74 protein-coding genes and 1 tRNA gene (2 of these 75 cut by a window edge) are annotated in these 55315 nt (G+C 36.0%); 43 read left to right on the top strand and 32 right to left on the bottom strand.

What is annotated here, in order from left to right; translation table 11 throughout:
* Positions 1-1407 carry the 3' end of a LamG-like jellyroll fold domain-containing protein gene (locus NSIN_RS07545; protein WP_101010577.1) on the top strand. It extends 4068 nt beyond the left edge of the window, so 1407 of the gene's 5475 nt are visible here — the last part of the coding sequence; its start codon lies off the left edge, out of view; it ends in the stop codon at positions 1405-1407.
* A 48-nt stretch (positions 1408-1455) separates the two neighbouring features.
* Here the strand turns inward: NSIN_RS07545 and NSIN_RS07540 are convergent, their stop codons facing one another.
* A complete protein-coding gene (locus NSIN_RS07540; protein ID WP_101010619.1) occupies positions 1456-1758 on the bottom strand; it encodes a hypothetical protein in 303 nt (100 codons plus the stop codon).
* An 82-nt stretch (positions 1759-1840) separates the two neighbouring features.
* On the opposite strand from NSIN_RS07540, the gene purD reads away from it, so the two are divergent.
* The 3 genes from purD to cas1 all read left to right on the top strand — a co-directional run bounded on the left by purD (position 1841) and on the right by cas1 (position 4925).
* Complete coding sequence (gene purD, locus NSIN_RS07535; protein ID WP_101010618.1) at positions 1841-3106, top strand: phosphoribosylamine--glycine ligase; 1266 nt, start codon at positions 1841-1843, stop codon at positions 3104-3106.
* 143 nt (positions 3107-3249) lie between these two features.
* Positions 3250-3858: an HNH endonuclease gene (locus tag NSIN_RS07530; RefSeq protein WP_101010576.1), complete on the top strand. Its 609-nt coding sequence runs from the start codon at positions 3250-3252 to the stop codon at positions 3856-3858.
* A complete protein-coding gene (gene cas1, locus NSIN_RS07525; protein ID WP_101010575.1) occupies positions 3855-4925 on the top strand; it encodes a CRISPR-associated endonuclease Cas1 in 1071 nt (356 codons plus the stop codon). Before NSIN_RS07530 ends, cas1 begins: the two co-directional genes overlap by 4 nt.
* On the opposite strand, the gene NSIN_RS09535 is transcribed toward cas1, so the two are convergent.
* The 3 genes from NSIN_RS09535 to NSIN_RS07515 form a co-directional block, all read right to left on the bottom strand.
* Positions 4909-5091 carry a hypothetical protein gene (locus tag NSIN_RS09535; protein WP_165775261.1) on the bottom strand — a complete coding sequence of 61 codons (183 nt, stop codon included), beginning with the start codon at positions 5089-5091 and terminating at the stop codon, positions 4909-4911. The two genes, cas1 and NSIN_RS09535, sit on opposite strands and share 17 nt — an antisense overlap.
* An 81-nt stretch (positions 5092-5172) precedes the next feature.
* Positions 5173-5439, bottom strand: coding sequence for a toxin-antitoxin system HicB family antitoxin (locus tag NSIN_RS07520; RefSeq protein WP_281259599.1), 267 nt, complete (start codon positions 5437-5439; stop codon positions 5173-5175).
* A gap of 20 nt (positions 5440-5459) precedes the next feature.
* Positions 5460-6116 carry a hypothetical protein gene (locus NSIN_RS07515; RefSeq protein WP_101010574.1) on the bottom strand — a complete coding sequence of 219 codons (657 nt, stop codon included), beginning with the start codon at positions 6114-6116 and terminating at the stop codon, positions 5460-5462.
* A gap of 50 nt (positions 6117-6166) precedes the next feature.
* On the opposite strand from NSIN_RS07515, the gene NSIN_RS07510 reads away from it, so the two are divergent.
* The 5 genes from NSIN_RS07510 to NSIN_RS07490 are packed head-to-tail and all read left to right on the top strand — an operon-like array spanning position 6167 to position 9579.
* The gene (locus NSIN_RS07510) at positions 6167-6418 is read left to right on the top strand and encodes a hypothetical protein (RefSeq protein WP_245871941.1); all 252 of its coding nucleotides are present in this window, start codon (positions 6167-6169) and stop codon (positions 6416-6418) included.
* Complete coding sequence (locus NSIN_RS07505) at positions 6415-6747, top strand: hypothetical protein (protein ID WP_101010573.1); 333 nt, start codon at positions 6415-6417, stop codon at positions 6745-6747. Before NSIN_RS07510 ends, NSIN_RS07505 begins: the two co-directional genes overlap by 4 nt.
* A 28-nt stretch (positions 6748-6775) precedes the next feature.
* Positions 6776-7105: a hypothetical protein gene (locus tag NSIN_RS07500; protein ID WP_101010572.1), complete on the top strand. Its 330-nt coding sequence runs from the start codon at positions 6776-6778 to the stop codon at positions 7103-7105.
* Positions 7084-8868: a DNA polymerase gene (locus tag NSIN_RS07495; protein ID WP_101010571.1), complete on the top strand. Its 1785-nt coding sequence runs from the start codon at positions 7084-7086 to the stop codon at positions 8866-8868. Before NSIN_RS07500 ends, NSIN_RS07495 begins: the two co-directional genes overlap by 22 nt.
* The gene (locus NSIN_RS07490; RefSeq protein WP_101010570.1) at positions 8869-9579 is read left to right on the top strand and encodes a hypothetical protein; all 711 of its coding nucleotides are present in this window, start codon (positions 8869-8871) and stop codon (positions 9577-9579) included.
* A gap of 58 nt (positions 9580-9637) precedes the next feature.
* Here the strand turns inward: NSIN_RS07490 and NSIN_RS07485 are convergent, their stop codons facing one another.
* Together NSIN_RS07485 and NSIN_RS07480 are read right to left on the bottom strand one after the other, a co-directional pair.
* The gene (locus NSIN_RS07485) at positions 9638-10198 is read right to left on the bottom strand and encodes a 5-formyltetrahydrofolate cyclo-ligase (protein WP_101010569.1); all 561 of its coding nucleotides are present in this window, start codon (positions 10196-10198) and stop codon (positions 9638-9640) included.
* A complete protein-coding gene (locus NSIN_RS07480) occupies positions 10182-11051 on the bottom strand; it encodes a bifunctional 5,10-methylenetetrahydrofolate dehydrogenase/5,10-methenyltetrahydrofolate cyclohydrolase (RefSeq protein WP_101010568.1) in 870 nt (289 codons plus the stop codon). The genes NSIN_RS07485 and NSIN_RS07480 overlap by 17 nt, the downstream gene beginning before the upstream one ends.
* A 93-nt stretch (positions 11052-11144) precedes the next feature.
* Here NSIN_RS07480 and NSIN_RS07475 point away from each other — a divergent pair, with 93 nt between their 5' ends.
* Positions 11145-11468, top strand: coding sequence for a cupin domain-containing protein (locus tag NSIN_RS07475; RefSeq protein ID WP_101010567.1), 324 nt, complete (start codon positions 11145-11147; stop codon positions 11466-11468).
* Here the strand turns inward: NSIN_RS07475 and purN are convergent.
* Complete coding sequence (purN, locus tag NSIN_RS07470) at positions 11465-12082, bottom strand: phosphoribosylglycinamide formyltransferase (protein ID WP_101010566.1); 618 nt, start codon at positions 12080-12082, stop codon at positions 11465-11467. The genes NSIN_RS07475 and purN overlap by 4 nt on opposite strands.
* Before the next feature lie 128 nt (positions 12083-12210).
* Between purN and NSIN_RS07465 the strand changes: the two genes are divergently transcribed.
* Positions 12211-13191: an MBL fold metallo-hydrolase RNA specificity domain-containing protein gene (locus NSIN_RS07465; RefSeq protein WP_320410678.1), complete on the top strand. Its 981-nt coding sequence runs from the start codon at positions 12211-12213 to the stop codon at positions 13189-13191.
* Positions 13192-13250: 59 nt separating this feature from the next.
* Here NSIN_RS07465 and uvrC read toward each other — a convergent pair whose 3' ends face one another.
* Genes uvrC through NSIN_RS07445 form a run of 4 tightly spaced genes read right to left on the bottom strand, consistent with a single transcriptional unit; the run spans position 13251 to position 20265 of the window.
* Positions 13251-14837, bottom strand: a complete 1587-nt coding sequence (uvrC, locus tag NSIN_RS07460; protein WP_101010564.1) for an excinuclease ABC subunit UvrC — start codon at positions 14835-14837, stop codon at positions 13251-13253.
* On the bottom strand, positions 14827-17646 hold the full coding sequence (uvrA, locus tag NSIN_RS07455; RefSeq protein ID WP_101010563.1) for an excinuclease ABC subunit UvrA: 2820 nt from the start codon (positions 17644-17646) through the stop codon (positions 14827-14829). The genes uvrC and uvrA overlap by 11 nt, the downstream gene beginning before the upstream one ends.
* Positions 17639-19579, bottom strand: coding sequence for an excinuclease ABC subunit UvrB (uvrB, locus tag NSIN_RS07450; protein ID WP_101010562.1), 1941 nt, complete (start codon positions 19577-19579; stop codon positions 17639-17641). The genes uvrA and uvrB overlap by 8 nt, the downstream gene beginning before the upstream one ends.
* A gap of 53 nt (positions 19580-19632) precedes the next feature.
* Positions 19633-20265 (bottom strand): pyridoxamine 5'-phosphate oxidase family protein, encoded by a 633-nt coding sequence (locus NSIN_RS07445; RefSeq protein WP_101010561.1) that lies wholly within the window; start codon positions 20263-20265, stop codon positions 19633-19635.
* Positions 20266-20321: 56 nt separating this feature from the next.
* Between NSIN_RS07445 and NSIN_RS07440 the strand changes: the two genes are divergently transcribed.
* Positions 20322-20744 carry a hypothetical protein gene (locus tag NSIN_RS07440; RefSeq protein WP_320410677.1) on the top strand — a complete coding sequence of 141 codons (423 nt, stop codon included), beginning with the start codon at positions 20322-20324 and terminating at the stop codon, positions 20742-20744.
* Positions 20745-20746: 2 nt separating this feature from the next.
* Here NSIN_RS07440 and NSIN_RS07435 read toward each other — a convergent pair whose 3' ends face one another.
* From NSIN_RS07435 to NSIN_RS07425, 3 genes are all read right to left on the bottom strand, one after another.
* On the bottom strand, positions 20747-21832 hold the full coding sequence (locus NSIN_RS07435; protein WP_101010559.1) for an LLM class flavin-dependent oxidoreductase: 1086 nt from the start codon (positions 21830-21832) through the stop codon (positions 20747-20749).
* 133 nt (positions 21833-21965) lie between these two features.
* Positions 21966-22910, bottom strand: a complete 945-nt coding sequence (locus NSIN_RS07430) for an iron-containing alcohol dehydrogenase (RefSeq protein WP_101010558.1) — start codon at positions 22908-22910, stop codon at positions 21966-21968.
* Between the two features lie 49 nt (positions 22911-22959).
* Positions 22960-23472 (bottom strand): hypothetical protein, encoded by a 513-nt coding sequence (locus tag NSIN_RS07425; RefSeq protein WP_133124114.1) that lies wholly within the window; start codon positions 23470-23472, stop codon positions 22960-22962.
* 112 nt (positions 23473-23584) lie between these two features.
* Here NSIN_RS07425 and NSIN_RS07420 point away from each other — a divergent pair, with 112 nt between their 5' ends.
* The gene (locus NSIN_RS07420; RefSeq protein WP_101010556.1) at positions 23585-24859 is read left to right on the top strand and encodes a glycerate kinase type-2 family protein; all 1275 of its coding nucleotides are present in this window, start codon (positions 23585-23587) and stop codon (positions 24857-24859) included.
* On the opposite strand, the gene NSIN_RS07415 is transcribed toward NSIN_RS07420, so the two are convergent.
* Positions 24848-25336 carry a hypothetical protein gene (locus NSIN_RS07415; protein ID WP_245871942.1) on the bottom strand — a complete coding sequence of 163 codons (489 nt, stop codon included), beginning with the start codon at positions 25334-25336 and terminating at the stop codon, positions 24848-24850. The genes NSIN_RS07420 and NSIN_RS07415 overlap by 12 nt on opposite strands.
* Here NSIN_RS07415 and NSIN_RS07410 point away from each other — a divergent pair.
* Positions 25335-25511 (top strand): hypothetical protein, encoded by a 177-nt coding sequence (locus NSIN_RS07410; RefSeq protein ID WP_394340814.1) that lies wholly within the window; start codon positions 25335-25337, stop codon positions 25509-25511. The genes NSIN_RS07415 and NSIN_RS07410 overlap by 2 nt on opposite strands.
* Before the next feature lie 26 nt (positions 25512-25537).
* Here NSIN_RS07410 and NSIN_RS07405 read toward each other — a convergent pair whose 3' ends face one another.
* The gene (locus NSIN_RS07405) at positions 25538-26710 is read right to left on the bottom strand and encodes a citrate synthase (protein ID WP_101010553.1); all 1173 of its coding nucleotides are present in this window, start codon (positions 26708-26710) and stop codon (positions 25538-25540) included.
* Between the two features lie 165 nt (positions 26711-26875).
* Here NSIN_RS07405 and NSIN_RS07400 point away from each other — a divergent pair, with 165 nt between their 5' ends.
* Together NSIN_RS07400 and NSIN_RS07395 are read left to right on the top strand one after the other, a co-directional pair.
* A complete protein-coding gene (locus tag NSIN_RS07400; protein WP_133124113.1) occupies positions 26876-27055 on the top strand; it encodes a hypothetical protein in 180 nt (59 codons plus the stop codon).
* A 78-nt stretch (positions 27056-27133) separates the two neighbouring features.
* Positions 27134-28114, top strand: a complete 981-nt coding sequence (locus NSIN_RS07395; protein WP_101010551.1) for a DHHA1 domain-containing protein — start codon at positions 27134-27136, stop codon at positions 28112-28114.
* Here the strand turns inward: NSIN_RS07395 and NSIN_RS07390 are convergent.
* A complete protein-coding gene (locus NSIN_RS07390; protein ID WP_101010550.1) occupies positions 28107-28562 on the bottom strand; it encodes a RidA family protein in 456 nt (151 codons plus the stop codon). The two genes, NSIN_RS07395 and NSIN_RS07390, sit on opposite strands and share 8 nt — an antisense overlap.
* Positions 28563-28619: 57 nt before the next feature.
* Between NSIN_RS07390 and NSIN_RS07385 the strand changes: the two genes are divergently transcribed.
* Both NSIN_RS07385 and NSIN_RS07380 read left to right on the top strand, forming a co-directional pair.
* Complete coding sequence (locus NSIN_RS07385; RefSeq protein WP_101010549.1) at positions 28620-28853, top strand: hypothetical protein; 234 nt, start codon at positions 28620-28622, stop codon at positions 28851-28853.
* A gap of 61 nt (positions 28854-28914) precedes the next feature.
* Positions 28915-29919 carry a hypothetical protein gene (locus NSIN_RS07380; protein WP_101010548.1) on the top strand — a complete coding sequence of 335 codons (1005 nt, stop codon included), beginning with the start codon at positions 28915-28917 and terminating at the stop codon, positions 29917-29919.
* A gap of 1 nt (position 29920) precedes the next feature.
* On the opposite strand, the gene NSIN_RS09530 is transcribed toward NSIN_RS07380, so the two are convergent.
* A complete protein-coding gene (locus tag NSIN_RS09530) occupies positions 29921-30073 on the bottom strand; it encodes a hypothetical protein (RefSeq protein ID WP_165775283.1) in 153 nt (50 codons plus the stop codon).
* A gap of 32 nt (positions 30074-30105) precedes the next feature.
* Positions 30106-30984 carry a hypothetical protein gene (locus NSIN_RS07375; protein ID WP_101010547.1) on the bottom strand — a complete coding sequence of 293 codons (879 nt, stop codon included), beginning with the start codon at positions 30982-30984 and terminating at the stop codon, positions 30106-30108.
* Between the two features lie 86 nt (positions 30985-31070).
* Here NSIN_RS07375 and NSIN_RS07370 point away from each other — a divergent pair, with 86 nt between their 5' ends.
* Positions 31071-33098 carry a thioredoxin domain-containing protein gene (locus tag NSIN_RS07370; protein ID WP_245871940.1) on the top strand — a complete coding sequence of 676 codons (2028 nt, stop codon included), beginning with the start codon at positions 31071-31073 and terminating at the stop codon, positions 33096-33098.
* Here NSIN_RS07370 and NSIN_RS07365 read toward each other — a convergent pair.
* Together NSIN_RS07365 and NSIN_RS07360 are read right to left on the bottom strand one after the other, a co-directional pair.
* Entirely contained in the window at positions 33095-33415 is a 321-nt protein-coding gene (locus NSIN_RS07365) for a hypothetical protein (protein ID WP_101010546.1), read from the bottom strand. The genes NSIN_RS07370 and NSIN_RS07365 overlap by 4 nt on opposite strands.
* A gap of 116 nt (positions 33416-33531) precedes the next feature.
* Complete coding sequence (locus NSIN_RS07360; protein WP_101010545.1) at positions 33532-33813, bottom strand: hypothetical protein; 282 nt, start codon at positions 33811-33813, stop codon at positions 33532-33534.
* Between the two features lie 133 nt (positions 33814-33946).
* Between NSIN_RS07360 and NSIN_RS09525 the strand changes: the two genes are divergently transcribed.
* Both NSIN_RS09525 and NSIN_RS07355 read left to right on the top strand, forming a co-directional pair.
* Positions 33947-34093, top strand: a complete 147-nt coding sequence (locus NSIN_RS09525) for a hypothetical protein (protein WP_165775282.1) — start codon at positions 33947-33949, stop codon at positions 34091-34093.
* Between the two features lies 1 nt (position 34094).
* Positions 34095-34550: a hypothetical protein gene (locus NSIN_RS07355; protein WP_101010544.1), complete on the top strand. Its 456-nt coding sequence runs from the start codon at positions 34095-34097 to the stop codon at positions 34548-34550.
* Here the strand turns inward: NSIN_RS07355 and NSIN_RS07350 are convergent.
* The 7 genes from NSIN_RS07350 to NSIN_RS07320 all read right to left on the bottom strand — a co-directional run bounded on the left by NSIN_RS07350 (position 34542) and on the right by NSIN_RS07320 (position 38125).
* Positions 34542-35051, bottom strand: a complete 510-nt coding sequence (locus NSIN_RS07350) for a hypothetical protein (RefSeq protein WP_101010543.1) — start codon at positions 35049-35051, stop codon at positions 34542-34544. The genes NSIN_RS07355 and NSIN_RS07350 overlap by 9 nt on opposite strands.
* 58 nt (positions 35052-35109) lie before the next feature.
* Positions 35110-35700 (bottom strand): metal-dependent hydrolase, encoded by a 591-nt coding sequence (locus tag NSIN_RS07345; RefSeq protein ID WP_133124112.1) that lies wholly within the window; start codon positions 35698-35700, stop codon positions 35110-35112.
* Between the two features lie 73 nt (positions 35701-35773).
* Entirely contained in the window at positions 35774-36061 is a 288-nt protein-coding gene (locus tag NSIN_RS07340) for a hypothetical protein (RefSeq protein WP_101010541.1), read from the bottom strand.
* Positions 36062-36151: 90 nt separating this feature from the next.
* Complete coding sequence (locus tag NSIN_RS07335; RefSeq protein WP_101010540.1) at positions 36152-36385, bottom strand: Lrp/AsnC ligand binding domain-containing protein; 234 nt, start codon at positions 36383-36385, stop codon at positions 36152-36154.
* Between the two features lie 209 nt (positions 36386-36594).
* Positions 36595-37242 carry a dienelactone hydrolase family protein gene (locus NSIN_RS07330; protein WP_177346296.1) on the bottom strand — a complete coding sequence of 216 codons (648 nt, stop codon included), beginning with the start codon at positions 37240-37242 and terminating at the stop codon, positions 36595-36597.
* Between the two features lie 9 nt (positions 37243-37251).
* Positions 37252-37452 (bottom strand): CBS domain-containing protein, encoded by a 201-nt coding sequence (locus tag NSIN_RS07325; RefSeq protein WP_101010539.1) that lies wholly within the window; start codon positions 37450-37452, stop codon positions 37252-37254.
* A 598-nt stretch (positions 37453-38050) separates the two neighbouring features.
* Positions 38051-38125 (bottom strand) — tRNA-Thr (locus tag NSIN_RS07320).
* Between the two features lie 230 nt (positions 38126-38355).
* Here NSIN_RS07320 and NSIN_RS07315 point away from each other — a divergent pair.
* Positions 38356-38817 (top strand): cupin domain-containing protein, encoded by a 462-nt coding sequence (locus tag NSIN_RS07315; protein ID WP_101010538.1) that lies wholly within the window; start codon positions 38356-38358, stop codon positions 38815-38817.
* Positions 38818-38820: 3 nt separating this feature from the next.
* On the opposite strand, the gene NSIN_RS07310 is transcribed toward NSIN_RS07315, so the two are convergent.
* The gene (locus NSIN_RS07310; RefSeq protein ID WP_165775281.1) at positions 38821-39684 is read right to left on the bottom strand and encodes a class I SAM-dependent methyltransferase; all 864 of its coding nucleotides are present in this window, start codon (positions 39682-39684) and stop codon (positions 38821-38823) included.
* 32 nt (positions 39685-39716) lie between these two features.
* On the opposite strand from NSIN_RS07310, the gene purS reads away from it, so the two are divergent.
* Positions 39717-39977, top strand: a complete 261-nt coding sequence (gene purS, locus NSIN_RS07305; protein ID WP_101010536.1) for a phosphoribosylformylglycinamidine synthase subunit PurS — start codon at positions 39717-39719, stop codon at positions 39975-39977.
* On the opposite strand, the gene NSIN_RS07300 is transcribed toward purS, so the two are convergent.
* Together NSIN_RS07300 and NSIN_RS07295 are read right to left on the bottom strand one after the other, a co-directional pair.
* Complete coding sequence (locus NSIN_RS07300) at positions 39974-40414, bottom strand: CBS domain-containing protein (RefSeq protein WP_101010613.1); 441 nt, start codon at positions 40412-40414, stop codon at positions 39974-39976. The two genes, purS and NSIN_RS07300, sit on opposite strands and share 4 nt — an antisense overlap.
* 105 nt (positions 40415-40519) lie before the next feature.
* The gene (locus tag NSIN_RS07295) at positions 40520-41128 is read right to left on the bottom strand and encodes a rhomboid family intramembrane serine protease (RefSeq protein WP_101010535.1); all 609 of its coding nucleotides are present in this window, start codon (positions 41126-41128) and stop codon (positions 40520-40522) included.
* A gap of 175 nt (positions 41129-41303) precedes the next feature.
* Here NSIN_RS07295 and purQ point away from each other — a divergent pair, with 175 nt between their 5' ends.
* From purQ to NSIN_RS07265, 6 genes are all read left to right on the top strand, one after another.
* Complete coding sequence (gene purQ, locus NSIN_RS07290) at positions 41304-41984, top strand: phosphoribosylformylglycinamidine synthase subunit PurQ (protein ID WP_101010534.1); 681 nt, start codon at positions 41304-41306, stop codon at positions 41982-41984.
* Complete coding sequence (gene purL, locus NSIN_RS07285) at positions 41981-44146, top strand: phosphoribosylformylglycinamidine synthase subunit PurL (protein ID WP_101010533.1); 2166 nt, start codon at positions 41981-41983, stop codon at positions 44144-44146. The genes purQ and purL overlap by 4 nt, the downstream gene beginning before the upstream one ends.
* Positions 44139-45575 carry an amidophosphoribosyltransferase gene (gene purF, locus NSIN_RS07280; protein ID WP_101010532.1) on the top strand — a complete coding sequence of 479 codons (1437 nt, stop codon included), beginning with the start codon at positions 44139-44141 and terminating at the stop codon, positions 45573-45575. Before purL ends, purF begins: the two co-directional genes overlap by 8 nt.
* 1 nt (position 45576) lies before the next feature.
* The gene (locus tag NSIN_RS07275) at positions 45577-45822 is read left to right on the top strand and encodes an Lrp/AsnC family transcriptional regulator (RefSeq protein WP_101010531.1); all 246 of its coding nucleotides are present in this window, start codon (positions 45577-45579) and stop codon (positions 45820-45822) included.
* 49 nt (positions 45823-45871) lie between these two features.
* Complete coding sequence (purC, locus tag NSIN_RS07270) at positions 45872-46699, top strand: phosphoribosylaminoimidazolesuccinocarboxamide synthase (RefSeq protein ID WP_101010530.1); 828 nt, start codon at positions 45872-45874, stop codon at positions 46697-46699.
* 329 nt (positions 46700-47028) lie between these two features.
* Positions 47029-47562, top strand: coding sequence for an ArsR/SmtB family transcription factor (locus NSIN_RS07265; RefSeq protein WP_101010529.1), 534 nt, complete (start codon positions 47029-47031; stop codon positions 47560-47562).
* 4 nt (positions 47563-47566) lie between these two features.
* Here NSIN_RS07265 and NSIN_RS07260 read toward each other — a convergent pair whose 3' ends face one another.
* Positions 47567-47983, bottom strand: coding sequence for a DUF371 domain-containing protein (locus NSIN_RS07260; protein WP_101010528.1), 417 nt, complete (start codon positions 47981-47983; stop codon positions 47567-47569).
* Between the two features lie 51 nt (positions 47984-48034).
* On the opposite strand from NSIN_RS07260, the gene psmA reads away from it, so the two are divergent.
* From psmA to NSIN_RS07190, 14 genes are all read left to right on the top strand, one after another.
* A complete protein-coding gene (gene psmA, locus NSIN_RS07255; RefSeq protein WP_101010612.1) occupies positions 48035-48772 on the top strand; it encodes an archaeal proteasome endopeptidase complex subunit alpha in 738 nt (245 codons plus the stop codon).
* A gap of 39 nt (positions 48773-48811) precedes the next feature.
* Entirely contained in the window at positions 48812-49627 is an 816-nt protein-coding gene (locus NSIN_RS07250; protein WP_101010527.1) for a putative RNA uridine N3 methyltransferase, read from the top strand.
* A gap of 211 nt (positions 49628-49838) precedes the next feature.
* Entirely contained in the window at positions 49839-50831 is a 993-nt protein-coding gene (locus tag NSIN_RS07245; RefSeq protein WP_101010526.1) for a 50S ribosomal protein L3, read from the top strand.
* Complete coding sequence (rplD, locus tag NSIN_RS07240; RefSeq protein ID WP_101010525.1) at positions 50828-51643, top strand: 50S ribosomal protein L4; 816 nt, start codon at positions 50828-50830, stop codon at positions 51641-51643. The genes NSIN_RS07245 and rplD overlap by 4 nt, the downstream gene beginning before the upstream one ends.
* Positions 51640-51906 carry a 50S ribosomal protein L23 gene (rplW, locus tag NSIN_RS07235; protein WP_101010524.1) on the top strand — a complete coding sequence of 89 codons (267 nt, stop codon included), beginning with the start codon at positions 51640-51642 and terminating at the stop codon, positions 51904-51906. The genes rplD and rplW overlap by 4 nt, the downstream gene beginning before the upstream one ends.
* A gap of 41 nt (positions 51907-51947) precedes the next feature.
* Positions 51948-52343 (top strand): 30S ribosomal protein S19, encoded by a 396-nt coding sequence (locus NSIN_RS07230; RefSeq protein ID WP_101010523.1) that lies wholly within the window; start codon positions 51948-51950, stop codon positions 52341-52343.
* Positions 52344-52348: 5 nt separating this feature from the next.
* Positions 52349-52804, top strand: a complete 456-nt coding sequence (locus NSIN_RS07225; protein WP_101010522.1) for a 50S ribosomal protein L22 — start codon at positions 52349-52351, stop codon at positions 52802-52804.
* 1 nt (position 52805) lies between these two features.
* A complete protein-coding gene (locus tag NSIN_RS07220) occupies positions 52806-53564 on the top strand; it encodes a 30S ribosomal protein S3 (RefSeq protein WP_101010521.1) in 759 nt (252 codons plus the stop codon).
* Complete coding sequence (gene rpmC, locus NSIN_RS07215; protein ID WP_101010520.1) at positions 53564-53767, top strand: 50S ribosomal protein L29; 204 nt, start codon at positions 53564-53566, stop codon at positions 53765-53767. Before NSIN_RS07220 ends, rpmC begins: the two co-directional genes overlap by 1 nt.
* Positions 53764-54030 (top strand): ribonuclease P protein component 1, encoded by a 267-nt coding sequence (locus NSIN_RS07210; RefSeq protein ID WP_101010519.1) that lies wholly within the window; start codon positions 53764-53766, stop codon positions 54028-54030. The genes rpmC and NSIN_RS07210 overlap by 4 nt, the downstream gene beginning before the upstream one ends.
* Complete coding sequence (locus NSIN_RS07205) at positions 54027-54350, top strand: 30S ribosomal protein S17 (protein WP_101010518.1); 324 nt, start codon at positions 54027-54029, stop codon at positions 54348-54350. Before NSIN_RS07210 ends, NSIN_RS07205 begins: the two co-directional genes overlap by 4 nt.
* The gene (locus NSIN_RS07200) at positions 54350-54787 is read left to right on the top strand and encodes a 50S ribosomal protein L14 (RefSeq protein WP_101010517.1); all 438 of its coding nucleotides are present in this window, start codon (positions 54350-54352) and stop codon (positions 54785-54787) included. The genes NSIN_RS07205 and NSIN_RS07200 overlap by 1 nt, the downstream gene beginning before the upstream one ends.
* 1 nt (position 54788) lies before the next feature.
* Positions 54789-55295 carry a 50S ribosomal protein L24 gene (gene rplX, locus NSIN_RS07195; protein WP_101010516.1) on the top strand — a complete coding sequence of 169 codons (507 nt, stop codon included), beginning with the start codon at positions 54789-54791 and terminating at the stop codon, positions 55293-55295.
* Positions 55295-55315: the 5' end (the start) of a 30S ribosomal protein S4e gene (locus NSIN_RS07190; RefSeq protein ID WP_101010515.1), read on the top strand. The gene runs 696 nt beyond the window's last position; 21 of the gene's 717 nt are visible here — the first part of the coding sequence; its start codon is at positions 55295-55297; the stop codon falls past the right edge of the window. Before rplX ends, NSIN_RS07190 begins: the two co-directional genes overlap by 1 nt.

Raw genomic sequence — 55315 nt, 5'->3', positions numbered from 1 at the left:
GATAAACAAAATGTTCAATTCACAGTGGGTTCGCCAGATCAAACCATTCCATCAGTTAGATTTGCAACAGAAAGTGGCGTCGTAGATGCAAAGGTCTCATCACATCAACCTTATGCTGGATTGTATGGTTTGGTAAAGCAAAATGTAATTTCATATGATGCCTCATTGAAACCTGGAACTAAGACGTTTAACATGCTAGTGGTACCAGGAAACGGAACTGGCTATGTAACTGCTAAAGTTGATGTAACAAAATGCAAACAAACTGTCACTTTTGCACCAATTCCAATAATTGGTCAATACAGTCCTGATGTACCAAAGATATTTGATGTAAAACTCCAGATAGGAAACGAAACAAAAATTCCTGCATCTGAAACACAGGACAAGTATGTTTCAAACCAAAATGTGACATTACATGGCCTAGTTTATAGTCCTGTACGACTTAATCATGTGGAAATCAGGACTGTGAAAATTGGAGATAATGCATCAAACTATTCTTCAATAAATGCAACTATTAGACCAATGCAGATCTCTAATACCTATGTTGTATCTGCAACACTGCCTAGGGAATATCTTGTTTCCCCTGCTGTAAACTATTGGGTTTATGCTAAAAACATAGAAGGTTTCGAGTCTGAATCTGACCAGTATTCTGTTGGTGTATCTCCGGGCTATGATGTATCAGGTGGGATAGGTTTTGTAATGCCACAAAATGTACCTGCTGGCTTGACTCAAAGTCCACAAGTGTATTTCACAAATAACGCAACAGGTGTACTGTATGGAACTATTTCGCTGGTTGTAGATGGTAAACAAGTATCTCAATTTACTGATCATGTGTTTAATAGAGGAACATCTGTTATGGAATTAAACTGGGATGTGCCAAAGACCAATGACACTGCAACTCATACTGTACAAGCTATTGCATCATTCTATGGACATGAAATAAAATCTGACAAGGCAGAAATCCATTCCTATACACCTACCAGAGTGATTTCCGTAGGCCATCCAAGTTCTATATCTCCAATTGTTGGTGATCAAGGAAATACAGTAGCTACTCCAAAATCAATTTATTCATCATTTGTGTCTGATAATGCTACAAAATTCCATGTTGTCTCACCAGGTGGATTATGTGTAATAGGAGAATCAACAGAATGTCTTGTTGATGAATCTACCATTACAAAAACTGGAAGATATTCTAGTATCACAGTTGATGGTCAATCATATAGTGTATATTATTCTGGAGCAGATAGTCCTCTTCAACGATTCACGATAACTTCACCCGAGTCTATAGTTGGAGATTGGAAAATTACTCTAGAAAAGAATGGAATTGAACAAAAAGATCTTGAAGATGCAACATTATTGAAAATAAAATTTAGTGCTGTAGAAAAACAATTCTTGATCTCATTACCATAAAACACTAAAATCAAAATTTGTTATCTTGTGAACACAGTTTTTTACATTTTACTGCTTCATTGGTATTGTAAACAAGTCTTCTTTTGCAACCCCTTTCCATAGTCCTATCATGCCTTCTGGCTTGACTGGTTCTACTTTTGTTATTTTTTGGATCTTTATATGATCCGGAGTGGGCGGCATCCAAAGCATTGCCATGTAATCTCCAACAGTTCCTACTGTATCTGGTTTGGCAGAAAAGATTTTTTCTTTTTTAAATCCGTTTGCAACAAGCAAATCTGTTGCACTTGCTTCTAAATCTCTTCTACCGTGTGTAAACAGATAAACTGATTTTGTTGTATCTACTTGAATCATTAACATACATCCAGATTGTGCTTTAATGAATATTTCTAAAATCAATCTTGGATTATATAGTACATAATCAAAGCCGAAGATGTTGGTCAATATTTTGATTGTAGGTTCTGGTGGAAGAGAACATGCACTTGGATGGAAGATCGCGCAAAGCCCTAATGTCAAACAAATCTATTATGCTCCGGGAAATGGGGGCACTGCAAACAATGTGGATATCTCTTCTGATGATATTACAGGTCTTGCTAAATTTGCACAAGAGAAAAATTGTGTAACAATTGTCGGCCCTGAAGTTCCTCTCTCAAATGGTATAGTAGATGAATTTGTGAAAAGAGGTCTTCGCATATTTGGGCCTACAAAAGATGCTGCTAGGATTGAATCCAGCAAAATATGGGCGAAAAATTTCATGAAACGAAATGGAATACTTACAGCCCGATTTGAGGTATTTGATGAACCCAAAAAGGCAATAAAATTTGCCAATTCTGTAGATTTTCCCCTGGTGGTAAAAGCAGACGGGCTTGCAGCAGGAAAAGGAGTCATTGTTTGCAATAATTCCTCTGAGGCAGTTAGTGCCATTGAACAAATGCTAATTCAAAAAAATTTTGGTAATGCCGGATCAAAAATAATACTTGAAGAACGAATTGATGGAGTAGAAGCATCATTTATTGCAATATCTGATGGGATTACTGCATATCCCATGGCTACAAGCCAAGATCATAAACGAATCTATGATGGTGACAAGGGGCCAAACACTGGAGGGATGGGTACATACTCTCCTACTCCTGTAATTGATGCCAAACTTGAAGATGAGATACAAAAAAACGTAATTGAGAAAACAATATCATCGATGAAAAATGAAGGCATAACTTTCAAGGGTTTTCTATATGCCGGCATAATGGTAAAAGATGGAAAACCGTATGTTCTAGAATTTAATGCTAGGATGGGAGATCCTGAATGCCAACCTATTATGATGCGCATGGACTCTGATCTTCTAGAGTACATCCAAGCAAGCATTGATGGAACCCTTTCATCATTGCCAAAAATGTCTTGGAAAAAACAGAGTGCAGTATGTGTTGTATTGGCGTCAAAAGGATATCCTGACTCGTACCAAAAAAATGAAGAGATCTCTGGCCTTGATGATGTCACTCCAAACTCCCAAGTGTTCCACTCGGGAACTGTAGAGAAAAATGGAAAAATACTTACAAATGGTGGTAGGGTTCTTGGAATAACTGCTATTGGCGAAACTCTTGAAAGTGCAATTGCAAACGCATACTTGAGAGCAAGTAAAATTTGTTGGCCGTCAAAATACTGCAGAACCGATATTGGCAAAAAAGGTCTTAATTGGCATAAATGAAAGGAGGGCTTTCCCTTTTTACTTGGCGTAAATAAAAAAGGAAAGCCCCCCTCCTACGCACAAAAAGTCACGCTGTCTACGTTATAGAATACGTTATGATTTGTTGGAAATTATTTAAGTGATACAAGTATTTTCTTTATTTGTTGAAAACATCCATCATATTTTTAATATCGATTTTACTCATAGGGATAGTTCTTCCACAATCCTTTGCATTAACCCAAGAAAGTGAAAAAATACTGAATAACTATCATAATTTTGAGACGACGGGATCTCCTCCTGCAACTTCTCAGCCATATTCCCCAAATAATTCTCCGCCAGAAACTAATGCAGTACCAGCTCCAAAGACAAATGTAATACCACCAACGACTTCACAACCTAGCAGTTCTTCTTATTCTAATGTGCAAAACAATTCTCCTAGCAACCCACCGCCAAATAGTCCATTCATCTGGGTAGGAATTATACTGATGTTTGTGGTTTTTGTGTTAGTAAAAATATTTCGAAGAGGTAGTACTAAAACTACTGGAGAGTACGCTAGAGCACCTGCCCCGAGAAGAAATTTTTCTAAAGACATACAGCATCAAACCTTGATGCGACAAGGTGGAAAATGTGCAATGTGTGGCGAATTTTCAAAAACATGGGATGCAGACCATAAAAATGGTGATAGATCTGACGATAGCCCGTATAATTGTCAGATGCTATGTCCTAATTGCCACACCTACAAAAGTAGAAGAAGTCAAATGGGATTGGATTGACTCTTAGGGGTAAAAGAAATCATTACAACGTAAAATTCCTCAAAGGTTATGGATTTTCAATCAAAGTAAAAGATTCAAAGATTGTTCTCAAGAATTGTTCCGACCCATTCAAAGAACCGGAAATCGAAGAATGGTATGTCAATAATATGCCGTATGAGAAAATTGTACTGAGTGGCAAAGGCTATGTCTCCACAGAGGCACTTGCTTTATTGTCTGAGCATAACAGGAATCTAATCTTGCTTGACGTTTACGGAAGACCAATTACATACTTGAATCCTGTAGTTGAATCCCTGACAAATACAAATTACAGGATTGGTCAGTATGATACGTTTCGTGACGAGTCTAAGCGAGATTACTTGTCAAGGCAGATTGTAAAGGCAAAACTTGATTCCCAGATCAACTTTCTAAAATCCACAAATAGATCTGAATTTGACGGATCCATTTCAAAACTTGAATCACTTAAAAATCAGATAGAATATGATACACCTATTCTACTTGAAAAAAATTCTGCAACGATATATTTCAAGGAATATCAAAAACTTATTCCAAAGAGGTTCGAGTTTCACTCTAGGAATAATGTGTCCCTTACTACATCCAAGAGAAATGCAACAGATGTTATCAATGCGTTACTAAATTACGGTTATACGGTTCTAGCAGGTGAGATTTCCAAGTTCATAAACGGCATGGGACTTGATGCATACTATGGATTTTATCATAAAAATCAGTCAGGTTTTCAAATGTTGGTATATGACATCATGGAGCCTTTTAGGTGGCTGGTAGATTACTCGGTCTGGAAGATAGCCGAGTCAGATGCCAAGGGGTATAGGATTAATCTTAAAGACTATGCTAGGACTAGGGAAGGCTTGGTCGTCATGGATTATTCTTTGGTAAAACGGTTTTTGGAGTTGCTTGACAGGACGTTTAGGAAAGAGAGAAGGTATGATTTTAGCCGTGGAAAAAAGACTTTAGACGGTTTGAAGAGTGTTCAGGAAATTACGATAGCCAAGATTGCAGTATCTCATCTTGCAGATTTTTGTATTGGTGAGAAATCTATTTTTTCAATTTAGATTTTAATTTCGTCAGTTCATTTTCTAATGTTGACACTCTTTTTTCTAATTTGTCAACTCTCCTATCGTCAACATCTGCTCTTTTTTCCAATTTTGAGTCTCCTTTCTTGTTGTTGCTCATGTTGTTTGTTGGTAAGTTTTGCCATGAACCATCTAAATTCGCCATGAAATTAAGGATTTAGACAGTTTCATGCCAGTTTTCAGGTAGTTTTTTGGATATTTCTGCCACTTTTTTGCCAGTTTAAAATCATGCCTGAATTACGACTTTTTTGACATCATTTCGGCTATTATCGTTGATTTGGGATTTGTCATCTTGTTTCTCATCACCGAAATCAAAGTCTGTATGACCAGTTAATCCCAATTCAATACAGGCTTCAACAAAATCATTGATACTACAACCAATTTTGTTACATTGTTCACGCAAATTTTCATGCATTTGCGGTTTAATTCTTGCTGAAACAGTTCGTGACATTTGTTTACAGCTGTTTACTAGGGTTTGCAGATTATTAAACACAGATTATGACGAATAGATTATCACTGTATTTGTATTTGCTTTCCTATGGGGGGATATGTTTTGAAACATCTACTAGTATCACTTTTATCATAATTGCATCCTTTGATATGTTTGATTTTCTTTATTGCTTCTTTTTCTGTGTTATCTTGTCCTGCAACCCAACAGATCATACAAACTGCAGACCAATTAGGCACAGAGTCAATTTTTGGTGGAAGCCCGAGAAATTTTCTATATTTATAGACCTGTGATTTTTGTTCATCTTTCTTTTCTTCAAGAGCAATAATTTTCAAATCTTCAATCAACATCTTCATTTCATTAATGTATTTAGAAAGTAGTCTTGTTTCTTTAAATCTGAGTTGATAATACTTGAAACCATGTTTTAACATACTTTCAGCCATACTCAAGCCATTTTGATCAGATACTATATTATTATGCCAACTAAAATTCGTTAATCTTGATAAGAGTTCATCGAGTTGTCCATGTTGGAAAAAATCATCCATCTGTTTTTCTGTTAGTTCATCAGAATCCAAAACAATCTTGAAAGTATTGAAAGCTTTAGAAATCTCTTTTCCTATTCTCTTTGTGTACTCTGATTTATTGAAGTCCTTAGGTAATTTATCGAATTGTGAGGTTAGAAAAAGATACGCTTGAGGAGATAACAAATGTTGTGATTCCATACTAGAGTTATAACTCTAGTTGTTATTAAATACTAAGGTATATCATAGCCATGGTTAGTACCAAAAGAGCCACAAAAGGTTCACAAAAAGCCAACCATGATTCTCCAGTAATTATGGACTTTGGCACTCGAAAGATAAGCAATCAGAATTTTTCTAAAATGATTGCTCTTCCGAAAACAGCATTAGCAAATTGCAGTCCAAATGAGATTGCACAAGTTAATGTAAAACTGGTTCAGGACAAGGGAGAAAAGTACATCAAACTTACTCCAGTTTGTCAGACAGAAAAGGAAATTGAGAAATGAGCGAAACTGAATTTCCACCATTTTTGAAATGGGGCAGTTATCCCTCCAAAGACAAGGAAAATCCGGACATCCTAGTGGTTGAAGTTTTAGAAACTGAAACCTTTGAGACTGAATTTTCTACCAACATAAGAGCAAATGTAGACGGAATCGAAATGAATATTCCGCTACATAATTTTGAATCAAAGAACAACCAGCTCTTGAAGAAATTTCTTGAAGCGAAAAAGAAAGGAAAAATCCAAGTAGGAAAAGAATTCAAGATCAAGACTTGGAAAGAGCAACATCCAAAGAAGATGACCTTCGAAATAAGAAGATACGAGTTAGTTTTCTAACTCTATCTTTTCTTTTTTGGTGAACATCATGGTTTCATTTGATAAAGACAAACTTGCAGAACAGATTGAATCATTAAAGAAACTTCCGCAGATTAAAGAAGTAAAAGCATTAAGGCAAAGATTAGAAAAGGAACTTGGAAGATTTGAAGAAAAGAAAATCATACGTGTAAAACCCATTGTTCAATCAGCGAATCTGTCAAGATCATCTAAACTCAAAAAATATCACCGATATCTTAGGATGATTCGTGATAACTTTCCTAATCTAAAATATTCAGATATTAGAAAACAGTTCTCTGAGAGAAGAAAAGGACAGGAATCAGACATTCCAGATGTGATATGGCAGAACCCTTCGCCATAAGCGACTACAAGAATCTAGGCACGATTAACACCAAAATCTTCCAAGATCGTAGCCTAGCCGTATCTGATTTACGCCCAATTTACGCACTAGATACAGAGACCTACAAGGGAGATGTCTTTCTCATAGCCGATTCTGATGGCAGATACCTAGACCAAATCAGCCCAGAGGCAGTAATCAAGTTCCTATTTCACAAAAAATATCAAAACTCATGGAACTTTTTCTATAATATCACCTATGATGCAGAAGTCATCTTGAAATTATTAGGCAGAGAATTAAACAACTACAAGAAAACAAGAAAATTAGAATTCAGATTTCAAGATTACAAAATAGAATACATTCCAAACAAGAAACTGGCAATTAGAAAAGGTCATCACAGTACAGTATTTTTTGATATTGCCCAATTCTATCATGCTAGTCTTAAAGATGCATATCAGAAAAACATTGGGCAATTACAAAAAGAATACTTGGAAATAAAACAAAAAAGAAATGGTTTTTCAAGTTGGTTTTACAAAAACAATAGAAATAAAATCAGAAACTATTGCATTCAAGATTGCATCTTAACAAAACAGTTGGCAGAAAAATGGATTAAACTGTTCCACAATGCATTTGGTTTCTATCCAATGCGATGGGTTTCATCAGGATATTTGGCAGAAAAAGTTTTGGTAAACAATCAAATCGATATTCCAAGATTTGATTCGATCCCTTATGAAATACAAAAATTAGCATTTCAATCATATTTTGGCGGAAGATTTGAAATACTGAAACGTGGCTTTATTGGAACTGCATTCCAGTATGATGTCAATTCTGCATACCCTAACGCGCTAGCACAGATTCCAAATCTATCCAAAGGAGATTGGATACAACAAAAATCAATTCATCCTGATGCAAAACTAGGATTTTTTCGTATAATTGCAAACATTCCAGATTTGAAATATGTTCCGCCTTTTCCTTTTAGAAAGAATCACAGTATCATTTTTCCATCAGGCAAGTTTGAGACGTGTGTAACTTTGGCAGAATTACTAGCCTGTAATAATCCAAAATACTACAAGATCTTAGAGTCTTACCAGTTCATACCTAGTTCTGACGAGTATCCATACAGGGAATTTATAGAACAACTATACCAAAAACGCCTTACTCTCAAGGCAGAGGATAACCCGTTACAACTACCCATCAAGACCGTAATGAACAGCATCTACGGAAAGACAGGTCAAAAGACCAACCGAAGAATAGGAAATCTGTTCAATCCTGTTCTGTTTGCTACAATTACAGGTATTGCAAGGGCTCAACTGTATAGATTTGTCATGGAAAATAATCTCGAAAGAGATGTAGTTTCCTTTGCTACTGATTCGATCTGTGTTACAAAAAGACTAGATATTGATTCTGATAAAATAGGTGAATTTTCTTTTGATGATTCTGCAAGCGATGTATTTGTTTTACAAAATGGAATCAACCGTTTCAATGGAAAGTGGAAACAAAGAGGACTAGGAAAACTGCAAGACCGAGATATTGAACACTTGGAGACGATTATCAAGAAAGGAAAGATGTATTTGAAATTCAAAGTGTTACGAAGTTCTAGGTTAAGATCATCAATACTTCAAGACAAGTTATCTGAAATTGGTAGAATTAAGACGTTTGAAAAGGAAGTGAATTTGAACGCAGACAAGAAACGATTTTGGTTAGGAGAGATTGAAAGTATAGATTCTAGAATCATGAATGAATCAACACCAATATCGTTAAATCATTTTATAAAAGAAACATTGTGATTGAAAGAAGAAAAAAGACCAGTAATTGATGATACCAGATCGAATGATGATCCCGCAATCGGACCTCCCATAATGTTCACAAATCCACATATTAGAAAGATGTTTAATTTTGTTAATGCATCTAATGATGATGTATTTTATGATCTTGGATCTGGCTGGGCTCAGAATATAATTATTGGAATTACTGAATTCAATTTAAAAAAGTGTATTGGAATTGAATCAGACGAAGATAGATACCAAAATTCGATCAGACGTCTGAAGAAATATAAAATTCCAAAAAATAGAGCAAAAATAATTCATGGCAAATTTGAAGACCTTTTTGAAAATAAAATAAAAGGAGTTAATCTAAAAGAAGCAACTATCATTTTCTATGGTTTGGAAACTACCGGAATTTTTACAAAATTAAAAAAAAATATCCGTGATGGTTGTAAACTTGTGTATTATAACAAATGCCTTTTTCCCGAAATTAAAGCAAATGATTCAGATTATCCGTTCTATGTGTCGATTTCCCCTTTTGATAAACCTCTATCTGCATATGATTGGCTATCTTCAATAATTAAAAAAGAAAAATCCTCAATTAATAAAAACAAAAAACCTGCCATGTCAGAGTTATGGAATGAATTCTTTCATGATTTCGATGTTGAAGATGACAGAGATTTAGCTGAAGACTATCGTGATCGATTGAAAAAAATCTTCTCCAACAAATCATAACGTATTCTATAACGTAGACAGCGTGACTTTTTGTGCGTAGGAGGGGGGCTTTCCTTTTTTACTTGGCGTAAATAACAGAGTCTTCTGTTACTATGCAATCCATCTTTATATCGTGATCATCATGAGGAAATGATTTCAGTATGTGTTTTGCATATGCTAATCCTATCTTCTTTGATTTCTTTCCGTGCAGGTATCTATCGTAAAATCCAAAACCATATCCTAGTCTGTATCCGTCTCTTGTTAATGCAATTGCTGGTACTAGTATGACGTCAAGTTTTTTCACAGTTTCACACTTTTCTTTTGGCTCCATTACTGAAAAACTACCCATCTCCAGATCTGACATGCTGGTAATTTTTTTAAAAATTATATCGTTTTTTTCTACACGTGGTAACGCCACTTCTTTTCCCTGATTGAAAAATTCCTGTATCAACTCATGTGTCTGAACTTCACTTCCTATGGAATAGTACACGCCAATAGATGTTGATTGCCTGTAAAAATCAATTTTCCGTAGATTGTCACGTATCTTACTGCTTGCAATTTTTATAAAATCAAGCGAAAGTGAATCTCTTGCATCCAAAATCTGCTTACGTAGTCTGGATTTTTCAACTGGATTGGACAAATTCTTTACTAATTGATGCAGCTGTTACGGTGTTTTTTAAAAGCATCGCTATTGTCATTGGTCCTACTCCTCCTGGAACAGGTGTAACATATGATGCCTTTTTGATGACATTCTCATAGTCTACGTCTCCTACCAATTTTCCATCTAACCTTGCTGTCCCAACATCTATCACAACTGCTCCTTCTTTTACCATGTCTTCAGTTAGAATGAATTTCTGCCTATTCCCAATTGCCGTTACTATAATGTCTGAATTAAGGCAATATTCTTTGAGGTTTCTTGTTTTAGAGTGACAAGTAGTCACAGTAGCATTTTTTTCTAGCATCATATTGTAGAGGGGTTTGCCCACTAGATTGCTTCTGTTTATTATTGTCACATTTTTTCCTTCTAATGGTATCTTATAATATTCAAATAATTCCATTATTCCTGAAGGTGTACAAGGCTTGAGAATTCCTCTGCCTGTTGTCAGCAATCCTATGTTGTGCGGTGTTAATCCATCTACATCTTTCAATGGGGAAATTCTAGAAGTTGTTGTAAACTCATCTAATTGACCTGGAAGCGGAAGTTGCACTAGAATTCCATGAACTGAATCATCATTATTTAATAAATTCACAAGAGAGTTCATTTCCTTTTGGGAAAATTCTGAAGGAAGCTTGTGATCCTTTGTTGTAATTCCTACATCTGCGCATGCTTTTTGCTTGTTTCTAACATATGTAGCAGATGCTGGATCATCTCCGACTAGAACAGTGGCAAGACATGGTATTATTCCATTCTCTGCTAACTCTTTTACAGCTGATTTGACTCGCTCCTTTACTGATGCAGATACTACAATTCCGTCTATTTTTTGACCTGTCAAGCAAATTTGAATATTTTTTTGGATATTTAATCTTTGGAATAAATAATATAAATTCCGTTAAAATCAATAAGAGCCAATCCTTGTTATTTAGTATTGAAAATTGCTTTTGACACTAACAAATATGTGGACAAAATCACAAAAAATTCTAATACATACTTTCATACTTTCATAAATCATGATAATCTAGCTGCTGGCATTCTAAGGCTATCTCCTGGTGAAAAAGACACTCAAACTCCTCATGATAGTGATGAAGTATATTATGTTGTAAAAGGTGACGGATTTATTATGATTGATGACAAAAATTATCCTGTTTCTCCAGGCATGTCATATTATGTAGAAAAAAACATTCCTCATAGATTTCATGGCAATACAACAGATCTTGTTGTAATGTATTTTTTTGGTGGGCCAGATACCTAGGATATTGTTGTTTTTCTTCCTGTTATCTTGATCTTTCCGTTGGCAAAAAGTTTCACTGCTTCTGGGTATATCTTGTGCTCTTGTCGTAGAATTTTTTTTGTTATTGTATCTTCTGTATCATTATCTTCTATTTTTATTACTGATTGTAATATTATTGGACCGGTATCCATTCCTTCATCTACAAAATGAACTGTACATCCTGAATATTTCACTCCGTATTCAAAAGCCTGCCTCTGAGAATGCAATCCTGGAAATGAAGGCAAAATTGCCGGATGTATGTTCATTATTCTTCCTTTGTATTGTCGTATGAACTCTGGGCTGATTATTCTCATAAAACCTGCAAGACATATCAGGCCATTTTGCGGCGTTACTTTGTATTTCTTGAGTATGCCTACAATTTTAGAATCATATTCCCAATTGCCGCCTTTGAGACCGTTGCTTTCTACTATTTCTGTACTTAAACCTAATTTCCGTGCTATTGCCAGTCCTTTTGCATTTGGATTGTTGGAAATAACAACAGTGGGTTCTATTGGGATGTTATTCTTTCTAACTGATTTTAGAATGTATTCCATGTTGCTACCTCTTCCGGAGATCAGAATCGCAAGTTTTAGCATGCTTTGATCTTGATACTATATGAATAAACACTTTACTAATTAGAAAATCAGATGATCGATTTACTATGTGTTAGGCTATGGTAGGTGAATCTTGCAATTTATATCTCATATTGTATTGAGAATCGAAAGTGATTTCCAAGATACAAATGACATCAAATGGAATTCTTGTTACACGTAATGGTGCAAAGATCAATCTTGATCCAAAGCGCGGAGTACAAAACGAGATTAATTTTGTATCGCATGCTCATTTAGATCATCTTCACAACCAACGTGGACAAAGTGTGCTTATTGCATCAAAACAAACTAGTGAAATTGCAAAACTGAGGGGGTATGTTATTGAAAACTATGTTGAAAATTATGAGAATTTTACAATGATTGACGCTGGACACATTCTTGGTGCAAAGGGTCTCCTAGTTGATGATCTTTTCTATACTGGTGACATATCTATTAGAGATCGTGGCTTTATGAAAGGCGCCAAAGTGCCAAAATGTAAAACCTTGATAACTGAATGTACGTTTGGAATGCCAGAGTATGTCTTTCCAAGCATTCCTGATACTGTAAAAAGAGTCAATGAAATCATATCTGAGTTATATGGTAGAGGAAAGCCTGTCATCTTACTTGGTTACGAGCTTGGAAAAGCGCAAATACTGTCATACTTGTTTTCTCACTGGCAGCCATACTATCATGATTCTGTTAAAAAAGTAAATGACTTGTATCGTAGTTTTGGAATACCACTGAACGAATCTATTGGGCACACTGAGGCTGAATCTATGGGACTGCTTGAAAAAAAGCCATGGTTAATGATTGCGCCTAATCTGAGTGGAAGAAACGTGTTTATCAAACACATGAAGTCCAAATATGATGCAATAACAATTGGTTTTAGCGGGTGGGCACAATCTTCCAGGTTCTCATTTGCACGTGGCCATGATTATTCAATACCATTAAGTGATCATTGTGACTATGATGAACTGATAAACATGATAGAACAATGCAATCCTGAAAAAATCTATACGGTACACGGATTTGTAGATGAATTTGCTTCAGATCTTGTCAAGAGGGGATATGATGCACAACCTCTACGAGAAGGCTCTATTGATGCGTATCTCTAATTGATTTTATTTTATCCAACATTTTGGTGTATTCTGTTCCTGATTATGTTGTAATTCCACTAGTTTGTAAACTTGCGAATTGCGCTATTGTATGAAACTCCAAATCGGTGTGCTTCATCTCTTGCATGCTGCAGAATTTTGAGTGCTTGGCTATTTCGTGGCAAACTGATTGGTTTTATCTGATCTGGATGGTAGATTTCCTCATTTTCTTTTGCAAGGGAAATACACGGTATGTCTACTCCTATTGCATATAACGCATCAAGTGCGGCATTTAGCTGTCCTCTACCACCATCAATCAGTACCATGTCAGGCATTTCTGATTTTTCTTCCTTGAGTTTGAGGTAACGTCGCTTTACAATCTCATTTATCATAGCAAAATCGTCCTGTCCTTGAACTGACTTTATTCTGAATTTTCTATATCCTGACTTTTGTGGTTTTCCTTCTACCATGCATGACATGGAACCTACTGCATAATCTCTGCCATGGTTTGAAATGTCAAAACATTCTATTTTGTTTGGAACGTTCTTCAGATTTAATATCTCTTGAAGCTCAATTAATGCAGGATCTACTCCTTTTGTAGCAATCAACAATAAATTCTTCATAATTAAATTGATAATCTCGCGCCTTTTTCCAGATGTGGGCGATATTATGCTTACATTTGTACCTGCTTCTCGTGATAGAACTTCTTCCAAAATCTCTTTTTTATCTGGTATCTCATTTACTATGACAAATCTTGGAATAGAATTTGTGGAATAGTATTGTGACAGAAAACTTGAAAATGAATTGTCGCCAACCAAATCAAAAGAAAATTTGTTCCTGTCCTTTATTACACCATTTGAGAGTTTGAAACTCATGATGTATGCTGTTTGATCTTTTATTTTTATTCCAAAATATTCTTCATTTGAGCCAATTTTTGTAGACTCCATCTTCTGTTTGATTTGGAGATTGCCCAATCTTTGCAATGTTTCATGTATTTCTTTTGCCTTTTCATATTGCATGTTCTCTGATGCTTGTTTCATTTCGTTTTCTAACGTGCGAGTAAATTCTCCTAATTTTTGTTTGCCCCTTAGAATTGATTCTAGATCTGCTACATGCTTGTTGTAATCTTGTCTAGCCTGCTCAAATTGGCACGGTGCCTCACAGTTTCCCAAGTGATATTCAAGACATGCTTCTTTTGGCAGTTTTTTACATATTCTTATCTTGAATGTTTTACGAAGAAGGCCTATTGATAACATCTTTGAGCTTCCGTGTGTAAATGGGCCGTAAACCCTGCCTCCGCCTAAAAATTGACCGGTCCTTGTCCTCCTTGCAACCATAAGGCGAGGAAATTCCTCATTTGTTATCCTAAGGTACGTGTATCTTTGCTGATCTTTAAGTTCAATGTTGTATGGTGGTCTGTATCTTTTTATCATATTTGCCTCCAATAGAAATGCCTCTTCTTCATTATCTGTCAAGACAAATTCTATATCTGAAATTTTTTCGACCAGTTTCTGTGTTTTATAATTCTGATTTTTCAAAAAATACGATTTGACACGATTTTTTAGATTTTTTGCTTTTCCTATGTATAGTATTGTATCTGCCTTGTCTTTCATAATGTAGATTCCAGGATGAGATGGAATCGAAATTTTTGTTATGTCAAGAATCATTTTTTATAATGTGCTTCAAGTATTGTCCGGTATAACTTAGAGGATTGTGTGAGATCTGCTCTGGAGTTCCCGTTGCTACAACAGTGCCTCCACCATCTCCCCCTTCTGGACCAAGATCAATTATCCAATCTGAATTTTTTATTACGTCCATATTGTGTTCTATTATGATTATTGTATTTCCTAGGTCTACTAGTCTGTTTAATACCTCCAATAGTTTCTGCACATCTGCAAAATGAAGTCCTGTGGTAGGCTCATCTAAGATGTAGACTGTTCTTCCAGTATCTCGTTTTGAGAGTTCTGATGCAAGTTTTACACGTTGAGCTTCACCACCAGATAGTGTAGTTGCGGCCTGGCCAAGCTTGATGTATCCCAGACCTACATCTGATATAGTCTTGAGCTTTCTCTGAATGGATGGTATGTTTATAAAAAATTCCAAAGCCTCATCAACAGTCATTGCAAGAACGTCTGAAATGTTCTTGTCCTTGTAGTGAACAGCAAGTGTTTCAGAGTTGTAGCGTTTTCCTTTACACTCATCGCATATGACATATACATCTGATAGGAACTGCATCTCTATCTTTTTGACCCCGTCACCCTCACAGGCAAAACATCTCCCGTCTGCCACATTAAATGAAAATTGGCCTGGTGTGTAGCCTCTTTCCTTTGAAAGCTCAGTTCCTGCGTATAATTCTCTTATTGGTGTAAATGCGCCTATGTATGTGGCAGGATTTGAACGCGGTGTTCGTCCTATTGGGGACTGATCTATGCCTATGACTTTGTCTATCTCGTCCATTCCGCTTATTCCCTTGTGTCTTCCAGGCCTGTCAGTAGAACCATAAATCTCCGCTGCAAGTGCTTTGTACAATATGTCGTTTACAAGTGTAGATTTACCAGAACCGGATACTCCTGTTATTGTAACCATCATTCCTAGTGGAAATTCTACATCGATATTTCTGAGATTGTTCTCTGTTGCTCCTTTGAGAACAAGTTTGCTCTTTTGCTCATGTCTTTTTTTTGCCAATTTTATTGCATTGTGATCTCTTAGATATTTTCCTGTAATTGATTTGTCACTTTTCAAAATGTCGTTTATTGTGCCCTCAAAAACTACATTTCCTCCATGTATTCCAGCATCTGGGCCAAGATCAATTATCCAATCTGAACTTCGCATTACTTCTTCATCATGTTCTACTACCAGTATGGTATTTCCAAGGTCGCGAAGTTTTGTAAGTGTCTTGATTAGTTTAGCATTGTCTCTTTGATGTAGACCAATGGTAGGCTCATCTAATACATACAACACTCCCGTGAGATTTGATCCTATCTGGGTAGCAAGTCGAATTCTTTGTGCTTCACCACCTGATAATGTAGAACTAACTCTGTTGAGTGTGAGATAGTTTAATCCAACATTTCTTAAAAATTCTAGTCTTGATAGAACTTCTTTTAGGATTGATTTGGCAATGTATCTTTCTGTTTCACTTAGCTGCAAGTTTTTGAAAAACTCGTAACATGAATCTATTGATAAATCACATACATCCATAATGGAAAGAGAATTTATAGAAACTGCAAGTGCCTCATCTTTTAATCTCCTTCCTTTGCATAAATTACAAGGAGTTTCTTGCATGAATTTGCTCAATTCTTCTCTTTTTGATTCAGAGTCTGTTTCTGCAAAATTTCTCTGTAGACTTGGTATTACTCCCTGAAAGTTATTTGTGTATTCCCATCGTGAATCAGTTGATTGGGACTCGTACGAGAATTTTACTGCCTCATTACTTCCATACAGAATTATTTGAATTTGTTTTGGCGTCATTTTGTTAATTGGGGTCATCAAGTCAAAACCATATTTTTTTCCAACATCTCGCAATGTCTGCCTTCTAAATGATGAAAATCTTCCAGACCATGGAACTATTGCACCATCTAATATTGACTTGGTCTTGTCTGGTATTAGCAAATCAGGATCAAATTCCATCTTTACTCCCAATCCGTGACATGTCTTACATGCTCCAAATGGAGAATTAAATGAGAATCCTCTTGGTTCCAATTCTCCAATAGATATTCCACAAAATGGACATGCATTGTTTTGCGAAAATATCTTTTCTTCAGTATCCACAACCATCACATCGCCTTTTCCTGCCTTTAATGCAGTCTGGATGGATTCATACAGTCTACTTTTTTCTTCCCATGATGCCTTGACCCTGTCAACAACTATCTCGATGTTGTGCCATTTTTGTTTGTCAAGTACTGGAAGCTCACCGTCTAATTCTATTATTTCTCCATCTATTCTAATTCTAGAGTATCCTTGTTTTTTTACTTGCTCAAAGAGTTTTTCATAAGTTCCCTTTTTCCTTCTTACAAGTGACGCTAGAATCAAAATTTTCTTTCCTTCTGATTCTTTTAGTATTGATTCACAGATTGATTCAACTGATTGATTTGATATCTTGCGGGCACATCTGGGACAATGGGGTACCCCTATCCTGGCATATAGTAATCTTAGATAATCATAAATCTCAGTTATAGTTCCAACTGTAGATCTAGGATTTTTGCTTGTAGTTTTTTGTTGTATTGATATTGCAGGTGAAAGCCCTTCAATTGAGTCAACATCTGGCTTGTTCATCATCTCAAGAAATTGTCGTGCATATGCTGAAAGAGATTCTACATATCTTCGCTGTCCTTCTGCATATATGGTATCAAATGCTAGTGTTGATTTCCCAGATCCTGACAGACCTGTAATTACTACTAGCTTATTCTTTGGAATGTCTACATTGATATTTTTCAAGTTGTGCTCTCTTGCACCGCGGATAATTAGTTTGTCAGTCATTTTGTAATTGTTTTTGTATTTTGGTTAATCTGTCTCTATATTCAATTGCGCGTTCAAAATCAAGATCTTCTGCATAGCGTTTCATGTTTGCCTCTATCTCTATTGCAAGTGCTTGGATATCGTGCTTTGACATGTGTTTTGTTTCATCTAAAACAACAGTCTGTTGTGGAATTGCTTTCACAATTGTAGTTGGTGTTATTCCCATCTTTTGATTGTATTCTATCTGCTTTGTTCTTCTTCTATCTGTTTCTGTCATTGCAAGTTTTATCGACTGGGTTATGGTGTCAGAATACATTATTACTGAGCCATCCTTGTTTCTTGCTGCTCTTCCAAATGTCTGAATCAAGCTTGTTATGTTCCTCAAAAACCCTTCCTTATCAGCGTCAAGTATTGCTACCAATGAGACCTCAGGTATGTCCAAACCCTCTCGTAGTAGATTTATGCCTACTAACACATCAAATTCTCCTAATCTGAGCTGCCTGATTATCTCAGTTCTCTGTAAATTTTCAATCTCTGAATGCAAGTATCTTACTTTTACCTTGTTTTTTGCTAAATATTCTGCAAGATCTTCTGCCATTCTTTTTGTTAATGTTGTAACCAATACTCGTTGGTCTTTCTCCACACGTTTTTTGATTTCTAGGATCAAATCATCCATTTGGTTTGTGGTTTTTCGTATTTCCACTGTAGGATCTACAAGTCCTGTTGGCCTGATTAGTTGTTCTACGATTTGAAAACTATTTTTTCTTTCATACTCCCCTGGCGTTGCAGATACAAAAATTGTGTTTTTGATATATTTTTCAAATTCTTCAAACTTGAGCGGTCTGTTGTCAAATGCACTTGGAAGTCTAAATCCATAGTCGATCAAAGATTTTTTTCTTGTATGATCCCCATTGTACATTCCATGAATCTGGGGCAATGTCACATGTGACTCGTCAATTACAAGGAGAAAATCTTCTCCAAAAAAATCTAAAAGACAAAATGGAGGTTCACCTGATTTTCTTCCATCAAAATGTCTTGAATAATTTTCGATTCCTGAACAATATCCTAATTCTTCTATCATCTCTAGGTCGTATTTTGTTCTCATCTCTAATCTCTGCCTTTCAAGCTCAGGCAGTTCTGATAATCTCTGTTTTAATTCATTTCTGATTGATTGTATTGCTGTTTTTCTTACATCTGCCGCAACTAGATAATGTTTTGCAGGATAAATTTTGATTTTTGATATTTGTTTTTTTTCTTTGAGTGAAACTGGATCACATATTGATATTTTTTCTACATCATCTCCAAATAGTGAAATCCTGACAATTGAATCTGAATATGCCGGTATGATGTCTATGGTGTCTCCTTTGATTCTGAATCTTCCTGCAAGTAATTCTGTGTCATTTCTGTCATATCTTGCATTTACTAGTTTTTTTATTAAAGAACTTCTCCCAATTTCAGCATCTTTTTCAATTGTGATTGCCATTGTTTCCCATTCACTTGGAGAACCTAGCGAGTAAATGCAAGAAACCGTGGCTATGATTATTGTAGGTTCTCCAGATAGAAGCATTGCAGTTGCTTCCAGTCTTAGTTTTTCTATCTTTTCATTTATTGCAGTATCTTTTTCAATATATGTATCAGTCTGTGGGATATAGCTTTCTGGTTGATAATAGTCGTAATACGATACAAAATAACCTACATTGTTTTTTGGAAAGAATTGTTTGAGCTCTGCGTAAAGCTGAGCAGCTAAAGTTTTGTTATGTGATATCACAAGTGTATTTTTTCCCGTCCTTGCAATTGCATTTGCAACTGTGAATGTCTTGCCGCTACCTGTAACTCCAAGTAGAGTCTGTATCTTCTTTTTTTGTATTCCTTGAATTAATTTTTCTATTGCCTCTGGTTGATCACCTGTAGGGCTAAAGTCTGATTCTAGTTCAAAACTTGGGTTTTTTAACAAGCGTTATGTTTTTCTCTTATTTCAAATTTAAAGGAATGGTGTCTATATCATGACTACCAATTAGGTTCTTTTGAAACTTGGAGACCTTCTTTTGTTTCTATTATGCCCATGATATTTACAGTGTGTTTTGCATTAGAGCTATTTCGTTCTAGAATTTTTTTTGCAATCTCTAATCTTGTTTTTTTATCCATGTGTTGACCTATTTTGTACTTGCCTCTCATTGTTACTGGGACAATTTTGATTATTGCAACCTCTTCGACCACTTTCATGTTCTGTGAGAGTTCTTCATATCCTCCTTCTGGTTGATATTTTTTCATCAGTTCATTTAGTGCCATTGCTTTTTCTTTTGGATTTGAAACAATTGTGGCGTTTCCCTTTATCACTACACTGATGTATAGTGTATCTGCCTGAGACGCATCTGTAGGGGAGGTAAAATATGATGGTAAAAATTCAAGGCTTTGATCTGCTTCAAAGCCTACCTTTGAGTTTCTTGTCATGTTCTCCAGTTTTTCTCCGCGTGGGTGAGAATGCATGTATATCGAGCCATTTGCGTATACAAAGTTCATCGGTATTATCTGTGGGTATCCATTTTCATCAATACTGCAAACTCTACCAGTTTCTTGCTTATTGAGAAATTCAATTATCCTTTCTTGTGATTTTATCTCTAGTCGCCCTAAAAGTTGCATATGGTGTTGTTATCATGCATGATATTTCTGCGTATGGTTTTAATAGATAAATGTAAGTGGTCCTAACACAGGATATGAAAAGAGCATACCAGTCAGAAATGTTTACTGGTGTTATAGTGAGTTCTGTCATTGGTTTTGCAAGTTATGTGTATACCTTGTTTGGAAATACAATACCGTCATTTTTTGCAGTATATTTCAAAGAGATTGGGGCTGCCTTGATAATGATGGCGGTCTTTGTATTTGCTATTGCATGGATCTTAAAAGCAAAACCTCACAAAAAGCCTCAAAAATATCTTATCAAAGTATTTGATATTTGTGGGGTGGAAACTCGTATTGATGGCATCAGATCTGAGTTTAAGACACATGATGTTGCTTGGAGCTTTATGAAAGAATACAAGAAATTTTATCCGCTCTATAATTTTGCACTTGTGTCAGATCTGCCAAATTCTGAGAGGCTTACAATTTACAGATATCTGTAAAACTACTTTCTTGGATTATTTTGGTCCTTGAAATAAGGCATTATGGTTGATGCAAACTTGTCAATAGAACCAAAGTATCCTGAACCCCAGAATCTTACAATAAAGTGATTTACACCTGCTTTCATGAATCTCTCAAATACTGGTATGATGTCATCAGGGGTTCCCATTCCTATTGATGAGCGTGCTACTTTGTCAGGTATTGTTTGTGCTGCTTCTCTCATCTTTACTATCCATTCTTGGTTTGACATGGAATATTCTGTAAAGTATTTCTTGAAATCAAATCCTGCAATATCTTCAATCCCGTGAACTTTGAGAACTTCAGGTTTGAACAAGCTTACTTTTACAGCATTTTTCATTTTTGCCCATGCACTTTCAGCATCATCTGAAAAGTATACATCAATGTCAACTGCATAATTGAAATTATCATCTTTTCTTCCATTTTCTTTCATGGATGTCTTGATTGCCTTTACATGTTCTTCGTACAACTCTGGAGTGTATCCTATTGGAATCCATCCATCTCCATATTTTCCACATAATGCAAGTGTTCTTGGTGCTCCTGCTGCCATGTAGATTGGTGGTGCAGGTTTACGAACACTTTTTGCTTGTAGACATGCTTCTTCGAGTTGGTAAAAGTCTCCATTGAAATTAACTCTGTTTTCTGGAGATGAATTAAAAAGCAATTTTATTACTTGGAGTTGTTCTTCAAATCTGCCAACTGGTTTATCCCACTGTATTTTGAATTCCTTGAGATTTTGTGCCTCTCCTGCGCCTATTCCAAGTGTTCCTCTTCCATGTGAAACTCTGTCAAGTGTAATTGTGGCTAGTGCTATGTTTGATGGATGTCTTCTAACTGCATCTGTAACACAGGTTCCAAGTTCTACTCTCTGTGTTACTGCTGCTATTGCAGAAAGCATGACCCATGGATCATTCACTATTGCCTTGTTCCACTGTGGAACATTACTGTGATCCATGTACCAAATAGAATCATATCCTATCTTGTCTGCCAAAACACAGGCAGTAATTATCTGGTCCTCATTTAGACCAAGTCTTGCAACATTGAGTCCCTGTTGAATTCCAAATTTTACCATTTGCGAAATCCTATTGTTGTCTCAAATTAGGTGTATTTAAGTCTAGTAATCCGAGAGGATATTTGCCAATTTCGAGTCAGCATGCATTGAAAAAATTGAATTTATTCTAAAAAAGTAAAAAGATAGTTGTGACCTAGAGTTTGCCGTCTACTATGTCTTTTAAGAGTTGAACAACATCCTGTTTTGTCACTGGTAGTGGATTTGGATCTAAATGGCCCTTGTCTGTCATGACCACATCTGCTGCTTGATCAAATGGTGCCTTTAACGTTAATTTGTCAAACTTTAGTTTTTCAATCACTTCTTTGAATCTGTCGTAGAAGATTGATTTGTTGAATCTATGTGCTACTGTAGTGCATGACGATAGTGAATATCCGTGTGGTACACCTTCATTTGAGAAGACATATGATAATGCATGACCTAATGTGGTTGACGCATTGCCAAATCCTACTCCTGACAACATTGAACCAAATGGATAGTTCTCTGGCTTGTTGTTCATTATTGCATCATACAGAACATCAAAAGCTGATTTGCATAGCATCTTTGTGAATTCATTTCCTCTTTTGCTGTCATATCCTTCAGTTGCTTGTGCGCATGCATCACAGACGGAATTTTTAACTATTGCTTCGGGTGTTCCTTCCATGAAATATGCATCAATTACTGCCATGTCTGCAAGGAATCTCTCATCTTGTAAGAGCTTTTTCTTTCCATCAAATTTTAAAACACAGTAAGTAGTCATCTCTGCGCCAGTTCCAAATGTTGTTGGTATGAGTATTTTTGGAATTTTCATTTCCATTCCTGCATATTTTGCTACATCCAATGAACTTCCACCTCCAAGACCGATTATTGCAGATGGGTTTTTTGGTTTGAATTCTGCCATCACCTTGTTTACTGTCTCAATAGATGGTTCTGGTTCTACTTTGTCATATAACATGTAATCTTGAATATTCATTTTTGCAAGCCACTTGGCTGAAACATCAGGTGGAGCTGTTGTAACAACAAGTGCATTTTTTGGATATTGAGTTTCGGACAATGCATTTTTGCCGAAATTAATTGTCTTTGGCATTCTGACTGTATTCATAAAAAAACTAGGGCTTGCTACAATTATTATACTATTGCCTTTTTGCAGATTAAATGTGCACTTTTCTTGATATTGCTATTACACTGACTATTGATATTGCAATAATCATTCCTGCCATTGGGCCAAACTCTGGCACTGCTGGACCTACCACGATGTCAAAACTAGCTGTCTCTGGAGGGATTGGTTGGAATAGAATGCCCTGAACCTCTACTGTGACTTGGTATGTTCCTGCTGTCTGGAATTGAAATGGTATGCTGACAGCACCTTCTGCAGTGTGGGTTACTTGTGTACCAAATACTTGGTTGTCTCCTTGTGTCACTGATACTTTGTAATCTATGTGCTGTTGTAATGTGTTGTCTTTTTTATTGATAAAACTGATTTTAAGCTCAGTTTGATCCCCTGGGTTTGGAGTTGCAGGATTTGTTTCAAAACCTACGTTTAATGTTCCAGCACTAGTTGGCTTGACAACTTGGTCTGCATAGGCTGGTGCGACAACTGAAACTAGTACCAACACTCCAAGTATTGCCATTATGGATGTTTTTGAATTATTTTTCCAGAACACAATATTGCTTGTAATTGCTTCTATATAAAAAAAGTGTAACAAAGGTATTCTAATCAATAAATAAAAAGACTCTAAATTGATCCAATTTTTAGTTGATATGTGTTATAGGTAAATGATAATTGGGAATTTTCAATCATTATCTACAAATTCTGCAAAAAAGGATGCACTTGATATAATAAAAACTGGTCTTGCTGCAGCAGATCCAAGTCTCTATCTAAAAAAAATCATAAAAAATAACTCTCTCATATTACCACATGGAAAAATTAATCTCAGAAAATATGAAAAAATTCTAGTTGTATCTGTTGGAAAAGCGTCACATTTGATGGCACGTACTGTTGATTCTCTTATCTGCGTAGATGGTGGAATAATAATTTCGCCTACTAAAATCAAGGTAGATGCAAAGAAATTCAAAGTAATCACTGCCGGCCATCCCTTTCCAAACAAAAACAGCATTGCTGCCGCAAAATCTGTTGTAAAATACATTAGTACTGCTACAACTAAGGATCTGGTCATATTTTTGATATCAGGTGGTACATCATCGCTTGTATCACTGCCTGATGGAATAACGCTGAGAGAAAAGCAAAAGACAACAAAACTGCTACTACAATCTGGAGCAAGTATTCAAGAGATAAACTGTGTACGCAAACACCTCTCAAAGATCAAAGGAGGTAAATTGCTGGAACATCTGAGATCTGATGCAGTATCACTTGTAATGTCTGATGTTGTAGGAAATGATATGTCTAGTATTGCATCCGGTATGACTTATTGTGATTTTACTTCCTTTTCTGATGCAAAAAAGATCTTGAAAAAATATCATCTTGATAGACTTGTTCCAAAAAATGTCTTACAGCATATCAATTTTGGAATAAAAGGTAAGATCGACGAAACACCAAAGATGGCAAAGATACCAAATGTTGTCATTGCATCAAATGATGATTGTCTTGATGCAATGAAACATCGTGCACAAAATTTAGGCTATACTGTTAAAGTTGTAAAAAATATCTCTTCTAATGTTATAGATCTCAGTATGAAGTTATCTAAAATTGCTACTAGAAAAAAATACTGCATAATATTTGGTGGTGAAAGCACAGTTGTTGTAAAAGGAAAAGGAAAGGGCGGCAGAAACCAAGAATTAGTTTTACGCATTTCTCATAATCTTTCAAAGCAAAGTAAGAATTCTACTGTTGTATCTTTGGGAACAGATGGAATTGATGGTAATACTAGTTGTGCGGGTGCAATATGGCAATCAGATAAGCCTATGAACAATGTCACAAAGTATCTTGCTGATAATAATTCTCATGATTTCTTCAAAAAATATGGTGGATTGATCTTTACTGGTTATACTGGTACAAACTTGTTGGATGTTGGTGTTGTATTAACAAAGTAATTTACTTGCTTTGTTTTCACTTTGATCTATTCTTTGGTATTTCACATTGAGATTTCTTTGTCTGAACATCTGTTTGATAAATCCAAGTCGTCTTTCTATGAAAACATCATCAGTTTGTTTATTTTCAGAAAGACATTCGAACATTGATTGGTGATCTAACATTATTTTTACAATGTCGGAATTTTTTATTATGAATCTGCCTATGCCCCAAAATATTCCTACATGAAGTGCAATGTATCTTGACTGCTCTGGTGTTACAATGTTGTAAAAATATTCTGCATGCATCCTGCTTTCTTCAAACCTTGCTTGTTCATTCTCAATTATCCATGAGATCTTTTTTTGATCACCATCAAAAAAGTAAACATGCTCCATGTCAACATATTTACCAAATATGTCAATATATTTTCTGTATACTACTGAATAAGAAAAATAAAAACCTGTTATCGTGCTAGAAGCAAATTCCTTTTTTACAAACATGGTAGACGAACTAGTAGATTTTTCAGAATATGATCCAGAGCTTGCAGAAGGTCTAAAATGGATTGATTGTGAAGCACAAAAGCGTGGAATTACTTTCTATGAAATGGTCTTTCATGTTTTACATAGACATGATATAGATTCAAAAGCAAAAGATTGGTTGGCAAATAGAAATTAATTTTTTCTAAAACCGGTTGTAAAATTTTAACTCAGCGCAAGACGTTTTTCAATTGAAATGTATTCACACCCTGATGGTCCACAATACTTGCCAACATAGACTGCTTTTGGTCTGTACAGCATTGGCTTTGGAGCAGCCTCTGCAAATTTTTCTTCTATTATATGAGCAGTCCAACCAGATACTCTTGATATTGCAAATATTGGTGTGTTAAGATCCATTGGAATGCCAAGCATGTAATACACTGATGCACTGTACAAATCCACATTTGGAAAAATATCTGAGCTTTTGATCTTTTTCATTTCTCCTTCTGTTATTTCTTCAACTTTCTTTGTAATGCCGTACCAAGGCTGACCTGTTTTCTCTGCTAATCTTCGTGACAGTTCTCGTAATACCTCTGCTCTTGGATCAAATGTCTTGTATACTGCATGACCCATACCCATTATTTTTTGGCTCTTTGCAAGTTTCTCTTTTATCCATTGTTCTACTTTTGATTCTGAGCCTATCTCTAAAAGCATCTTCATTACCTGGAAATTTGCACCTCCGTGAAGTTCTCCACTTAGTGCACCTACAGCTGCACTAACTGCCGCATACATATTTGCGCGCGTTGATGCTACTTCTCTTGCTGCAAAAGTTGATGCGTTAAAACTGTGTTCTGCATGTAATATTAGGCAAATATCAAAAATGCGTGCTGCTTCTGTATCGGGTTCCTTTCCTGTAAGCATGTACAAAAAATTCCCTGCATGATTTAGTTTTTTTGATGGTTGGATGATTTCCTTTCCATTTCTAATTCTATCCCAGCATGCCACAATGATTGGAATCTTTGAAATTAGGTTAATTGCTCTGTTGTAATTTGTATTTCTATCGTCTGTTTTTTCTTTGTCGTATACTGCCATCATGGATACTGTTGATTGAAGTACATCCATGGGGTTTGCAGTCTTTGGCATATTTCTTAATGTCTCTTCCAACCCTTCTGGAATCTCACGTGTTGCCACAAGTTTGTCTGAAAATGAAGAAAGAACATCATGTGTTGGTAGATCATCATTAAGTAAAAGGCACGAAGTTTCTTCAAATGTTGATTTTTTGACTAGATCTAAGACGTCATATCCTCTGTAAATTAACTTGCCATTTATGCCGTCAATTGATGAAATTTTAGTGTCTGCCACTTCTATGTTCCTAAGACCGATATTCTTTGTCTGCACGGGATATATTGGAAAAAATACGTATTAAATTATTACTAATTTGATAAATAAAAAATTAAGCAGTTAGTCTAATCTAATAACTCTGGCAATTATAGCAAAATTTGTAATGAATTGGTAGAAATGAGTCAATGGGATGACGAATTTGTTCGAATGGTAGACAATTTCGTGGTAGAAACAAAGGATCCTCGAATATTGCAAGAGATCTCTGATCTTGACAGAGAGTCTAGATTGCTAGGGATTTCTTTCTATGATATGTACTGCGTAGTATTGCAAGATGTCAAGGGTCATCAAGTTCTCGTCTCTGAATTTAAGACTTACATGAGTATCAAGAAATCAAGAATTTAATTCAATAAAGTTTCATGATTTGCTACTTGATTCTCAGAATTGCAGTTTAAATGAGGGTAATTTTTCCTTGTTAATTCGTTGGCAAGAACAAAAACTATCTGTATTTCTCATAAAGAAGATGCAGATGGAATAGGTGCGGCATCTCTCATTAGGCAAGCATTTGGAGGAGAAACTAGACTTGTAGATTATCCTGGATTGATGAAGGAACTAGAGCAACTAAAAGAAGACGAGAAGCTAAAAACCTTGTTCATATGTGATCTTGGCTTGAGCAAAACAAATCAGGATCAGTTTGTTGAAGTTTTGAAGGATTTAAGAAAAAAGAAAGTTTCCATAACATATATTGATCACCACGACATAGAAGATTCCATTAAAAAGAAGATCAAAGCGCTAAAGGTCAAACTCGTACATCAAGTCAATGAATGCACAACAGTCCAAGTGTATGACACATTCAAATCAAAATTAACTGATCATAGCTCATTCATTGCTGCATGTTCTGCAGTGACTGATTATATGGAGGACAGGCCTGTTGGTTCAAAACTGTTGCAAAGATTTGACCGACAATTTGTTCTTCTTGAAGCTACTGTTCTTACATTTAATATTACTAGTCATCAAAAAGATAATGAATTTCTACTTTATCTCGTTGATGAGCTGAGTGAACAAAAGTATCCACATGAATTGCCAAATACATTTGAATATGCTAGACTGCAAGCCGAAAAAATTTCAGGTGTTATTCAAAAAGTTAAAGAAAACATGAAAAAAATGAAAAACTTGTCATACATGGAGGTAACAGATTCTGGCGCAAGTATGGCCGTAAATTTTGTACTTGGTTTATCTGGGAAAGAAGTTGGTGTATCGTACAAGCTTCGTGAAGAACAAGGAATTTACGCTGTATCTGTTCGAGGTGCCAAGTCATGTAAGGTACACTTGGGTAGAATTGTGAATCAACTTGCAACTGATTTGGGAGGCTCTGGAGGAGGGCATGACAAAGCCTGCGGTGCAGTTATTCCAAAAGAAAAAATTTCTTTGTTTTTAAAAAAATTCAACTCAAAGCTTAGCTAATCTCAGCAACAAGGTCAATCTCCACTGCTGAATTAAGAGGAAGGCTTGCAACACCTACTGCAATTCTTGTATGCTTGCCTTTTTCTCCAAATATTTCTACCAAAAGATCTGATGCTGCATTGATTATCTTTGGATGTTCGTAAAATTCTGGTGAGCTATTTACAAATCCTGAAACCCTAACAATCTTTGATATGTTATCTAATGTACCAAGCTCTGAGTTTAATTGAGATAGTACATTGATTATGCACAATTTGGCAGCTTTTTGAGCATCCTCTATTGATGTGGTTGTAGGTACTTGACCCTTGTACTCTACCTGCCCATCTTTTACTGGGATCTGACCTGATACAAAGACTAGGTTGCCTGTCCTTACTACTGGAATGTATGACCCTGCAGGTTTTGGAGGCGTACTGAGGATGATGCCTAATGATTTGAGTTTTTGTTCGATCATGTGTTTTTCAATGATTTTATTTTATATATTCATATGTGATAAGGTGGATGAAATCTAATGCACAAGACCAAAGCACACGGACCTGAAATGAAAAAAGAATTGGATATTCTCATATCAAAAATTAGTGCGTTAGAGGCAGCATCAACTGATCGTGAAAAACAATCCTTAATGGGTATACTCAAGATACTTGCAGAAAACCAAAAACACTTTGTGGAAGAATTTGAGCATCTAAAAAAAGCACTGGATCTATTAACAATTCAAGTGTTCAAGATGGATCAATCCAGGCAATAGTCTGACCATCATTTATTGGTTCAATAAAAGATTAAATTCAGCCCTAATTGTTGTCAAACCAATGTCTAATCCTGTGGAGCCTTCTGATGACTCAAAGCCAGTTCTAAAAGACAAGAATCCTCATAATTATAGAAAAGTCGGTTACTCTATGATTGTAATATCTGTGTCTCTTGTACTTATTGGACTGTTGGTCTGGGCCATTGGCGATAATTATCATTTTTCAGGGGATATTATGGCAAAACAAGAAATTGTTTCAATGACACCAAAAAGTGGTTATACTATAGTCTTGTTTGATTATACTCAACCAATCGGAGCCAAATTGAAATTTTTGGACTCTGCAAGTACTCTACAAGCTGCTAATGCTCTTAAGCTGCAATACATACCACAGTATCTTGATCAGAAAGCACAAGTGTTGATATTTGATCAATCTGTTACTAATAACACCGATTCTGTTTCACTTGCCGAAGTCTATGCAATGACTCCAAATGATGGTTACAATATAGTTTCATTCAACACTGTGATGCCAGTTGGGGCAAGACTTGCAGGATTAAAGTTAGATGCCTCACTTGGAGAGGCAGTAAATGACACTGGAAAATATGCAGATGCAAATGCTGACAAACTCACTCAAATAGTGACATTTACCTCATCATATGATGATAATCTCAAACAGATACTTGGTCCAAAATATGACCCAATGCTAGTTTCCGAAAACATCAACAATATAAAGTCACTTCCTCAAAAACTAATTCTTCCAAAACCTGCACCTCCAGCACCTGTTACAAATGCTACAACTCCTACAATGCCTCCGGTAACCATAGTGCAAAACACTACCAAAGTCTCAATTTCTGCAACTGTCGCGGTATCTACCAATAATACCAAGTCATCTGTATCTCTTCTTAACAAGACTAGTACAAATGAAACAAAATCATCATTACCAGTAAATGGTACAAAAATAGCCATTGCAGCAAATGTGATTGTATCTCATATCTCTAACGGTACAGTGTCAAACACTACAAAAACAATTTCTCTTTCTGAAAAACTCGCAGTAAATTCTACTACCAAGTAATCTAGACTAACTCTTCATCAATTTCTTCAATAGGTTCGATAAACTGTGTGCATGTACAAGTCTTTACCAGACACTTGCCAAACTTTGTAATTGATTTACTTTCATCTGATGGCATGTGAGCATCAATGGTATGATGACACCTCTTACAATTCATATTTGAACAAATTTTTGGTTTTATTTAAAACCTTAATTTCCTACCTGGATTATGCCTTTAGAAATTAGCCATTGTATGCTTTGAACAAATTCATTGTCTGTAATTTGATCGTTTGACCACATTCCAGTACTGTGTTTTATCCATGTGGGTATAGACTGGGAAGAGTTTGTTCCCTGTGCACCATGTGGAACATGCATGACTCCTTTTGATATCAGATATTGTATGGCACCGATAAATTCAGAATCTTGTATGTCTCCTGTTGACCATGACTTTGCAGTGGTTTTTACCCATTTTGGTATTGATGTACTACTCTGATTCATTATGGATTGTGAATCAGAGTTTATAATGTTAGTATCTGTCAGTCTATCTGCAACATTTACAATTTGTGGATTTCCTCTTATTGTAATAATTGATGAAAAGTGCTCATCTAGCAAGATTCCTGTTTCTAAATCATATTCTATTTTTGATGTCGTGTTCTCGCTGGAATGAAATACTGCTAGTGCAGTCCTCTTGTGCCCATTGAATTCTGTTGTTATTGGCAGGATGGATGTATCTGATTTGTTGTAATCTACGGGGGATGGTAGAATTTGTAGAAATGGCCTTTGATCTGTAGAATTCTGAGTGTGAATAAAACCTGTCTTCAAATCAAGTATCAAAGTGGCATTTTGTTTTACGTTTGATTCATCTTGATTCTGTAATACCTGGATGTTGTCACTATCTACCATGTTCTTAAAATTGTAATTTTCTGTACTATTTACATCTCGTAATGTCATAGAATATGTCAATGTATCACCTGGATGCACACAAATAGTATGTTCTTGACATGTATTGGCTTGTTGTGAAAATGCATTATTTGCCTCTGATGCAAAAAAGATTGCACAAACTGCAAAAAGTATGATTATTGTCTTCATCGCTCAAATTTGGCATTATTCAATGTAACATTATTCTTTCTGTTAAAGAGATTAATACAAATACTGTAATTTTCTTGTATCATGTATTGCCAAATAATTTGATAAAAGAATCAAGTCCGTATTTGTTACAGCATGCTGGTAACCCTGTTCAATGGTATGCTTGGGGAGAAGATGCATTAACCAGGGCAAAAAGTGAAAACAAGCCAATATTTCTCAGTATTGGATATAGTGCTTGTCACTGGTGTCACGTTATGGCACACGAGTCTTTCGAAAATGAAGAAATTGCCAAGACAATGAATGAGAATTTTATCAACATCAAGGTTGACAGAGAAGAAAGACCTGACATTGATGATATTTATCAAAAAGTCTGTCAGATGACTACGGGTAGTGGAGGCTGGCCACTGAGTGTTTTTCTCACCCCTGACCAACGACCATTTTATGTTGGGACATATTTTCCACCTCTTGATAATTATGGAAGGCCTGGGTTTGGCAGTCTGGTTCTCCAACTGGCTCAAGCCTGGAAGGAAAAACCAAATGATGTAGAACAAGCTGCGGATAATCTTGTAAACACACTACGAAATACAGAATCTGTCTCAACTCATTCAAAACTGGAAAGATCTCTGCTTGACGAAGCCGCGGTGAATCTTTTATCTATCGCAGACATGACAAACGGTGGATTTGGGCAAGCCCCAAAATTTCCAAATGCATCAAATCTTTCATTTCTATTGCGATACTCTAAATTATCCGGAATCACAAAATTTCAGGAATTTGTATTCAAAACCCTAACCAAGATGGCAAATGGTGGTATGTATGATCAATTAGGCGGAGGATTTCATCGATATTCTACTGATTCTAGATGGCTTGTACCACATTTTGAAAAGATGCTATATGATAATGCATTATTGCCTCCTGTATATGCAGAGGCATACCAAATATCAAAGGACCCAAGATATCTTGAGGTGATAAAAGACACACTGAATTATGTACTCAATCAAATGACTTCTGCTGAAGGAGGTTTCTATTCTGCAGAGGATGCCGATTCTGACGGCGAAGAGGGCAAGTTCTATGTTTGGAAAAAACGTGAAATTCAGGAAATACTTGGAAAAGACTCGGAAATATTCTGTTTGTATTATGATATAACAGATGGAGGTAATTTTGAGGGAAATACAATTCTGTATAACAGCATAAACCTGTCCACGATTGCATTTCACTTTGGTAAACCAGAGTCTGAAATTGAACAGATAATCAAACAATCAAAAGAAAAACTCTATGCGGCAAGAAGCAAAAGAATCCGACCTGGCAGGGATGATAAAATAATGACAAGCTGGAATTCCTTGATGATTACAGCTTTTGTCAAAGGATATCGCGTTACTGGCAAGTTGGATTTTCTAAACGCTGCAACAAATTGTATATCTTTCATAGAAACTAGACTTACAAAAAATGGCGAGTTATTACATACTCATAAAGATGGAGTGTCAAAACTCCAGGCATATCTTGATGATTATGCCTATTTTGTAAATGCACTGCTTGATTATTTTGAGGTCAAGCCGTCCAAAAAGTATCTTGATCTGGCAATATATTATGCAAATTATCTAATTGATCATTTTTTGGATGCAGAACACAAGAATTTCTTTTTTACTGCTGACAATCATGAAAAACTAATCATAAGAACAAAGAGTTTGTATGACTTGTCTTTGCCTTCTGGGAATTCTGTTGCTGCGGGAATGATGCTTAGATTGTATCACATGACAAATGAGAAAAAATTTCTGGATGTATCAGTACAACTGATGGAATCTGTAGCACTTGCAGCTGCAGAAAACCCGTTTGGTTTTGGACAATTACTAAATACCTTATTCATGTATCTGCAAAAACCAATTGAGATAACTCTTGTTAATCCAGTTGATTCTCAGATAAGTGACTATCTTTTAAAAAAATTCATTCCAGAAGCAATGATGGTAATAATATATCAGAAAAATGATCTTGAACAGCTATCAAACCTTCAATTTTTTACAGGAAAAGAATTTGTTAATGATAAAACTCGTGTCTACGTGTGTAAGGACTTTACCTGTTCTTTGCCACTTGAAACATTGTCTGATATTGAGAAACTAGTTTAGATTTTTCTCATGTTGATTTCAAGTCTCTGACCTACTGCTGGACTTCCCATTCTTTCATATCTTCGCTTTGGCATTGTAATTGTGATTGATGTTTGGGCATAACTTTTGATTGCAATGGTTGGTTGTGCTTGGAGTATTGCTTCAATAAATGGTGCAATTTGGTCTCTAAGCTCAGGATCTAGTTTTTTATTTATTGCCTCAAGCATTAATTGTTTTTGAGATACAGGTTCTGTTTGAACATCTTCAACAAGTGTTAGTTGTACTGTCTGACCGTTATCAATTAGTTGTTGAATTTGATAATGTACTATTTCTGACATTTGATATCTTGGTTGAAATGTTTACATTTAATCTTTCACAAATACTTATGATTTCTATGCCCAGCCTGTAATGGAATTGGAATTCAATCTAAAAACAACTCGTATGTTAAAATTTGCTAGATCTTGGCATCAAGTATACTGCGTTTTATCTGTGCTGCTCTAGTCTTTATCATCTGTGTGAATTCTTGAGTGTCTTCAAGCAGAGGTTTTTGTTTTTGATTCTGATATGCTTGCAAGAAACCCGAGTAAATACAACCTACTATGATGCCAAATGCATTGGCATCTATGTCTTCTACTTCCTCAGAATATGTCCTTGCAAGTTGTTTGTATGATGCTGCCTCGCTTATGTAATAATCAATCAAACTATCAATGAACTGTCTTGTTGTATGTGGGATCATGACGTACTTTTCTTTACATAGTTTATAATGTTAATCTTTGATTTCAAGTAAGAACGACTCTTCAGTAATTAGAGTGATTGCAAATTAAATTTGACAACATGTATTTTTGAAGAAATAGATCCCAAGTTTTTCTATGCCAATTGAAGTAAATAGAGTCAATAAAGAATGTCCAAAATGCAAAAATCCTACCATATTTAATACTGGAAAAGAATATTTTTGTGGCAAGTGTCTTAGCACTCTGAAAATAAATCAAGTTGCAGAGAAGATGGCAGCCAAATAAAATGTGGACCATTAATCCTGAAGAAGATTATTTTAAAATCTATGATGATAACAAGACACTGGTAGGATATTTTGCACCTGAATATGGTGACATTCAACCTGAAGACAAGGCATACCAAGTAAGGCAAGAGATGCTAAAAAATCATGATCTAGTAAAAAGCGGATATCTAATGTTGCCCATGGTAAAATTTGGCATATTTGAAGACGGCAAAGATATGACTATTGATTATGTAGAGCAACAATTGCGTCTAGTACATGTAAGGATATTGGCCTGGAAGAATTTATTGACTGAGAAAAACATTGCCCATCATAAAATCCTGGTGTCTCATACTGATCATGATATGTTGAGTATAACGCTCGGAATAATATTTACAACAGATATTCCTCTTGAAAAAACCAAAATACTCGATACGCTAAGTGGTGTACTGGATTTTGCACAAGAGCGAGGACTATTGTGAACCTTTTGATTTGGCATTCTCGTATGACTGTAATGCGTTCATTTCATATTGAAATGACTGCTGTAGTAACTGGTCTGATTTAACCCTGGTAGCGTTATCACCTGTAGTTATCCATTCTCGTAATGCATTATCGCTATCAATCTGTGTCTCTGTGGACAACTTGAACAACTGTAATGCTGGCCCAAAAGACTCGGGTGCTTTTAATTGGTCGTATCTAGGCAGTATGTTTTTCATTGCTGATATGTGTTCATCAGTAACTTTTAACATCTGATCTTTTGAAATCTGGCCGCTCTTGTACTGGGTAAGATATGCATCAAAATTTAATGTCTCATTTTTTAGGTCTGTCTGAATCTGAGATAGTTGATCACCAAATCTCTGGCCTGAGATACTTGTCTGATCAAGATAATAATTTATTGCTATGACAAGAACTACTATGGTAATTCCAATGCCTATTGCTATTGGTACTGCCTTGCTCTTACCTGGAGTCTTTTTTTTCCGCACAAAAATCAGAACTAGTGCTGAAATAAATCTGTTTGAAACAAATGATGTTTTTCTAGTGTCAAATCGATACTACCTTTCCTTCACTGCGTTTTCGTGTGGATGCAAAACTTACTATCCCTAGTATGGAGATTGCTGCTATCTCAAATAGTATCCAATCTGCTTTTGGAAACTGGATAATTTTATTCATGAAAGGAGTGAATATGGGAAAACCAAACTCGCCGTCAAATGCGTCATATGATATATGTGTGAGAACACTTGTTGCTATGATGGCACCTAGTCTGTAATAATCACTCTTGCGAAATATTATAACCAAAATCGTTGTCGCAATTATTGCAAATGCTATGGAGTGACTCATTCTTGGTAGTCCCTCTACATGTAACAAACCGACTAGATGATCAGAATCTATGAGAACTGCAAGTGTACCTCCAAGCAGAATATATCTAATTTGCAATGTGACTGTGGCAGCAACAACTCCCCATAAGAAATGACCTGTAATCTCTTTGATGTTTAAACTACCTCGCTCTATTGGATTTGCCAAGGCTGTCTTGTCTGGTAATACTGTACTAATGAGGGAAAAACCCGCAGATAAAGAACAATAAATCAGCGAGACACTAATTATGAGTAAAATATCTTTTTTCTCTAATCTCAATTATTTGTAAATGATGTGATTTGGCTACTTATGCGTTAAGACTACAGTTTGTATGCTTGGAAATAATTGTAATCTAGTCTATGTATTTTCCTTCAGGATCTGTCTTTAGTTCTATTATCATTATGCTGCCGCTAATGTATGAATCGTTACGTGTCGTTCGTACTCTTCCAACCTCTATGTGATATGGATATACGTCAACTACTACTGTTCCTACTTTTACATCTGATGGAGCATCAGTAATTACAATGTCCTCTTTTTTGACTCCATGATCTACCAATTTTTTTATACAATGATCTAACAATGGCTGTGGTAAACCATGGTTTATTGCCCAGACTGTCCCTTCATATTCAATCTTGTCCAACTAAAGTAACCCTCAGTTTACTAGTATAATTATCATTCGGGAAGTTTGAATTTTTGTAAATTACCTGGCTGTTCTTTTGGTGACAATGACTTATTCTGTTGTTGCCTTTAGTGTCATAGTGCTCATCACTTGTGACAACGCACGTATCTTTTGGGATACTGTTTGATCAAATTCTTGAGAGTTTTTTGCTTGTATTTCTGCTATTACATCATATGCACCAAATGTGACATGTGCATTTTTTACTTGTGGAATGAGCTTTAATTCTTCTATTATGTAATCTTCTGCACCCAATTCACAGTTGATTAACACAAATCCTTTTTCCACAGGTGATTACATTCTTTTACGTTACTTAACTTTTTGTCTATGTTATCATTTTTGTTCATGTCCGTAAACTGACTAGGAAGTAAGCGTGTCAAGTCAACGAGCACCAATCTTATAGGATTGCTAGAATACGGGGTTTTATTTTTTGACCAGGTCAATTTTTTAGAGCGTTTTTCGGCGACATCTTGTCTATCTTTGGATGCCGATCTAGTCTAACTTCTAAAATACTTTAGAAACCAGTCAGATGCATGGTGTGAGACATCTTCTAACTTACCTTCTTCTTCAAACAGATGAGTTGCACCCGGTATTATTATTAATTTTTTTATACATATCATCTTACCCATTGCCTCTTTATTTACATCTATTACAACATCATCACGTCCTCCAACTATAAACAATGTAGGGCATCGTACCTTTCTGAGACTGCCTTCTGCTAAATCAGGTCTGCCTCCTCTTGATACTATGACATCTATCTTGTCATCCTCTTTTGATGCTGCCATCAAAGCTGCTGCAGCTCCTGTACTTGCACCAAAATATCCTAACTTTAGATTTGACAACTCTTGATTTTTCAACACCCAGTCAGTTACTAGAATCAATCGTTCTGATAATAGAGGAATGTTAAATCTTAATGCGCCACTGATAGAATCAAACTCTTCTTCTTCCAATGTGAGCAAATCAAATAGCAATGTAGCAATTCTTTTTTGATTTAAAATGTTTGCAACAAATCTATTTCTAGGGCTGTGTCTGCCGCTTCCACTTCCATGTACAAACAGGACTAGACCTACGGGATCTTCAGGAAATACAATATCTCCATTAAGAGTTACCGAATCAATTGGAATTTCAATAGATTTTTGTTTCATTTTATTTTTTCATATGTTGGTAACATGTCCAAGAATTTGTCTTTCAGTGAGAATGTCTATGAGATTTCTATTTTTTACCACAATTAAATTTCCTATACCTTTTTCAGCCATAATTTGAATGGAATCTAAAAATCCATGACTGTCCTTGACTGTTATTGGTCTTGGAGTAATAAAATCAGTCACTCCAAGTTCTAGTGTTTTAAACACCATGTACTAGTTTGTCATGCTTCATTTATAATAAATTAGAACCAGATTTTCATAAGTGGTAATAGATCATTTTATCTTTTATCAAATAGAGAAATTACATAAAAAAAGGTCTTTTTTGATTAATCTAAAATATGTTTTAACCTAAGAATATGCTTATACTATATCCAATAAACTAATGATTCCTTCAAAATTATAGTTCATATCAACAACCGACTCATTTACCTTTATTTTGCCATAAGTTTTACGCATTTGCCCAATCATCATCTACCTCTGCTTACGAGGCGATCATAACTCACACGACTTTACTCGACATATTTTTTGATAATGTTATAGGTAAAAGATGTGACTTTTTGCTTTTTCTGTCTTGAAATATGATAGAATGGTTTGCAAGTGTTTTTCTCTACTGACCTGAGTTTGTTATCATTACATTGTAATAACTATTGACTATGAATATTCTCAGATGAAAGTCTCTGTTAGTCTCTTGAAAACACTCTCTAATCGCTTGTCAAAATCATGAATATTTGCTTTGATCTTATCGTTGTTTCTTGTTTCATTTAATCAAGTAATAATGATCTGGTATGGATTTGACCTATTTTGTAAAAGCCAACGAAGGGATTTGGACCCTCGACCTTCTGATTACAAGTCAGATGCTCTAGCCAGGCTGAGCTACGTTGGCATTAGGTAATGGACTTTAGAAGGTGGTTTAAAATGTTATCACACACACAAAATGACCTTTCTATTTTTGTGATTTATCACTACTAGAAATTTATACCCTGATCTGGTTAGATGTAATGTTATAAGACATGGCATTAAACTGGATGATATCAAGGATTGATTAAATGACTGGACACCACATCTCTATCTGTTCTATGATTAGTGATTTTATCATGATGGATCGTGAAATTGATGAATAAAAAAATAATCGTATCAAAATTAGGACCAGACAAGCAACTTGTACAAAGTAAAAAGCAATACTTTGTAGGAAATGCCTGGCTCAATGATATTTCACTCAAACTAAAGATCACAGGCCAGAAGGTATATTTTGCAAATTTTAGTAATGGTGCAAGAACTAAAGTGCACTACCATCAAGGAGGGCAAATTCTTGTGGTTACTACTGGTAAAGGAATGCTCGTATTCTACAAAAAAGTATCAATGCAAAATAATATGGTTAAAATCAAAAAATCATCCCAAGTACCACTTGGAAAAGGTGATGTTGTATTTATTCCAAAAAATACACTGCATTGGCATGGTGCCTTAAAAGGAAACAATCTTGCCCATATTGCATTTAACTTGTTTGCAAACGGAAAAGAATCAAAGACAATCTGGTATGATTCTGATTTTATGTCCTATGCAACAAAAATAAAGTAAATGTCATGTCTTGTTTGAGCATGATGCAATAAAGACTGTCCAAGGAAATGTAATGTTGTTGTCTCTTGTATATTTTAATGCGTTTTTTTCTGCACTATTTTTTATCATGTCTATGACATCTTTTCCACGACTCTCAATTTTACTTCTGATGGAATTTGCAGTGGAATTCATGTAGTCATTCCAATATTCTTCAAAAGTTCCTGGCTCGTAACTATAATCATGTCTTGTAATCTTTATGTCTGAAAATCCTGCGCCTGCAAGTTCTTTTTCTAGATCGTCAGGATTGCCAAATCTGTGTACGGTGGGTGAGCCTTTTGGTCTTATGTCTGGAATGTATTCCAAAATTGGTTTCATTATTGTACTAAAATATGGCACGTCATCTGCAAGTCCATGCACTGCAACAACTAACATGCCCTTGTCATCTAGTAATTCTCTGACTGTGCCTATAACTTTTCTACAGTCTGGAAAAAACATCAATCCATATTGGCAAGTTACCTTATCAAACTTGAATTTTAATCCTAAATTTTCTACATCCATCTCTATGGCATTGAATTGATTTGAGGCGATTGTTTTTTTAGCAATATTTAGTGCGGTTCTTGACAAATCTATTCCTATTAACAATCCATTTGGACCAAGTAACTGTGAAATTTCTTTTGAAACAACTCCAGTACCACATGCTATGTCAAGTACCTTATCGTCATCTTGAATATTTGCTGTCTTTACTACTTCCTCAGTTGACTTGAACGGTCCTATCTTTTGGTCAGCCCAGTTGTAATGATATTCAAATGCAACTGTATTCCAGTTTGCTTTTGTTGATATCTTGTACGAGATTGGTTCAAAAATAGATCTGTTTTCTTCTTGTTTCAAAAGCTTAAATTGATTATAAATAAATGCATTTTATGCCTTCCTTTCAAGTCAACGTCATCATAGAAAACAAACCTGAAATTGTAGACCCTGAAGGTGATACCATATTAAACGACTTGATTCTCAAGGACAACAAAACAAATGTCAAAAAGGTTCGTTCTGCAAAGATGCTCAAATTTGTAATCGATGCTCAAAATAAAGAGACTGCAGAAAAAACAGTCCTAAACATATGTAATGAATTTAGGATTTACAATCCTCTTGTAAGCAAAGTAACATCTGAAGTGATTACTCTCTAGCTACTTTTTATCACTTTTCTATTTAGTGCGGTGACATCGTCTAGTGCTCCATCTATGAGTAATTTGCTTCGTAAATACTTGGCAAGATCTGTTTCAGTTATTATGCCTGCCAAGTTGTTGTTGTCAAGCACCAACAGCCTTCGGACGTTCTTATTTAGCATCTTTTGAACTGCATCCTCTATTGGTGTCATTGGCTCTACCCATCTAAAATTGGGCGACATTATCTCTGATAATGGTACTTCGATGCTCTTTCTGTCTGTAGTTGAAACCTTACGTGCTAGATCTCTTTCAGTCACAAGACCTATCGGTTTGTTGTCTTTTACAACTACTAGTGAGCTTATGCCTTTTTCTGCAAAAAGTAACGCAACATCCTTGGCAGTCTTGTCGTGCTCGATAGTTATTACATCACGAACCATGATGTCGCGAACTAAACCCATAGCCAGTACCACCGGATATTGGAATAAAAATGATTCCACTCTTGAAAACATTTGTTACACAATTTTCTTTTTGTATTGTATTATTCTGAAATTATTTTATAATTTTTAATTTGCGAAATTTTTGTACGGGTTGCGTTTGCGACGCTCTATCTCGATCAACATCTTTGTCAAACCCAAACCTGTGGCAAATCCTCCAACATGTGCTGCAAATGCAATTGAGATTGATGCAATAGAGCCTATGAAAACATACAGCACCTGGATTGCAAGCCAATAATATCCTCTGATATCTCCCATGGCAGCAGATATTCCTAAAATTCCTGAGATTGCTCCAGATGCTCCAATTAGTACTGAATCGCCGTTTCCAAGAATGTATGAAGATATGATTCCGTGAAAAATTGCACCTCCGAGTCCTGCCACAAGATATAACCCAATAAACTTGGGTTTGCCAATGGATCTCTCTGCAAATCCTCCCATGTATGCTAGTGCAAACAAATTAAATGCAATATGGGCAATTCCTGCGTGAATGAACATTGATGTGAATAATCGTAAAATGCTATCACCTATGTATCTTGAATGAAATAGTTCGTTTGGAACAAATCCATAGTGGGATATTATGGCATTTTGTGTATTGCTAATTATACCATATATGAAAACCAATATGTTGATGATTACCAGCGTTGTTGTGATAAGAGGGGGAGTTCCTATCTTTAACATCTCGTTCTCTTGTGCCTAGTACTGTAATAAAACGATAAGGTGATTTTTTGATATGTTTTTTCATTTAAAGGGTTTAGGCCTGCTTGAATTTGATCGCTGCATTAGAAACGACTTTGAATTTGTTTTCAGTAATTTTGACGATTCAATTTAATATGTCTGAAAAGTAACAAGATTTGTGAAGGTTGCAGTAATTGTCTTTCCTGGAAGTAATTGCGATCGAGATATGCATCATGTCTTAACCGATGTCTTTAAACTTGAATCTCAGCTTGTTTGGCATACTGATGAGTTACCAAAAGGCATAGATGCAATAGTTCTGCCTGGTGGATTTTCTTATGGAGATAGATTGCGGGCAGGTGTAATTGCAGCCCATAGTCCTGTAATTAAAGATGTAAAAAAAATGGCTGAAAAAGGCATGCCAGTTCTTGGCGTATGTAATGGATTTCAAATACTTGTAGAATCTGGAATGTTGCCTGGGGCACTACTAAAAAATACTTCATTGAATTTTATGTGCAAGTGGACTGAGATAATTGTCAAAAACAATAAAACTCCATTTACAAATAAACTCCAACTAGACCAAAGAATTCCTATTGCAATTGCAAATGGAGAAGGAAGGTATTATGCTGATGAAGAAACATTACTATCACTGAAAAAAAATAATCAAATTGTTTTCACATATGCAGAACAAGTCAATGGTGCATCACTTGACATTGCAGGCATATGCAATAAAGAAGGAAATGTTGTGGGAATGATGCCTCATCCTGAGAGATCTGCAGAGCAGATAATTAATCCTGGAAATGCAAAACCAGCCTCACTCATATTTGAATCTCTTCTAAGTACATTGGGCGTTACAGCATGAGTCTTACTCCAAACGAGTCTGAATATCTAGAAAATAAAATTGGGAGAAAGCCAAATCCTCTAGAATTACAAATTGTAGCAGCTGAATGGTCCGAACACTGCTCTTACAAGTCGTCTAAAAAACATCTCAAGATATTACCAAAGAACGGTGAGCGTGTTATCTCAGGTCCAGGATATGACTCGGGCGTACTTGATGTTGGTGATGGCTACGTCGTAACAGTACACATTGAGAGTCATAATCACCCTTCAGCTGTTGAACCATATGGAGGTGCAGCAACCGGGGTCGGGGGTGTAATTCGCGATATTCTGTCTGCCGGTACACGACCTATTGCAATTCTTGACGGTCTAAGGTTTGGAAATATTGAAACTGATAGTCATGCCAGATGGTTGTTCAAAAATGCAGTTCGTGGAATTGCAGATTATGGGAACTGCCTTGGAATTCCTACGATTGGTGGAGAAATTGAATTTGATAATTGTTTTACAAACTATGCACTTGTTGATGTATCTTCTATAGGCTTTGGTAAGAAAGAGAAACTCATCAGAAATAGAGCAGAAAAAGGAGATTATGTTGTACTAATTGGAGGATCTACCGGACGTGATGGTATTGGCGGTTCGCAATTTGCCTCCGATAAACTAGAGGCAGAAAATCGTTCTGCAGTTCAAATTCCTGATCCTTTTATTGAAAAACTAGTCATCGAAGTAATTCTTGAAGCAAGAAATCAACAATGTATCAAAGCAATGAAGGATCTTGGTGGTGGTGGATTGTCCTGTGCCATATCTGAGACTGCCGATGCCTTGGGAGTGGGAATTGAACTTGACCTTTCACTTGTTCACAAAAGAGAACAAAACATGTCCCCGTCTGAACTGATGGTATCTGAATCCCAGGAAAGAATGCTTGTTATTACCGATGAAAAAAAATTAGAGACTCTAAAAAAAATCTGTGAGAAATTTAGGGTACCTTATTCTGTAATTGGCAAAGTAACCGATGATTCCATGATGAATGTTGTATTGGGAAAAGACATTCTTGCTACACTTCCAAGTCAGATAGTTGCAAATGCTCCTCTTCTTGATAGGCCTTCATCAAAACCCAGGTATTTGGATACAATTGAAAAAATCACTAAACCGGAAACACCGCAAAATCTGTCTGCAACTTTATTGAAAATGCTATCTAATCCAAATATTGCAAGCAAACAATGGGTGTACACTCAATATGATCACGAAGTAGGAATAAGGACTGTTGTCAAGCCTGGAAATGATGCTTCCGTACTTAGACTAGATAATGGCAAGTTCTTGGCAGCAAAGATTGATGGCAATTCCAAACATTGCTACATAAATCCTCGAGACGGGGTTATGGGTTGTTTTGATGAGGCTTGTAGAAATGTAATCTGTACTGGTGCAAAACCTATAGGCATGGTAGATCATTTACAATTTGGAAATCCAGAAGACCCAGAAATTTTTTGGACATTCAAAGAGTCTGTGCAATCCATAACTGATTATGCAAAATATTTTGAAATACCATGTGTGGGAGGAAAAGTAAGTCTGTATAATGAAACTAATAACGGTCCAATAAAGCCTACTCCTCTAATTGGTGTATTGGGTCTAATTGATGGCAAACCACTTATCCCAAAAAAGATTGAAAACAACGATATTCTCATAATCGTAGGCACTACAAAAGATGAACTTGGCGGTTCTGAATATTACGAATATGTTCACAATCTAATAGGTGGTAAATGTCCTACTGTTGACATGAAATTATCTAGAGAAATACAATCTACAATTCTTGCTCTTTTACCAAATGATGCTGTTAAAGTTGTACATGATTGCTCTAAGGGAGGACTTGCAGTTGCGGTGTCAAAACTGTGTATATTAAATGACATAGGGTGCCGTATTGCGCTAGACATGGTTCCATCTGAAAAATTACGTCCAGATGAATTGTTGTTCTCAGAGTCTCATTCTAGATTCTTACTTGTGATAAATCCTGAAAAAGAAAACACTGTGATGTCTTTTATTAAACAAAAAAATGTCCCTTGTGCTACTGTTGGTAAGTTTACAGATAAAAATATCTTATTTACAAATCAAACCAGTTTTCTAATAGACGTAAGGGTTGATATTGCACAAGAAAAATGGTTAAACTCGTTGGGGGCACTTGTAACACATGGTTAAAGAAAACTGTGGAGTAGTTGGAATTTTTAGTCTTGACGGTGCAAACGTAATACCTATGGTAATTGATGCCTTGCGTGCATTACAGCACAGAGGTCAAGAGGCTTGGGGCATAGCGGTCCCAAAAAAGCAACCATACAAGCAACTAGGCCTAGTGTCTTCTGGCGTGGCAGATTTTGATAAAGTTACACGAGAATACGAGTCCTCTGCTGCTATAGGCCACGTTCGATATTCTACTATGGGAAAGAGCAATCTGGAAAATGCACAACCATTGAAGGTAAAAGATCTATGTGTTGCGCATAATGGTACTATCTCAAATGCTGAAGAACTAACTGGCATGGTTGGTGGTTGTACATTTACGCCACAAAATGTAAGTGACACACTGATTGCAGCTCAAAGACTTGTTACACTAATGTCTGAGAATGGGAAATTGGGAAATGCATTGTCTATCTTAAAAAATGAAATGGTAGGCTCATTTTGCTTTACCTTTGTGTCTGATGATAATTCTGTTTATGCTGCAAGAGATCCTAAAGGATTCAGACCAATGGTACTTGGATATAGAAAAGACAACAATACATACATTGTAGCATCCGAGTCAGCTGCACTTTCTGCAATGGGCGCACAACTTGTTCGTGATGTTAAACCTGGTGAATTGTTAAAGATTAGTCCTACGGGACTGGAATCTGAAATGTTTTCACAAGAAAAAAAATATGCGCACTGTTCATTTGAATTTACATATTTTGCACATCCCTCAAGTGTGATGGAGGGCTCTAACATTTACCTTGCAAGAAAAAGAATAGGTCAATTTCTTGCAAGAAAGTTTGCAATAAAAGATGCTGACATAGTAATCCCGGTGCCAGACTCTGCAAGACCTGCAGCGCTTGGATATGCACAAGAGTTAGGTGTGCCATTTGAAGAAGGATTACTAAAAGACCGATATAGCAGAAAAGGACCACTTCGCAGCTTCATAGAACCACATCAATCAGACCGAGTTGAAATTAATCGCTGGATAATACCTATTACTCAAGTCATCTCTGGCAAGCATGTTGTAGTTGTTGATGACAGTCTAGTGAGGGGTACAAGCTCTAAGGCCATTATCAAAGCATTGAGAAGAGCCGGCGCTAGAAAAATTAGCATGGTGATAACATTTCCACAAATACAATTCCCATGCTATGCAGGAATCGACTTTCCATCTCAAGATGAACTTGTAACTTACATGGGTGATGGAAGAAAATACTCTGAGGAAGAAATTACTGAAAAAGTAAGACAACTAATTGGTGCAGATTTTTTGGGCTATAACGATGCCAAGAATCTGGCAGCAGCAGTTGGAATGGACGAAAACTCGATGTGCTTTACATGTTCAAGTGGGGATTACTCTACACTTGGAATAAAGCCCATGTTTAAAACAAGGGCAGAAGTAAGAGGTGAATAACATGGAACTCGCATTTGTTCTAGTCAAAAGCAAAATGGGTCATGAAATGGATGTCATGAATGATATTCTAAAAATTGATGGCGTAAAGGAAGCAACAGGAACATTTGGTCAATACGATATCTTTGTCAAAGTCCAAGCCTCTACAAGGCCTGAATTGGATAAAATTATTACAAAAAAGATTCGTATAGTGCCAAATGTATTGTCTACAACCACATTGCCCGCACTGCCTGGTAAAAGTACTAAATAGCCCTACAAGTATATCAGTTTAAATTCAAGCCAGTTCAATGACCGCCTGTTTGAAGTTTCTACGTTCAGGCAAGGTCAAAGATATCTATGAACTTCCAGACGGAAACATACTCTTCCATTTTTCAGATCGTGTATCTGCATTTGATGTCAAATTTCCAACTCCTATTCCAAAAAAAGGAGAAGTGCTGTGTAGGTTTGCAGAGTTTTGGTTCAAAAAACTACCTGTACCTAATCACTATGTCCGAACTGAAAACAAAGATAAGATTGTTGTAAAAAAAATGAACATGATTCCAATTGAATGTGTTGTACGAGGCTATCTTTATGGCAGTCTATATCATAGATGGAAAACAGGACAGATCTCTTTACCTACTGGTTCATCCGATCTACTTGCATCCAAGTTACCTACTCCGTTGTTTGATCCTACTACAAAATCTGAAACGCATGATCTACCTTTGACCAAAAAAGACGCTCTTGATAGAAATACTGTGACACCACAAGAGTATGATTGGCTAGAAAATACATCTGTAGAGATTTATCGTCAAATGCACAGGATTGCGGATGATGCTGGATTTATTCTGGCAGATTTGAAATTAGAATTTGGGAAAATCAATGGCTCTATAGTTCTTGGCGATTCCATTGGTCCTGATGAGTACAGGCTATGGCCTAAGGACACATATCGTGTGGGGGAGACGCAAGAAAGTTTCGATAAACAACTACTGCGTGACTGGCTTGCATCTCGTGGATATCAACAAAAATTCGAAGATGAAAGAAATGCAGGAAAAGAACCTGTTGCACCACAACTTCCTGAATCATTATGTCTTGAATTATCTTCAAGATACATTACTGCGTACGAAAAGATAACAAAAACCTCGTTTTAACTCGAATTTCCTTTTTGAGGTTGTTCTGTATTTGGTTTGTCGTTGTACCTTTGATGGTACGATGTTTTCCAATTTTTTCATTTTTTTGAAATTTTTCACATTTTTTGTATTGTTATGATTTTAATCATAACGGTCTGATATTTGTTATACTAGTATGATGATGATACAAGCATTATGAATATGATTCATTTGTAGCACTAAATGTTATAACGAAACTAGAATTTTGGTGTCAAGTCAATCAAACTTGGAACATGAAAAAAAATTACGTATTGGACAAAAAAATGTGATCTCCTGATCTTTTAGGACGATCAGAAAATGAAAATCATCAAATGTCTACATTGCTACAAAAAGAAATCAAAATAAGCAAAATACTTAGCACAAATGCCGATCAAGCAAAAGCCCTTGATGACGCCGCACGGATAAAAATTATCCAAATATTGTATCACAAACAACTCCATACAGAACAAATTGCTGAAGAGCTAAGCAAAAGTGGTTACAAAAAAGCAACCACTACCATTAGACATCATATTGATGTTTTAAAAAATGCTGGACTTATTGAAATTGTAAAAATGGAAGAAGTTAGAGGTGCTGTCATGAAATATTATGGAACATCTGTCCGGGTCATGGGGAATAAACTACCAGCTAATTTTGAAACAGAATTTTCAAAAACAATAACTGACACTTCAGTCAAACTAGAAAAAGTAATAAAAAACATCGCAGAAAATGCAGGTTCTAAAATAAAAAAGAAGAGTACGAAAAATACTAGCGAATCAAATTATGAGGAATACATATTGATGGAAATTCTCAATAGAGCAATGGCAAAAGTGTTTGAAAATAATGGCCAACTGCTTTTGCAAAAGTGATTTTTTATTCTACTTCTATTCTGAAGATCCCCTTAGTATTGGGATCTTGAAGTAAATCGATCATCTCTCTTGGTATTGAATCTGATGCAACATTGCAACCAATTGACAATGTTCGGGGGCATGTGAAATTACTTTTTCTTATCACTATGTCATGAGGATTTGTAAGTGTGAGCTTTTCACTACCGCTACCTGTTATCTTGAATGAAAAATCATTGACCTGTATAGTACATGTTACTTTTGTCTGATCTTTTTTCAATGATTCTTTGATCTTGTCTGGGATTCCAAGACAACCGCATGAAGCTTTTACTCCTACTATGCAATCACCATTTACTGTAAGATTCTCCTCGGTTGTTATCTCGATTGATTTTGGATGCAATGATCTTACATTTTTGTGACCATGGAATGAGATCTCAAAATGCATGATCTCAAGTTGTATAAACTTAAATTAAACCTTCAAAGGATGAATTTTGAAATGCTACCAGCTGCAGCAGGTTATGATAGAGCAATTACGGTCTTTTCTCCAGATGGTAGACTATACCAAGTTGAATATGCTATTGAAACAGTACGAAGAGGAACACTGGCAATTGGGATCAAAAGCAAAGATGGCATAATACTTGCAGTTGAAGAAAAACCACGAAAATTACAAAATTCTGATATTACACAAAAAATATTCCAAGTAGATGATCATATTGGAGTAGCCGCTGCTGGCTATATCCCAGATGCAAGATCACAAGTAGATAATGCAAGATTCTTTTCACAAAGTAACAGAATGATATATGACGAACCAATAGAAGTCGAAGCAGTGGCCAAACACTTGGCTGATCAAGCACAACAGTATACACAATATGCTGGAGTTAGACCATTTGGTGTTGCACTAATAATTGCAGGCATTGATAAAAGTGGAAGCACAATTTACCTGACTGATCCAAGTGGTACTTACATCTCATACGATGCAGTAGCTATTGGTGCAGGTGCAGATCAAGTTACTGAATTTCTAGAAAAGAACTACAAAAAAGACATGTCTGCTGAAGATGCTGCTGCAATGGCAATAGAATCCATTTATCTTGTTAGTGAAGACAAGGAAGGTGTAAAGCACATCAAGATGGCACAAATTCCACTTTCTACAAAACTCTTGACAAGAACCTCTGAAAAAGATATTGAACATTTTGCTGTCAAGGCTAAAGAAAATATTGCCAAGAGACCAAAGTAGAACCTAATATTTTATAACGCTACTATCCATGTACTGTCATTGAAAATTTCTATTGCAATTCCTGATTCTTCTCTGTCTGAAGAACCATCAAAGCTTGACAAAACAATGAAGACAGCGCAAATTGCAAGAGCATGCGCTATCTTTCGAGTAGATACCATTTACATTTACAAAGAATCAAGCGGTTCTGATCGAGACAGATCTTTACTTAGAAATTTACTTCGTTATGTTGAAACTCCTCAATATCTACGAAAGATATTGTATCCATTAAGTGACGATTTTCAATTTGCGGGCAGTATGAGTCCTCTAAAGATCTCATCACATGTACAAACATCTGATCCTAAAAAAATCAAGGCAGGAGATGTAAGAGATGGAGTGGTAGTACAATACAAGGGAAAAAAATACCTCGACGTAGGATTTGAACAACTGATCTCATTTTACAGCAAAGATGAGATTGGGAAACGAATTACAGTTCGATTCAAAGAGGGATATCCTACATTGTCTGTAAAACAGATAGATAAAGACGAGATCAACCAATATTGGGGCTATGATGTCAAAGAAGTATCAAACCTTGCTACATTTCTTGCCGAATGGAGATCTGATATCATACTAACTTCTAGAAAGGGCAAACCTATTCATAAAACACAAAAATACTTTGATGAGATCTCAAATGTTCCTGTTCTTCTTGTCTTTGGCTCTCCAAAAAAAGGAGTTCATGAAATCTTGGGAAAACATGTAGGAAATATACCACGATCTCACACCCTGAACTTTTTCTCAGATCAGGCAACTGAGACAGTTAGACTAGAAGAGGCAATCTTTGGCATTCTTTCAGTTCTAAACGTGCTAACTCGTAACTAGTTTTAATACGGGATCTTCTGGCAAAAGAGTATTGAATAAAAGATTTTTGATTCTTGTAATACTTGTTGGCTCTGCAGGTATTGTCATAGGTGCCATATCTATAATGAAAAGCCTGGTAAACTTTTGGCACTAAGATCTAAATTTTCACGCATGTATTGTCTTGATTTAATTATAGACTTATAATGGGCTTTTTGAACAACTTGGTTTATCAATGGGCCATAGAAAGCATAGCCAACCTAGAAGAGGAAGTCTTGCATATTTGCCAAGGGGCAGAGCGAAGAGCATGGAAGCAAGAATTCGTACATGGCCTGATGTTGAAGCAGAACAGCCAAAACTTCTTGGTTATGCCGGATTCAAGGCAGCATGTATGAGAATCGCAAGCATTGATGACAGAGAAAAGACACCTAACTTTGGTAAACAACTTGTTGGACTTGGTACTGTTGTAGTTACCCCTCCGATGACCATAATTGGAATTAGGGGATATTCTAAGGATAGATATGGAATAGATTCTACTTTTGATGTTTATGCAAAAGATTTGCCTAAAGAAATTTCTAGACTCTTCAAAACAAAGACTGATGAAAAGGGACTGGAAAAAGCAGAAAAATCTCTTGGCATAATAGAAGAACTTTACGCAATTGCAGCTATTCTTCCACGAAAAGCCGGACTTGAACAAAAGAAACCATATGTGTTTGAAGTTGCAGTAAAAGGTGGAGACATTTCAAAGCAATTTACGTTTCTAAAAGACTTGTTAGGAAAAGAAGTCAAAGTGGATCAAGTCTTCCAAAAAGGATCTGAAGTTGATGTAGCTGCAATTACAAAAGGAAAAGGTATTGAAGGTCCAATCACAAGATGGGGTGTAAAGAAAAAGCAACACAAGTCCAGAAAAAGTGTAAGAGCTCTTGGTACTCTAGGTCCAATCAGTCCTGCAACCATCATGTACTCTGTTCCAAGAGCCGGACAACGAGGTTTCCACCAACGAATCCAGTACAACAATAGAATAATGATAGTAAGTAATTCTCAAAATGATGAACTAAAAATTAATCCTCCTGGAGGTTACAAACACTTTGGTCTAGTGGAAGGAGATTACGTCATCTTACGTGGCTCAATTCCTGGAACATATAAGAGACTTGTAAAACTCCGTGCTCCTGTTAGGCCGAAATTATCCAAGGTGACACAACCAAAAATATTGGAGATAATGGTATGAAAGTTCCAGTATTATCCACAACAGGATCTGTTGATGGTGACATTGAGTTACCTCTTGTATTTTCTACTCCTGTTAGAAACGATCTAATTCACAGAGCTTACATTCATCTAGAATCCCATTCATTTCAAAGACAAGGCAGATATCCAAATGCCGGTATGGACGTAGTTGCAGAATCTAACAGTCCTCCTACTGGTCATCATCAAGCAAGAGTTGCAAGAATGGCTGGTGGTGGAGGTGGCAGACAGGGTCAAGCTGGTGGAGTTGCAATGGTTAGAAAGGGAAGACAAGCTCATCCACCAACTTCTGAGCGGGTGATATATAAAATGCTCAACAAAAAAGAAAATAAACTTGCTTTGTGCTCTGCACTTGCTGCAACAACATCATCAACACTTGTAAAACTTAGAGGTCACAAAATAGACAAGATCACAACTCTACCACTAGTTGTATCTGATCAAATTGAATCAGTTTCAAAATCAAAAGAATTGGCAAAGATTCTAGATTCACTAAATCTGACACAAGATGTAGATAGACTGAGAAATAGACTAAAGGGGCGTTCCGGAAAACCTCTTTTAAGAGGTCGTAAAACAAAAGTTGGAAAAAGTATCTTACTAGTTGTAAAAGATTCAAAGAACCTTGCCAAAGCATCAGGCTCATTGTTGGGAGTTGATGTGGTAGACGCGAAGAACCTTAGCGTACTTGATCTGGCTCCAGGTGCACAACCTGTCAGACTAACTGTATTCTCAAAAGGTGCAATTGAAGAAATATCAAAGATAAAATCTCCTCATCTTGAAATTCTGGTGACAACGAAATGAATCTTGAAGAAGCAACTCATATAATATTAAAGCCGTATATTACTGAAAAAACTTTTGCATTAGTAGAAAACGAGAGCAGAATATGCTTTTTGGTAAGAGAAGAAGCTACAAAACCAAAAATTATCGAGGCAATAAAATTGCTCTATAAAGAAGATCCAGTTGGACTAAATGTGTGCAGGACAGTTTATGGCAAAAAAGCATTTGTTAAATTCCAAACAGTTGAAAAGGCACGGGACTTGGCCACCAAGATAGGAATGCTATAATATGGTCAAACTGGAATCAAATAAAGTAGTAGTGAGTATGAATGGTTAAAGAATACAAGTACCGCGGTTTGCAATTAGAAGAGATCCAAAACCTCTCTCTAGAAAAATTATTTGAATTATTGCCATCCAGGGCAAGAAGATCACTTAGACGAGGCATCACTGACGGAAAACGCAAACTTTTAGAAGAAATTAAATCTGCCAAAGCAGGTAAATCTAATACACAAATCAAGACACATCTACGAGATGTCATTATTTTGCCCTATTTTGTGGGATTGACAATTCATGTTTATTCAGGAAAAGAATTCTTACCAGTTACAATTAGACAGGAAATGGTAGGACATTATCTGGGAGAATTTGTAAGAACTAACAAGAGAGTTGTACATGGAGCACCTGGTGTTGGCGCATCTAGGTCTAGTTTGTACGTGCCATTAAAGTGATACATATGCATTTTAGCTACGCCTTCCAAAATTATGATAAAACACGACACGTACGTGCTGCATTACGAGAAAAAACAATATCTCACAAACATGCAAGAGAAATTGCACACACTATCAAAGGAAAATCAATTGAATCTGCAAGGATATACTTGCAATCCGTTGTTGGTCTAGAACGCGCTGTTCCATTCAAAAGATATCATAACGAAGTTGGGCACAAGTCTGATTCTGGTGTAATGTCTGGAAGATATCCTCAAAAAGCAGCATCTGAATTCATACGATTATTAGATAATCTGGAATCAAATGCAGAATATCGTGGAATGGATCTTGATCGTCTAAAAATAATCAATGCAACTGTTCACAAGGGTAGAAAACTGGAAAGATTTACTCCTCGTGCAATGGGTCGTGCTACTCCAAAAGTTGACATTCTTACTCACGTTGAGCTAGTAGCTCAGGAGATTTAACATGTCTTCTGTGAAAAACGTAATCAATGACAGTTACAAGTTGATGCTTCTAAAAGACTATCTTAGAGAGGCAATCAAGGAAGCAGGTTTTTCTGAAGTAGATATTCAAAAAACTCCTACTGGTACAAGGGTAGGATTGCATGTTACAAGACCAGGTATTGTAATTGGAAGAAAAGGTAGTGGAATACGCGATCTTACAAAAGTCTTGGAAACTGATTTTGGTCTTAAAAATCCACAAATTTCAGTAATTGAAATAGTAAAACCAGAACTTGAGCCTAGTGTTATGTGCAATAGAATGTCACAACACCTTGCAAAAGGAACTGCATTTAGACGTGCAGTCATGTGGACCATGCAAACTATAATGGAGGCCGGTGCCATGGGTGTGCAGATTACTACATCTGGAAAATTACGTGGAGACCGTTCTAGTTTTGAAAAACATAGTAAAGGTATACTCCCAAGAGCAGGACATCAAGCAGCAGTAGTGGTTTCAGAAGATATTGCTCATGTACAAACAAAGATGGGTCTTATTGGAGTTAGAATTAGAATAGCAAGAAAGGAAAGATTTGTTCCAGAATTTGAATTCAAGGCTATAAAGAAAGATTTGAAACAAAAATCAGAGTTGCCAGAAGAAGTTGAGATTGTAGAGGAAACTCAGATTGATCCAACCAAACCTCGTACAGAAAGTGAAGCAATTGAAATAGAAGAGAAATTAATCGAATCAGTTGAAACCTTTGAAGAAGTGGAAGAGGAACTCAAGTAATGGCTCGCATAAAAATGAAAACTGTACGGGAATTCAATGAAACAGATCTTAAAGATAGATTGGCACAATTACGTTCGGAATTAACAAAACTAAAGATTGAAGCATCAAAAGGAACATTACGAAAAGATAGTGGAAAGGTAAAACCACTTCGAAGAGATATCGCAAGAGTATTAACCAGATTAAATGAGATGAAATCCAAATGATAACATCACAAAATATATTCTATCATGAATTGATTGGACTTGATACTTCTATAGTGCAATCTAGCAATAATCAACTTGTGGGATTGAGCGGAAAAATACTTGATGAAACAAAATCAATGTTTTTCATTCAAACTGTTACAGGAGTAAAAATGATTCCAAAAAACTACTCTACATGGCAATTTCATATTGATGGCATGCCTGTCAGTGTTAATGGAAACACTATAATGAAAAGATCATATGAAAGAATGGGGGTTAAAGCATGACAAGAAACATAGGTCTTCAAGTAAAAGAACCAAAATCAAAATGTGACGACACTCTTTGTCCATTTCATGGTATTTTGAGTATTCGAGGAAAACTAGTACAAGGTAAAGTAGTCAGTGCAAAAGCACCAAGAACAGTAGTTGTACAACAAGAATTTCCAAGATTGGATATAAAATACAAGAGATATGCACGTAGCCAAAGTAAATTGCATGCTCACAGACCACAATGCATTGATGTAAAAGAAGGAGATGTCGTTCTTACAGCTGAATGTAGGCCTATTTCAAAAAGTGTATCATTTGTAGTAGTTGAGGTAGTATCATAATGGCAGCAACAAAGAGTCGTGCAGTATCTGCAAAAGGTGTTCAAGAATTCCGACCATATGTTACTAGAGCACTTCCACTTGGTGCACAAGTAATTTGTGCTGATAACACAGGTGCCAAGATTTTGGAGATTGTGATGGTTCAAAAAACAAAGACTAGAGTAGCTAGATATCCATCAGCTGCTGTTGGTGACTTTTGTAATGTTGTTGTAAAGAAAGGTCCTGGTGAATTAAGAGGACAAATATTTGGTGCCGTGATTGTAAGACAGAAATATCCTGTAAGAAGATTAAGCGGAGTAAGAGTAACTTTTGAAGATAATGCTGCAGTGCTTGTAACGCCTGAGGGTGAAATCAAAGGCACAGAAATTAAAGGCCCTGTAGCAGTAGAAGCAGCAGAGAAATATCCAAGAATCGCAAACTTGGCATCGATGGTGGTATAAAATGAAACCTACAACAATAAGAAAAAAAATGTTGTATGCTGCATCTCAGCACTTGCAAAGCAAGCAACTTGGTTCACATCTGTCTAAGGATCTAAAAGAAAAATATCATTGCAGTAGTATGCGTGTAATTGAAGGTGATAGCGTTAAAGTATTGCGTGGCGAATTCAAAGGAATTGAAGGTAAAGTTACACGAGTGTCTACCGAAAAAAGAGGTATTGCAATTGAGGGTATAAAACGAGAAAAACTCAAAGGCGGAAATGTTGACATTTACATTCATCCATCAAACGTTATCATTACTTCACTTAATCTTGAAGACAAGTGGAGACAAAGCAGACTTGAAGGACAAAAACCAAAAACTGCAAAAGTAACATCATCTCCTGAAAACAAAGAAACAAAACCAAAAGAACAAAAAGAGGCTAAAAAAGAAAAACCAAAGGAAACAAAGAATGAATCAAAGTCAGATGATAAGAAAGACAAATCTAAAAATGAAAAAAAGGGGACTAAATAATGGTTAGTATTTCAGGCAGT

Source organism: Candidatus Nitrosotalea sinensis, assembly GCF_900143675.1.
In the GTDB taxonomy this organism is placed as follows: Archaea; Thermoproteota; Nitrososphaeria; order Nitrososphaerales; family Nitrosopumilaceae; genus Nitrosotalea; species Nitrosotalea sinensis.
The sequence above is the reverse complement of the archived record's forward strand: the minus strand, read 5'-3'. Positions and strand labels throughout refer to the sequence as shown.

Excerpts from the sequence above, each read along its gene's own strand:
- NSIN_RS07540 (WP_101010619.1), bottom strand. The coding sequence starts at position 1,758 with ATGATTCAAGTAGATACAACAAAATCAGTTTATCTGTTTACACACGGT.
- NSIN_RS09535 (WP_165775261.1), bottom strand. The coding sequence starts at position 5,091 with ATGGCGAATTTAGATGGTTCATGGCAAAACTTACCAACAAACAACATG.
- NSIN_RS07515 (WP_101010574.1), bottom strand. The coding sequence starts at position 6,116 with ATGGAATCACAACATTTGTTATCTCCTCAAGCGTATCTTTTTCTAACC.
- NSIN_RS07510 (WP_245871941.1), top strand. The coding sequence starts at position 6,167 with ATGGTTAGTACCAAAAGAGCCACAAAAGGTTCACAAAAAGCCAACCAT.
- NSIN_RS07505 (WP_101010573.1), top strand. The coding sequence starts at position 6,415 with ATGAGCGAAACTGAATTTCCACCATTTTTGAAATGGGGCAGTTATCCC.
- NSIN_RS07500 (WP_101010572.1), top strand. The coding sequence starts at position 6,776 with ATGGTTTCATTTGATAAAGACAAACTTGCAGAACAGATTGAATCATTA.
- NSIN_RS07495 (WP_101010571.1), top strand. The coding sequence starts at position 7,084 with ATGGCAGAACCCTTCGCCATAAGCGACTACAAGAATCTAGGCACGATT.
- purN (WP_101010566.1), bottom strand. The coding sequence starts at position 12,082 with ATGCTAAAACTTGCGATTCTGATCTCCGGAAGAGGTAGCAACATGGAA.
- uvrC (WP_101010564.1), bottom strand. The coding sequence starts at position 14,837 with ATGATTCTTGACATAACAAAAATTTCGATTCCATCTCATCCTGGAATC.
- uvrA (WP_101010563.1), bottom strand. The coding sequence starts at position 17,646 with ATGACTGACAAACTAATTATCCGCGGTGCAAGAGAGCACAACTTGAAA.
- NSIN_RS07445 (WP_101010561.1), bottom strand. The coding sequence starts at position 20,265 with ATGCAACTTTTAGGGCGACTAGAGATAAAATCACAAGAAAGGATAATT.
- NSIN_RS07435 (WP_101010559.1), bottom strand. The coding sequence starts at position 21,832 with ATGGTAAAATTTGGAATTCAACAGGGACTCAATGTTGCAAGACTTGGT.
- NSIN_RS07430 (WP_101010558.1), bottom strand. The coding sequence starts at position 22,910 with ATGAATACAGTCAGAATGCCAAAGACAATTAATTTCGGCAAAAATGCA.
- NSIN_RS07420 (WP_101010556.1), top strand. The coding sequence starts at position 23,585 with ATGATAATTGGGAATTTTCAATCATTATCTACAAATTCTGCAAAAAAG.
- NSIN_RS07410 (WP_394340814.1), top strand. The coding sequence starts at position 25,335 with ATGGTAGACGAACTAGTAGATTTTTCAGAATATGATCCAGAGCTTGCA.
- NSIN_RS07415 (WP_245871942.1), bottom strand. The coding sequence starts at position 25,336 with ATGTTTGTAAAAAAGGAATTTGCTTCTAGCACGATAACAGGTTTTTAT.
- NSIN_RS07390 (WP_101010550.1), bottom strand. The coding sequence starts at position 28,562 with ATGATCGAACAAAAACTCAAATCATTAGGCATCATCCTCAGTACGCCT.
- NSIN_RS07385 (WP_101010549.1), top strand. The coding sequence starts at position 28,620 with ATGCACAAGACCAAAGCACACGGACCTGAAATGAAAAAAGAATTGGAT.
- NSIN_RS07380 (WP_101010548.1), top strand. The coding sequence starts at position 28,915 with ATGTCTAATCCTGTGGAGCCTTCTGATGACTCAAAGCCAGTTCTAAAA.
- NSIN_RS09530 (WP_165775283.1), bottom strand. The coding sequence starts at position 30,073 with ATGAATTGTAAGAGGTGTCATCATACCATTGATGCTCACATGCCATCA.
- NSIN_RS07375 (WP_101010547.1), bottom strand. The coding sequence starts at position 30,984 with ATGAAGACAATAATCATACTTTTTGCAGTTTGTGCAATCTTTTTTGCA.
- NSIN_RS07365 (WP_101010546.1), bottom strand. The coding sequence starts at position 33,415 with ATGTCAGAAATAGTACATTATCAAATTCAACAACTAATTGATAACGGT.
- NSIN_RS07360 (WP_101010545.1), bottom strand. The coding sequence starts at position 33,813 with ATGATCCCACATACAACAAGACAGTTCATTGATAGTTTGATTGATTAT.
- NSIN_RS09525 (WP_165775282.1), top strand. The coding sequence starts at position 33,947 with ATGCCAATTGAAGTAAATAGAGTCAATAAAGAATGTCCAAAATGCAAA.
- NSIN_RS07355 (WP_101010544.1), top strand. The coding sequence starts at position 34,095 with ATGTGGACCATTAATCCTGAAGAAGATTATTTTAAAATCTATGATGAT.
- NSIN_RS07330 (WP_177346296.1), bottom strand. The coding sequence starts at position 37,242 with ATGAAACAAAAATCTATTGAAATTCCAATTGATTCGGTAACTCTTAAT.
- NSIN_RS07325 (WP_101010539.1), bottom strand. The coding sequence starts at position 37,452 with ATGGTGTTTAAAACACTAGAACTTGGAGTGACTGATTTTATTACTCCA.
- NSIN_RS07315 (WP_101010538.1), top strand. The coding sequence starts at position 38,356 with ATGAATAAAAAAATAATCGTATCAAAATTAGGACCAGACAAGCAACTT.
- purS (WP_101010536.1), top strand. The coding sequence starts at position 39,717 with ATGCCTTCCTTTCAAGTCAACGTCATCATAGAAAACAAACCTGAAATT.
- NSIN_RS07300 (WP_101010613.1), bottom strand. The coding sequence starts at position 40,414 with ATGGGTTTAGTTCGCGACATCATGGTTCGTGATGTAATAACTATCGAG.
- NSIN_RS07295 (WP_101010535.1), bottom strand. The coding sequence starts at position 41,128 with ATGTTAAAGATAGGAACTCCCCCTCTTATCACAACAACGCTGGTAATC.
- purL (WP_101010533.1), top strand. The coding sequence starts at position 41,981 with ATGAGTCTTACTCCAAACGAGTCTGAATATCTAGAAAATAAAATTGGG.
- purF (WP_101010532.1), top strand. The coding sequence starts at position 44,139 with ATGGTTAAAGAAAACTGTGGAGTAGTTGGAATTTTTAGTCTTGACGGT.
- NSIN_RS07275 (WP_101010531.1), top strand. The coding sequence starts at position 45,577 with ATGGAACTCGCATTTGTTCTAGTCAAAAGCAAAATGGGTCATGAAATG.
- NSIN_RS07265 (WP_101010529.1), top strand. The coding sequence starts at position 47,029 with ATGTCTACATTGCTACAAAAAGAAATCAAAATAAGCAAAATACTTAGC.
- NSIN_RS07260 (WP_101010528.1), bottom strand. The coding sequence starts at position 47,983 with ATGCATTTTGAGATCTCATTCCATGGTCACAAAAATGTAAGATCATTG.
- psmA (WP_101010612.1), top strand. The coding sequence starts at position 48,035 with ATGCTACCAGCTGCAGCAGGTTATGATAGAGCAATTACGGTCTTTTCT.
- NSIN_RS07245 (WP_101010526.1), top strand. The coding sequence starts at position 49,839 with ATGGGCCATAGAAAGCATAGCCAACCTAGAAGAGGAAGTCTTGCATAT.
- rplD (WP_101010525.1), top strand. The coding sequence starts at position 50,828 with ATGAAAGTTCCAGTATTATCCACAACAGGATCTGTTGATGGTGACATT.
- rplW (WP_101010524.1), top strand. The coding sequence starts at position 51,640 with ATGAATCTTGAAGAAGCAACTCATATAATATTAAAGCCGTATATTACT.
- NSIN_RS07230 (WP_101010523.1), top strand. The coding sequence starts at position 51,948 with ATGGTTAAAGAATACAAGTACCGCGGTTTGCAATTAGAAGAGATCCAA.
- NSIN_RS07225 (WP_101010522.1), top strand. The coding sequence starts at position 52,349 with ATGCATTTTAGCTACGCCTTCCAAAATTATGATAAAACACGACACGTA.
- NSIN_RS07220 (WP_101010521.1), top strand. The coding sequence starts at position 52,806 with ATGTCTTCTGTGAAAAACGTAATCAATGACAGTTACAAGTTGATGCTT.
- rpmC (WP_101010520.1), top strand. The coding sequence starts at position 53,564 with ATGGCTCGCATAAAAATGAAAACTGTACGGGAATTCAATGAAACAGAT.
- NSIN_RS07210 (WP_101010519.1), top strand. The coding sequence starts at position 53,764 with ATGATAACATCACAAAATATATTCTATCATGAATTGATTGGACTTGAT.
- NSIN_RS07205 (WP_101010518.1), top strand. The coding sequence starts at position 54,027 with ATGACAAGAAACATAGGTCTTCAAGTAAAAGAACCAAAATCAAAATGT.
- NSIN_RS07200 (WP_101010517.1), top strand. The coding sequence starts at position 54,350 with ATGGCAGCAACAAAGAGTCGTGCAGTATCTGCAAAAGGTGTTCAAGAA.
- rplX (WP_101010516.1), top strand. The coding sequence starts at position 54,789 with ATGAAACCTACAACAATAAGAAAAAAAATGTTGTATGCTGCATCTCAG.